Raw genomic sequence first — 44,076 nt, forward strand, 5'->3', positions numbered from 1 at the left:
GGTCGAGGTTACGGATAGAGATAGCGGGAGCGGCCATGATGAATTACCTGCAAAAGAGAGTAATAGATCAGAATGACCGATCGCCGTCAAGTTTTTTAAATCGAAAATTAGGTGCGGAATGACGGATCTAAGTGTGGAAGATGAGGGGCCAGGTATCCCTGATGCTGCCGCCAGTTACGTATTCGAAGCATTTCGTCGAGTCGATCCTTCTCGTTCACGAAAAAGTGGTGGTAGCGGGCTTGGTCTTGCCGTGGTTAAGACTATTGTTGAAGCTCACGGCGGCCATGTGGTCTGCCAGCCATCGGGTCGTGGAGGAACAGTATTCGTTCTATTTTGGCCAATTAGGCAAGTTTAGGCTTTATTCTTGTCTACTAATATATTTATTTAATAGGTTTTTTTCTTATATTACAAATGTGCTCCAAAATTTATCTTCGGAGCACATACGGAGCAAGAATCGACAAAACCCTTCAAATCACTTCCCACCCAATAAAACAAAATTATTTTAAAATCATAATGTTGTTTTGATTTGGTTTGATGCGTTTTACTATTTTACTTCCCGATACAGAATGAGCTAAAAATTTTGCCGAGTAGATCGTCTGAAGTAAAACGGCCAGTGATTTCAGACAGGGCGAGTTGCGCCATTCTGAGCTCTTCTGCTAACAGTTCACCTGCGAGATAAACCTCTAATTGCTCTTTACCTAGTTGCAGATGGCTCGCGGCAACATCCAATGCTTCGAGGTGACGACGACGGGCGATAAAGCCACCTTCGAGATTACTCTGATAACCCATCAGCGATTTAAGGTGCTGTTTTAACTCGTCAACACCGAGGCCTGTTTTGGCCGAGATCCTATACACGCTGTAACCTTTTTCTTCGGTCATGGCGAGGTTTTCACCTGTGAGATCGGCCTTATTGCGGACAACAGTCACGCCTAAATTTGCGGGGAGACGATCGATAAAATCCGGCCAAATATCGTGGGGATCGACGGCATCCGTGGTGGTGCCATCGACCATGAACAACACCCGATCGGCACTGTTGATTTCATTCCAAGCGCGCTCGATACCGATTTGTTCAACCGTATCTGTGGTATCACGTAAACCTGCGGTATCAATAATATGCAGCGGCATACCATCTAAATGAATGTGTTCGCGCAGCACATCGCGAGTGGTGCCAGCTATTTCGGTCACAATCGCCGACTCTTTACCGGCGAGCGCATTAAGTAGACTGGATTTTCCGGCATTGGGGCGACCGGCAATCACCACTTTCATGCCTTCGCGGATAATCGAGCCTTGCTTGGCACTGGCTTGGACGGCGCTGAGTTTGTCGATGATTTTGTAGAGCGCGTTGGCAATTTTGCCATCACTTAAAAAGTCGACTTCTTCATCGGGGAAATCAATCGCAGCTTCGACGTATAAACGCAGATGGGTGACTTGATCCACCAGCTCATGCACTTCCTTCGAAAACTCACCTTGCAGTGATTGCAGCGCGCTTTTGGCGGCTTGTTCACTAGTGGCATCGATAAGGTCGGCAATGGCTTCGGCCTGGGTTAAGTCCAGCTTGTCGTTCATAAAGGCCTGTTCACTAAACTCGCCAGGTTTGGCGATGCGAATGCCATCGACTTCTAATACGCGCTTGATCAGCATATCGAGGACGATTTGACCACCGTGTCCCTGCAGCTCTAATACATCTTCACCCGTGAAGGAATTAGGGCCTTTAAAAAACAGTGCGATACCTTGGTCTATCACTTGGCCTGAGGCATTTTTAAAGTCGCAGTAATCGGCGTAACGGGGTTTAGGTAAATGACCCAATACGGCCATGGCCACATCAGTTGCCTTATCACCAGAGATTCGAATGATACCCACGCCGCCCCGTCCGGGCGCGGTGGCCTGTGCCACGATAGTGTCAGTTGTCACGGAAATACCCATTAATATCGATCAAATTATCTAAAGGAAAAGGCGGCCAATGAAGCCGCCTTTTTGAATATGCTGAGCTGTTAGCTCCTATCTAGCGCTTGGGCTTATTTTAAGCCTTTTTTCTCTAGACCTGCATAAATAATCTTCTGCTGGATGATGGCAACAATGTTACCTACTAACCAGTACAGTACCAGACCCGATGGGAACCACAGGAAGAATACGGTAAAGATCACTGGCATCCATTGCATCATCTTCACTTGCATTGGGTCCATTGTCGGTGCGATGGGTTGCATTTTTTGCATCACAAACATGGACACACCCATCAGCAGCGGCAGAATGTAGTATGGATCTTGTACTGATAAGTCGTGGATCCATAACATAAATGGTGCGTGACGCAGCTCGAAGCTCTCTAGCAATACCCAGTATAGGGCAATAAAGATTGGCATCTGTAAAATAATAGGTAAACAGCCACCCATAGGGTTAACTTTTTCCTTCTTATACAGTTCCATCATGGCTTGACCCATCTTTTGACGGTCATCGCCGAAACGCTCTTTTAGTTCCTGCAGTTTTGGCTGTAGGTTACGCATCTTAGCCATTGAGGTGTACTGCGCTTTGGTAAGCGGGAACAGTAAACCACGAACGGTTAAGGTGATCAGGATAATTGCCACACCCCAGTTACCCACAAATGATTGATAGAACATCAATAACCAGTGGATTGGAACGGCTAACCACCAAAGGAAACCGTAATCAACTACTAGGTTTAAGGTATCAGATAACGCAGATAGCGCTTTTTGATCTTTAGGGCCAACATAGAACTGTGAGCTAATTTCTTGCGTTGCACCTGGTGCAATATCATATACCGCGCCACGGAAACCAATGTTCGCTAAACCGCCAGCGCTTACACTCGAGAAAATCGTGTTGCTATCGGTTGCTGGTGGGATCCAAGCTGATACGAAGTAATGTTGCAGCATCGCCGCCCAACCACCGAGAGTCGGTTGATTGAGGTTGCTCTTGCTCATATCTTCAAACTTGTACTTTTCGTAACGTACATCTTGAGTCGAAAACGCGGCGCCACGGTAAGTTGGCATCATCATGCTGCTTTCAGATGGCTTGATGGTCTGTTTAATCTGACCGTACATCTGAACTTGCAATGGAGCAGCTGAGGTGTTGTTGATTTTGTAATCGATATCAACATTAAACTTGCCACGATGGAATACAAACACTTTTGTGTAAGTCACACCGTTATCAGCCACATAGGTCAGTGGTACTTCTAAGGTGTCTTGGCCATCGGCTAAGGTAAATTCAGTTTTGCTGGCGGCAAATGCGGCGCGACCTTTAGCACTGCTATCGATACCATCACGGCCAATTAGGCCACTCTGAGCGATATAAGTGTAATCTTTGGTTTGCTCAAGCAAAACAAATGGCTGGTCTTTACCCTGTTCCAATTTATGTGAAACCAGTGCAGCAAAAACAATATCACCACCCACAGGGTTGATTTGCACATCGAGCTGATCGGTTTTAACCGTGATTAGATTTTGCGTCGCAGCGACTGCTGCTGGCACACCAGTATCCGCTTCTGGAACATCAGCACTGTGATTAGTGGTCGCATTCGCCACTACAGACGATTCGGTTGCAACGGGTTTTGGAGCTTTGTCTGCTTGCCACTGTTGCCACAGCAAAAAGCTGACAAACAGTAGTCCTATTAGCAATATATTGCGTTGAGATTCCATAGCCTATTTATTACACCTGTCATTTTTAGGGGGGACGGGATCACTACCGCCGGGATGCAAAGGGTGACATTTTAATATGCGTTTCAATGCAAACCAACAACCTTTCGCGGTTCCGTGCACTTTTATTGCCTCAATGGCGTAATGAGAGCAAGTGGGATTGAAACGACATCGAGGTCCCAAGATTGGGCTGATGAAGATTTGATAGCCACGAATAAACGTGGTTGCTAGCCATTGTAGCGGCGACTGAGTTTGCGCCATAGCTTTTCTATCAACTTGTTGAGTTCGGCATTTTCCATTTCCATCACCCCATTTCTAACCAGCACAACAATATCAAGATGAGGAATATTGTGTTGATTGAGGCGAAAACTATCTCTGATCACTCGCTTAATGCGATTTCGCTGATTGGCACGTTTTACGTAGCGTTTAGCAACAGTAAGACCCAGACGCGGATGTTGTTCCGAATTAGGAATGGCAAGCAAGGTTATTTCAGCAGAAGATGCTTTGATGGGATTGGAAAATACAGATTTAAATTGCGCGGGAGTTAGCAAGCGTAACTCCCGCGTAAAGGTATAGCTAGTCAACTAGTTATCCACTTAATTAAGCAGATAAACGAGCGCGACCTTTCGCACGACGACGTGCAAGCACCTTACGGCCGCCTGCAGTAGCCATACGAGCGCGGAAGCCGTGAGAACGCTTGCGCTTCAGGTTGCTAGGTTGAAAAGTACGTTTACTCATGATGGCAATCCGTCTTTGTTATTAGTGAACATATCCTTATCTCCACGAATAGAGGTAAGGGTAAAAAAGAGGCCGAATTGTAATCACTTTACTTGTCCCCGTCAACAACGAAAGTCAGCAAGTGGGTTATTTCTGCCAGCGTATCCTTAGATCAACTCCCCCCACACACTATAAGATGTGGATAACTCTGTGTATGGACACTACATCTAGTAGTTAAGAGGAACTGTTAACAGATCAAAGGGGCGCCATTATAGATCAATCTGGATCGCTTAATAAAGCGGGATTTTCCCTATTTGTTGAATAAAAGGATCGAATTTGATCTTTGATGATCGAGGATGCTGACAAAGAATGATCTTGTTGGGGATAATTATTTTTTAAGGATAGCGATCCTTGAGATCTCGCTATAGAATACACCTCTTTTTGATGATCTTTTGGGGATAACTTAGTGGCGGTTTCACTTTGGCAACAATGTATCGGAAGACTGCAAGATGAGCTTTCTGCTCAGCAGTTCAGTATGTGGATCAGACCGTTACAAGCCGAAATGGATGGAGATACTTTGGTGTTATATGCGCCTAACCGCTTCGTGCTCGATTGGGTTAGGGATAAGTACATCAATATCATTAATCAGTTTTTTACTGAGCAAATGGGTAATGATGCGCCTAAGCTACGCTTCGATATCGGTAGTCGTCCGTCCGCGAAAAAGCCAGAACCTGCGCCCGTCGCAGCAGTGCGCGTACCCAATCCCCAAACTAAGGCTTCTGTTGGTACATCATTTAATACCACCGAGCCTGTGACTAACACTAACCATCGCAGCAATATCAATCCAACTTATCAATTCGATAACTTCGTTGAGGGTAAGTCAAACCAACTTGGTAAAGCGGCTGCATTGCAAGTAGCTGAAAATCCAGGCGGTGCATATAACCCACTATTCTTATATGGTGGAACTGGTCTAGGTAAGACTCACTTGTTGCACGCTGTCGGTAACGGGATCATTAAAAATAATCCCAATGCTAAAGTGGTTTATATGCATTCTGAGCGTTTTGTGCAAGACATGGTCAAAGCGCTGCAAAACAATGCGATCGAAGAATTCAAACGCTATTACCGTAGTGTCGATGCACTGTTTATCGACGATATTCAATTTTTTGCCAATAAAGACCGATCCCAAGAAGAATTTTTCCATACCTTTAACGCACTGCTTGAAGGTAATCATCAGATCATCCTGACATCGGATCGTTATCCAAAAGAGATCGACGGGGTAGAGGACAGATTAAAATCCCGCTTTGGTTGGGGCTTAACAGTTGCTATTGAACCGCCAGAGCTTGAAACTCGCGTGGCAATTTTGATGCGCAAAGCGCAAGAGAGCGGTATTAACCTGCCTGATGAAGTGGCCTTTTTTATTGCTAAGCGCTTACGTTCAAACGTACGCGAGTTAGAAGGGGCGTTAAACCGCGTGATCGCCAACGCTAACTTTACCGGTCGCCCAATAACGATTGATTTTGTGCGTGAAGCACTACGTGACCTCTTGGCACTGCAGGAAAAATTAGTCACTATAGACAACATTCAGAAAACCGTAGCTGAATACTACAAAATCAAGATGGCTGATATGTTGTCTAAGCGTCGTTCGCGCAGTGTTGCGCGCCCAAGACAAGTGGCCATGGCGTTATCCAAAGAATTAACTAACCAGAGCTTGCCGGAAATTGGTGATGCCTTTGGTGGTCGAGATCACACCACAGTGTTACATGCCTGTCGTAAGATTGCTCAGCTACGGGAAGAGAGTCACGACATTAAAGAAGATTATGCTAACTTGATTAGAACCTTATCTTCTTAAAATCAAGGAATTTGGACACTATGAAATTTTCAATTGATAGGGACGCCCTATTAAAGCCGCTTCAATTGGTTTGTGGTGCGGTAGAAAGACGCCATAACTTGCCTATTTTGGCAAATCTCCTTGTAGAAGTTAGTGGTCACTCACTCAAATTAACAGGTACTGACCTTGAAGTTGAGTTAGTCGGTCAGGCGGTTATTCATGGTGATATCGAAGAAGGTCGAACTACAGTTCCTGCTAAGAAGCTGTTAGATATCGTTAAATCTTTGCCTGAGCAAAGCGAGCTTAAGGTCGAGCAGCAAGATAACAAGTGGTTGTTACGCTCTGGCCGTAGTCGTTTCTCGCTGGCAACCCTGCCCGCAGAAGAATACCCCAACGTGGAAGCCTTTCAGGCGGAAATCGAATTCACCCTTAAGCAAGGCGTGCTGAAGTCGTTGATTGATGCGACCCAGTTTTCGATGGCGAACCAAGACGTTCGTTACTATCTGAATGGTTTATTGCTCGAAACCGAAGGTAATGTGCTGCGCGCCATTGCTACCGACGGTCACCGCTTAGCCTTAAGTCACAGAACCATAGATGCACAATTACCTGAAAAACAAGTGATCGTGCCCCGTAAAGGCGTGATGGAAATGGCACGTTTGTTGGAAGCCGATGATTTAGATATCACTATTGCCATTGGCGATAACGCTATTCGCGCGACCACCAGCACCACAGTCTTTACCAGCAAATTAGTCGATGGTCGCTTCCCCGATTATCGCCGCGTGTTACCTAAGGGCGGTGATAAAATCGTTATCGCCAGCCGTAACCACTTCAAGCAAGCTTTAACGCGCGCTTCTATTTTATCGAATGAGAAGTTTCGTGGTGTACGCATTCAGTTAGAAGCGGGATTACTGAAAATCACCGCTAATAACCCAGAGCAAGAAGAAGCGGAAGAAATCATCGATGTGGATTACAACAATCAGCCACTCGAAATTGGTTTCAACGTCAGTTACTTATTGGACGTGCTCAACAACCTTAAGTCCGATGATGTGCGTATCACTTTAATCGATGGTAACTCGAGTGCTTTATTGGAAAACCACTTGGAAGAAGATTCCATGTATGTGGTTATGCCAATGCGCTTATAGTCATCCTATTTCTACGCAGTGCCATACGCCGCTTTTTAGCGGCGTATATGTCTTCAGACCTTACCCCTTGTTGCCTTATTAACTCTAATGGATGTGAATTGCGGTATGATAACAGTCCTGAGTCTTGGCCAGAGCCGTCGATGCGGTTTGATGAGTAACGCATGAGCCTTATCCGTCTTAATATTGATTCTTTTCGCAATATTCAATTGGCGCAACTGAGCCCGAGTGAAGGGATTAATCTGATCTATGGTCAAAATGGCAGTGGCAAAACCAGTATTCTTGAGGCGATTTACTTTCTCGGGATGGGGCGTTCGTTTCGCAGCCACTTATCCCAGCGAGTCATCAATAATGACCAAGACAAACTAACCCTGTTTGCGACCTTAAATTTACCCCGCGGCGACAGTAAAATCGGTCTGCGGCGTTTTCGCAGTGGCGAAACCGAAGTCAAAATTGACGGCGAAAAGGTCAAACGGCTATCGACTTTAGCTGAAACCTTGCCCATACAAGTCATCACGCCAGAAAGCTTTTCGTTATTGTTTGAAGGTCCAAAATCCCGCAGGCAATTTATTGATTGGGGGGCCTTTCATTCTGACCCACAGTTTTATACGGCGTGGGCGAATGTGAGGCGAGTTCTTAAACAACGAAATCAATTGCTTAGAAATAATTCTCCCTATGATCAAATCCAATATTGGGATCGGGAGTTTGTCCGTTATACCGAGCAGGTCACCGAAATACGAAACCGTTATGTAGACTCGTTAAATGAGCTACTTAAGGGTATAATCGAGGAGTTTTTACCGCAGGTGAATGTTAAGGTTTCATTTACCCGCGGCTGGGATAGCAAAACGGATTTTGCACAACTTCTCGAATCACAATATCCCAGAGATTTGGCTACGGGTCATACCGTCAGCGGTCCCCATAAAGCTGACTTAAGACTTCGTGTAGGCACTTTGCCGGCGCAGGATGCCCTGTCCCGTGGTCAATTGAAATTATTAGTCTGTGCACTGCGTATTGCACAGGGAAAGTTGCTCAAACAACAAATAGATAAACACAGTATTTATCTTGTGGATGATCTTCCATCCGAGTTGGATGCACAGCATAGGCAGCTATTGCTGAAACAGCTAGTGGACACTGGTGCACAAGTGTTTGTGACCGCCATTGAGCCAGCAGCAATAGTCGATTCGTTACACACGCCTCCCAGTAGGATGTTCCATGTGGAACACGGACGTGTAACGGTAATTGAATAACCATTGAGAGAATAATATGTCAGAGAATAGTTACGATTCTTCGAGTATTAAGGTCCTTAAGGGCCTTGATGCAGTACGTAAGAGACCTGGGATGTATATTGGTGACACCGACGACGGTACGGGTCTACATCATATGGTGTTCGAAGTAGTCGATAACTCTATCGATGAAGCCTTAGCGGGCCATTGTACTGATATCACAATTACTATCCATGTGGATGGTTCGGTTTCTGTTAAGGATGATGGCCGTGGTATTCCGGTCTCTATCCATGAAGAAGAAGGTGTATCGGCCGCAGAAGTTATCATGACGGTACTGCATGCTGGTGGTAAATTCGACGATAACTCCTATAAAGTGTCAGGTGGTCTGCACGGTGTGGGTGTGTCGGTGGTCAACGCGCTTTCTAAAAAGCTGCAATTAACCATTCGCCGCGATGGTAAAGTCCACGAGCAGTTTTACACCCATGGTGTACCTGATGCGCCAATCAAAGAGATTGGTGATGCAACTAAAACGGGTACCGAAATCCGTTTCTGGCCAAGTGAGCAAACTTTCAGTGATGTTGAGTTTCACTTTGAAATCCTGGCTAAACGGGTGCGAGAACTATCGTTCCTTAACTCTGGTGTGGGGATTCGCTTAGTCGACGAGCGTGATAATAAAAACGAATTCTTTAAATACGAAGGCGGTATCAGCGCATTCGTTGATTACTTGAACCGTAATAAAACGCCGGTAAACAAAGATGTATTCCACTTTATGCAGGAGCGTGACGACGGCATTACCGTTGAAGTGGCGATGCAGTGGAACGATGGTTACCAAGAAAACATATTCTGTTTTACCAACAACATCCCGCAGCGTGACGGTGGTACTCACTTAGCCGGTTTCCGTAGTGCGTTGACACGTAACCTCAACAACTACATGGAAAACGAAGGTTATAACAAGAAAGGCAAAACCAACGCGACTGGCGATGACGCCCGCGAAGGTTTAACGGCTGTTATCTCGGTTAAAGTGCCCGATCCTAAGTTCAGCTCGCAAACCAAAGACAAGCTAGTGTCTAGCGAAGTTAAAGCCGCGGTTGAACAAACCATGGGTGAAAAGCTAAACGACTATCTGCTTGAAAATCCTGCCGATGCTAAGTTAATCGTTGGTAAGATTGTGGATGCGGCTCGTGCCCGTGAAGCGGCGCGTAAAGCCCGTGAAATGACCCGTCGTAAAGGCGCGCTCGATTTAGGTGGTTTGCCTGGTAAGCTGGCGGATTGCCAAGAGAAAGACCCTGGTCTTTCAGAAATCTACATAGTGGAAGGGGACTCTGCTGGCGGTAGTGCTAAGCAGGGACGCAATCGTAAGAATCAAGCGATTCTGCCACTGAAAGGTAAAATCTTAAACGTTGAGAAAGCTCGTTTCGATAAAATGCTTTCCTCTCAAGAGGTTGCAACACTAATCACCGCACTTGGCTGTGGTATTGGTCGTGATGAATACAACCCCGATAAGACTCGCTACCACAACATTATCATCATGACGGATGCTGACGTCGACGGCTCGCACATTCGTACCTTGCTGTTGACCTTCTTCTTCCGCCAAATGCCTGAACTGATTGAGCGTGGTTATGTGTATATTGCTCAGCCGCCTTTATTCAAAGTGAAGAAAGGTAAGCAAGAACAATATCTGAAAGACGAAGCGGCACTGACTCAGTATCTGACCACTCAAGCGTTAGATGGAACCAGCATTTATCCATCTCAAGGTGCGCCAGGTATGTCGGGTGAGCCATTAGAGCGTTTAGTGACGCAATACCGCGAAGTAGAAGCGATTGTTGCCCGTTTAGAGCAACGTTATCCAACGCATATCACTAATCGGATGCTTTACCACCCAATGATCAGCAATGAGATGTTGGCCGATGAAGCTAAGATGAAGGAATGGATAGACGCCTTTATCCATGAGTTGGTGGAATTAGAAAATAGCGGCGTGCTGTATTCTGGTGAGCCTGTACTCGATCCTGAGCGTAAAGTGTATCTGCCAAAGATCACCATTCGTAAACATGGTATCGACACGCATTACCTATTTAGCTATGACTTCTTCCAATCAATGGATTATCAACGTATTGCTAAGTTAGGTGCAGCCCTAGAAGGCTTGATTGAAGCCGGTGGTTATGTGCAACGTGGTGACCGAGTGAAAGAAGTCGGCAGCTTCATTGAAGCACTAGATTGGACGATTTCAGAAGCTAAACGTGGTTTATATATCCAACGTTATAAAGGATTGGGTGAGATGAACCCTGAGCAATTGTGGGAAACCACAATGGATCCTGAATCACGGCGTATGCTGCAAGTGACCATTGATGACGCCGTCGGCGCAGACCAATTGTTTACTTGCTTGATGGGCGATCAAGTAGAACCGCGTCGTGAGTTTATTGAAGCCAACGCGCTGAACGTGGCTAACTTAGACGTTTAATATCTAGACGTTTAATATCGTTTTTTACAGACTAAAGTGATTGATAAAAAAGGGAAAGCTTAGCTTTCCCTTTTCTTTTGCAAAAAATTACCTATCAACACCTGCCTCATCAGCTTCGACAATTTCAGTCTCCGCTTTTGCGGCAGTTATCCAAGCCTGCATTTCTGGCTGGCTCACAATAAATTCCATATACGCTCGGCTCGCTTGCGAGACTTCAATCTCATAGGTAAAGAAGCGCATTACCACTGGTGCAAACATCATATCGGCGATTGACCACTCGCCAAATAACCAAGTGCCCTGATTTTTGGATGGGGTAAACTCAGTCATTTGCTGAGACCAAATGCTGTCGATGCGTGCAATATCTTGCTGAACAGCGGGGTTAAGCTCGACATATCGACGGGCACGGATATTCATAGGCAGGGCATTTCGCAGGGCATGAAAGCCTGAATGCATTTCACAGGCGAGGGAGCGAGCCTTGGCTTTTTGTTTTGGCTCTTGTGGCCATGCAGTGCCTGAAAGATAACAATCATTGATATATTCACAAATTGACAGTGAATCCCAAACGGTAATGTCACCATCGACCAGTGTTGGTACTTTTAACGTTGGCGAAATGGATTGGAGTTGCTGGTAGAAGCTATCGGTATCGAGTGGTAATAGCACTTCATCGAACTTAACGCCTGATTTCGCTGCCATTAACCAAGCTCGGAGCGACCAGCTAGAGTAGTTTTTATTGCCGATATAGAGTTTCATAAGCGCCTTCCAATTTTGAGTCGTGCTAATCACTATACATTATGTTTGTTTTTCACCGAGCGGTTAAGTTGTTGCATGCTCATTTCAGCCATTAAAATTGCTCATGCTATCAAGCTAAATTGGACTATGGTTTCACGTGAAACAATTCGACTTGGTAACCTTATCTTAAGTTTGGCAACATATACTCAAGCTGCACATAATACTGATACTGGCTGCTCTAGCATATCAATTACAATGGACGGATAATGTAATACTGGCTCAGTAAACACAGCTTTCATAGGTTGGAATATTTTGATTAAATCCATATTCAACAAAATTTTTAATATCCGTGAACAAGCAACACTTGAGCGACCTAAAAGCTTTAGTCAGACCGATCTCAGCAAACCTATAACGACAGCGTCACCTAAAAAACGTGTAGAAGAGCAATGTGATACTTCGATGAGTATTGACTTAGCGGCGCTGTTTTATAGTTTGTTATTCCCCGCCAGAACCAAAGATGCTGGTGGCGTTGCTAATAACCTTGAACGGCGAGTAATGGCTGAAATAGAGCTCGCCTTAGCATCGCCACAAGTGATTGCAGAAAAGGTGCTTAAGCTTCCCTCTAAGGTATTGGAGTTAGACCGTAAGTTAGCTGATCCACAGTTTGATACTAAAGACTTGTTGGCGTTAATCGAGCAAGATCCTTTACTGAGCGTCGAAGTGCTTAAGCTGTGTAACTCACCGGCCTTTAAGCGTGGTGAGCGGGAAGTGACTAGCTTGCAGCAAGCTTTAGTACAACTTGGCCGTGAACAGTTACGTTGCTTTGTGACTAGCTGCCTAGTGCGTGAGATGCTAGATATTAAACCCATTTATTTTCGGCGTTTTGGCGCTGAGATTTGGCGTCATTCAATGCAGGTGGCCTTTTTAACTAGCGAGCTGAGTGAAGAAGATAGGGACACCGCATTCCTATTAGGATTACTGCATGATGTGGGTAAGCTCGCCATCTTCAAAATGTTGCTTGATGCTTTTGTGCAAGCAGAGCCTGGTGAGCAGCCAAATTCTTGGTTATTCCGACAAGTGATGACGGCCAAATCACTTACCTTAAGTGCATTATTAGCAAGATATTGGCAGTTACCCAGTATTTTTGAAGCTGAACTGGATAAACTTGCCCACGTACATACCCGGCCGCATGAGGGGATTGCCGCAGTGGTTTGGCGCGCCAATATCATCAGTGAGATTTCGATGCTGCAGCAAGCGGGTAAATTGCCTGCTGACATGCTGAGCAACTTGTTAGCCTTGGTTGGACTCGATCAAGTTCAATTTGAGGCGTTGCATGAAAAACTCCAGCAATTTTAATAAATTGCAGCCAATAAAAAACGCGCTATCAGCGCGTTTTTTATTGGCACCTAACGTGTGACTTACTGGAGTAGAGAAATATCCGCTACATGTAAGAATTGCTCACGTAGATTATTTAGCAGGGCTAAACGGTTGTTTTTCAGGGCTTCGTCATCGGCCATTACCATCACGTCTTCGAAGAACTGGTCAACACTTTCACGTAAGCTCGCCAGCAGCGTTAATGCCTGTTGGTAATCCGCATTAGCAAACAGTGGAGCAAGCAGAGGCTGAAGTTCAGCAAGTTTTGCAGCTAACGCTTGCTCTGCTGCTTCGGCTAACAGAGCTGAATTAATCGCAGTCGGTAGTTTGCCTTCTACTTTCGCCAGAATGTTAGATACACGCTTATTCGCCGCTGCCAGAGCGCTAGAGGCTTCTAAGCTTCTGAAGTGTGATACCGCATTGATACGGCTATCAAAGTCAGCTGGGCGAGTTGGGCGACGTGCTAATACGGCGAGGATCACATCAACATCGATACCTTTATCTTGGTACCAAGCACGGAAACGTGCCATTAAGAACTCAAGCACTTCATCGCTTGCATTCGCGTTGCTTAAGTTAGTGCCATGGAGTTCTTGAGCCTTAGCAATCAGCGTCACTAAGTCCAGTGGCAGCTTGTTCTCAACGATAATGCGTAGCACACCGATAGCGGCGCGGCGCAGTGCGAATGGGTCGGCAGCGCCCTTAGGTGCCTGACCGATACCGAAGATACCCACTAAGGTGTCGAGTTTATCCGCTAAAGCGACTGCGCAAGATACCGCTGCCGTCGGAACCGTATCGCCAGAGAATTTTGGCTTGTATTGCTCTTCCATGGCTAAGGCTACGGCTTCAGTTTCACCGTCTAGGCGGGCGTAATGCATGCCCATAGTGCCTTGAGTATCGGTAAACTCCATCACCATATTGGTCATTAAGTCTGTTTTAGACAATAAACCAGCACGGGCGGCATCAACGGCGTTAGCGCCAGTTTGCTCGGCAATAAAGGCGGCTAGGGCAGAGATACGAGTGACTTTGTCTTTTAAGGTACCGAGTTGTTGTTGGAACAAGACGGTCTCAAGACTTGGTAAACGTGATTCCAGCGTGTGTTTTTTGTCGGTATTGAAGAAGAACTCGGCGTCGGCCAAGCGTGGACGAACCACTTTCTCGTTACCCGCAATGATTTGCGCCGGATCTTTTGATTCGATGTTGGCGACAAAGATGAAGTTTGGCAGTAACTTACCGGCATCATCGAATACAGGGAAGTATTTCTGATCGCCCTTCATCGTATAAACCAAGGCTTCTGAAGGCACGTTCAAGAACTTCTCTTCAAAGCTTGCGGTTAATACGACTGGCCATTCAACTAAAGAGGTGACTTCTTCCAGCAGGTCATCTTCGATATCGGCGGTGCCACCAATCTTAGCGGCCGCTTTTTCTGCATCGGCTTTGATTAAGGCTTTACGGCTTTCGTAGTCGGCGATGACTTTACCTTTTTCTTTCAGCAGTGTCAGGTAGTTGTCTGCATGGTCAAGCTCGAAGCCTGTACCCATAAAGCGGTGACCACGAACATTACGTGCCGATTTAATGCCGAGCAATTCACCTTCGATTAACTCACTGCCTAACAGCATGGTAGCGGTGTGAACCGGGCGAATAAATTGTGTCTTGCTGCTTCCCCAGCGCATTGGCTTAGGAATGGGTAACTTATCCAGCGCACGTTGTGCCATCGCTGCGATTAAGCTCTTGGTTTCAACGCCTTCGACTTTGGCGTTATAAACCAGCCATTCACCTTTATCGGTCACCAAACGCTCAGCTTGGTCAACGGTAATACCGTTACCACGTGCCCAGCCTTCTGCGGCTTTCGTTGGTTTACCTTCGGCATCAAAAGCTGAACTCACAGCTGGGCCGCGTTTTTCAACGATTTTGTCCGCTTGAGCAATAGCCAGTTCAGTCACATTAATGGCAAGACGACGGGGTGCTGCATACCAAACAGCTGATTTAAAAGCTAAATCGGCTTTGATTAATTCTTCGGTAAAGTTCGCTAAGAAAGACTCAGCCAGTTTACGCAGCGCCTTTGGTGGCAGTTCTTCGGTGCCTAACTCGATGAGTAAGTTTTCAAAATTCATGTGTTACCTCTACTTACACATTGGGAAGCCAAGCGCTTCGCGTGCCTGATAATAGGATTCAGCAACGGCTTTAGCCATTGTACGAACGCGCAGGATATAACGCTGACGTTCAGTCACTGAAATGGCGTGGCGTGCATCGAGCAGGTTGAAGGCGTGCGAGGCTTTCATCACTTGCTCATAGGCTGGCAGAGGTAATGGTTTTTCAAGCGACAATAAGTGCTGACACATTTTTTCGCATTGATCGAACAGGGCAAACATAAAGTCGACGTCTGCGTGCTCAAAGTTATAGGTCGATTGCTCAACTTCGTTTTGGTGGAACACATCACCGTAGGTGATGCGACCCATTGGACCATCGGTCCATACGAGGTCGTACACGCTATCCACACCTTGGATATACATGGCGAGACGCTCTAAACCGTAGGTAATCTCACCCGTGACAGGGCTACACTCTAAGCCGCCGACTTGTTGGAAGTAAGTAAACTGAGTCACTTCCATGCCGTTTAACCAGACTTCCCAACCTAGACCCCAAGCGCCTAGCGTTGGTGATTCCCAGTTGTCTTCCACAAAACGGATATCATGGATTTGTGTATCAATACCTAGAGCTTGCAGAGAACCTAAATAGAGTTCTTGGATATTATCCGGTGACGGTTTTAACACGACTTGGAATTGGTAGTAGTGCTGCAGACGGTTTGGGTTTTCACCGTAACGGCCGTCGGTAGGGCGGCGCGATGGCTGCACATAAGCACTGCTCATTGGCTCAGGCCCTAGAGAGCGTAGGAAAGTTTGTGGGTGGAATGTACCCGCACCGACTTCCATATCTAAAGGTTGAACGATTGCACAGCCTTGCTGCGCCCAATATTCCTGTAGGGTTAGAATGAAACCCTGAAATGTTTTTACGTCGTGTTTCGTCGTCATGTCTACTTGTCTACTGCCGTCAGCTTGAATAGAAAATGGTTTCGATTATACCTTCTAGATCTCTGCTTATGTAGGTTATTTTTTACCTTCTTTGTTAAAACGTTAAGGTAGATAGGCCATGGAAGAAATCCGCTGTAATTGGGTCAGCGATGATCCCTTGTATCGTGAGTACCACGATAAAGTGTGGGGACGCCCAGTTTATGATTCGAAGGAGTTGTTTGCCAAGCTCTGTTTAGATGGCCAACAAGCCGGGTTGTCTTGGATTACTATCTTAAAGAAGCAGCAAAACTACGAACAAGCTTTTGCGGATTTTGAGCCGACAGTCATTGCCACTTTCGACGACGCTAAGGTTGAAGAGTTGATGAACAATCCAGGTATTGTGCGTAATCGCCTTAAGATCCATTCGATTATTCGTAATGCAAAAGGCTATTTAGCCTACACTGCGGATGGCAAAGATTTTTCTGAATTTCTGTGGAGCTTTGTTGGTGGTAAGCCTAAGGTTAATCAGTTTACTTCCATGTCGCAGGTGCCTGTGCAAACACCTGAGTCTGAGGCAATGTCCAAGGCGTTAAAAAAACTCGGCTTTAACTTTGTTGGCCCAACGATTTGTTATGCTTTTATGCAGGCTGTGGGAATGGTGAACGATCATCTAGTTGATTGCATCGCCTATGATGCTTGCTGTGGCGGCAAATAAGTACTTATTTTATTGAGCTAAAAATCCAAAATAAAAAGGCATGTTCCACGTGGAACATGCCTTTTGTTATTTCTACTTGCTGAGATTAGATTTTCTCGAAGAAGAAAGGCTTACGCTGTTGTTTGCTGCCATTGAGTTGGTTCATCGACTCAGCATCAAACAACTTACCATTGACCATAGTATAAGTGACTTTATCTGTGACTCGAATATCCGCTAATGGATCGCCATCAATAACGATTAAATCTGCAAGCTTACCTGTCTTTATCGAGCCAAGTTGATGCTCTAGGCCGAAGGTGGTGGCTGGGTTAATGGTCGCAGTTTTGAGTACATCCATATTGCTCATGCCGCCTTGGGCGAACATCCACATTTCCCAATGGGCGGCTAAACCCTCACGTTGACCGTGGGCGCCAATATTTGGATGAATGCCTAATTTATTAAACTCATTCGCCACTTTAGCAACGTTAAAATGATTGTAGTGACCGTCTGGTGCATGGGGGCGACGCATAGAGCGAGCCTGCAAAATATCGCTTGGCACATACATAGACAGGCGCGGATGAGCCCACACATCGGTCTTATCATACCAATAGTTTTCACCCGAAATACCGCCGTAGGCGACGACTAAGGTTGGAGTGTAACCGACCTTAGTTTGGCTCCAGAACTGTTTAATGTCGTTATAAATATTTGCCACGGGTAACGAGTGTTCTACGGTGGTATGGCCATCGGCAACCATGGTCAGGTTATGTTGCAGTAAGCTGCCACCCTCTGGCACGACCATCATTTCGAGTTCACGAGCTGCAGCGATAACCTGTTGTCTTTGATTGCGACGCGGTTGGTTGTAGCTCTTAACGCTAAAGGCGCCGACTTTTTTGAGTCGCTCTAAATGGAATTTTGCATCATCGAGTGAGTCGATATGCGAGGTGTATCCGGGAGCATTTGCGCCGTAGAGAATTGTTCCAGTGGAGAAAATCCGCGGGCCCACGATGTTGCCAGCTTTTTGTTGCTCAGAAGCGGCAAAGATTTCAGTGGTATCGTTCGATGGATCATGGATGGTCGTCACGCCTAGGGATAATCCAGAGTAGAGCGCCCAGTTTTGTTGGGGCACGATTTCATCATCGGCCTGGGCGCCATGGGCGTGAGCGTCAAACAAACCTGGCATAATGGATTTGCCGCTTATATCGATAACTTGTGCAACCTTTGGAATTGCCGTGTTAGCGTCGCCAACAGCAACAATATGATTGTCTTTGACGATCACTACACCCTTATCGATGACTTGGTCATTTTCCATGGTGATCACTTTACCGCCGACAAAGGCGACTGTTCCACGTGGAACATCAGCTTTTTCAGTAAAGCCTAAATTGATAATGCTTGGCTTAGCTTGCACGTCCTTTTTGAGATACTGCGAATCAACATCGGCTTGGTACAGTTCTGGGCCAAGAGTCCAATAGAGTTGATTACTCTTGCTATTCCAACTGATACTTTCGCCAGCTCGCACACTTAACTGAGTGACAGGAAGATTACTGGCGTTAGGGCCGATTTCAACGGTTTCACCATGTTTAGCAAAGGGCGTCACCCAAACTTTAAAGCGCTCGGCAAAGGCGAGCTGTTTACCGTCGGGTGAGACTCTAAATTCGGTTGCATGCTTACTGCTGTAGTGAACGCGCTTATCAAACCCATCCAAGTTAATAGAGGCAAGCTGCGGTGTGTCATCTTCACCACTATTCATAAAAAATATGCGATCGGCTGAGGCTCCGAATTGTGCTTGATAGCCTTCTGCGGAGATTTTCTTATTTTGTTTGGTTTTTAAATCGACCTTGTACAGGCCTGGTTCCTGCGACCAAGTTCGAGGTGTGAGATGGCCGCCTTGGGTTTTACGATACACCACAAGTTCGCCATCGGGAGAAAAGGTGGGCTCGACGTATTTTCCTGGCTCAGTGGTAAGTTGTTTCGCTTTGCCACCTTTAGCGCTGATCACTTGTACTGTGCCTTGGTCTTGGTCATTCCAAGTTGTGAAGACAATATTTTTGCCATCACGCGACCACTGGGGATAGAGTTCTTCGATATTGTTATCTAACTCGGTTAAGCGCGACATCTTGCCATCGGGAAGTGTCTTCAACCAGATTTTACCCAATGCTTCGAAGGCGACCTTACTGCCATCCGGTGAAACTTGTGCCATTCGCAGCATTTTTACATCGAATACATCTTTATCAATATCTTGTTTAAAGCGTACTGAAGGCTGAACGTCTAATTGGGTTTTTACGGAAAATGGAATATCGGTGACCGTTTTATTAGCAACGTTGAGGCGGTTAATTTTGCCCTTAGCCCAGAAGAAGATGTCTTTGTTGTCTGGAGTCCATGCCATAGTCGGGTAAACACCATGGATTGCCCAAGTCTCTTGCATATCGCGGTCTAAATCGCCGAACAGTTTAGTGGTTTCACCGGATTTCAAATCAAGCAAATATAAGGATGATTGGAAATCATCACGCTTGATGTAGGCTAGTTTGGTGCCATCAGGACTTGGGGTTGGGCGAATGGCTCCGCCAGTCCCTTCGATCAGAATTTCGATATCACCTGTTTTGGTATCGTAACGCTTGATTTTATAGATGCCGTTTACTGAGTCTTTGGAGTAATGGAAGGTTTTTCCTGGAGTGTCATCTTGACTGAAATAGATATAGCGGCCATCGGGTGAATAGGCAGGTTCACCTAAGTCTTTCTCATCATTTGGGCGTTCGGTGAGTTTTACACCTTCGCCACCAGCAACATGGTAGAGCCAGACTTCGCCGGCGCCTAAACTGCGACTGGCGGTAAAATGCTTACGACCCACTAAATATTGCGAATCAGGGCTCCACGCTGGGCTGTTGAGTAAGCGAAAAGTTTCTGATGTGACGGTGCGTGGATTGCGGCCATCGGCATCCATAATCCAAATATTGTCACCACCATCCGCATCCGAGGTAAAGGCGATGTGTTTACCATCAGGGCTATAAACGGGCTGCATTTGCCAGGCTATCCCTTGAGCTAATTGTTTAGCTTCGCCACCCGTGACTGGGATTTGATAAATATCACCGAGTAAATCGAATACTAAATGTTTGCCGTCTGGACTGACACTGATGTTCATCCAAGTGCCTTCGGTTACATCTATTGCCACTTTTTCTAGCGGGGCACTGGCTGGCGCATTGACGTCCCAACTCGTTTTTTGGGCATCTGCTGCCTGTACAGCGTGGGAGTTAAGGCCAAGCATCAGGGCGATATAAAGCGGTGTCAGCTTAGGTTTCAACATGTTATGTCCTGTTATCGTTATTCTAGGGCTTGATTGTTATCAGGTTGGATAAATATTTGTTAATGCTACGCTAAGTTATCGCACAAATACCCTGTAAGGAAAACGGAAATACTGTTTCAATTAATGACCGAGGGGCAGCAGCTGAGGCGGAGAAACTGTGGGAGAGTAATGCAGCTTACTCTCCAGGAAGTGATGATTAGTTTAATGTGACGGGATCGCCGATGTGGATCATGGCATCATTGATAACACGGCAAGTGACACCGCCTCGCCAATCAGGTGTTAGTGCTGACTCTAAGCCGGCATGAGCTTGGTCCATCTTTTTACAGGGATCAGTTTCTCCTGTGACTTCGAGGCAGAGATCCCCAATGTGCAACTGTTTACCCACATCGGCAGGACTAAAAGTTAATCCATCGACTAAAAGATTGGCGCGGCGAGTCGTCCAAGGTAAATTTGCACCTATACTTTGACACGCTATTTGCCACTGCTGGAGCGAGAGTACTGTGACTTGCCTTTTGCCTGGGCGACCAAATACATCTTTTTCAATACCGCTGTGCTGGGTGACATTCGCGCACAGCACCTCATTCATTGGTCCGCGTTTAATCGTTTTATAGGCGATAGCAACTAGTTTCGGCATGTTTGATGTCCTTATCCTAATGTCGATGTTGGGACTTAGAGTCCCTTTTTAATCAAATATTGATAGGGTGTTTGGTTGGTTTCACTGGCGATCAGTGTGTGATCCATAAACTCACAAAAACTGGGAATATCACGGGTAGTAGCAGGATCATCCGCGATGATAAGCAGTGTTTCTCCTTGAGCCATTTGTCTTACCGTTTTACGCACCATCATTACTGGTTCTGGGCAGCGCAAACCAAGAGCATCCAGTTTGTGTTGTGCGGTTGAGAAAACGTCGTTCATATGACCTCGACTGAACGGTTAAACAGAATTGGCTAATGTTACTCCAGTGGTTTGGATAAACCAAGTTGGCGGCCTGATTTTGTGATGCAACGGGTAATTGGTTTTATTCCGTTTTATTTATTCGAGAGTCAGGATTAGTGAGATGTTTCACGTGGAACAATGTTATTTCGTGATCCCTAATCTTCCTCAAATGCTTGAGAATGGGATGGATCTCTTCATCATAAAAAATACGGGACTTTTATAGCTGCTATAAAATCGAGATAATCTAACTTTAAGCGTTTTTGGCTTAGCAACTTTATCATCGACGTTTTAGCGTGGCATTATTTCACAATGTTTTAAAGCTGCATAAAAAAGCCGGAACTAAGTCCGGCTTTGAGGAAGAATCGTTAAGGATTAAACGCGTTCGAAAACGGTTGCAATACCTTGGCCCAAACCAATACACATGGTTGCCAAACCTAAGGTTGCATCTTTGTGTTCCATCAAGTTAATAAGCGTCGTAGAGATACGCGCGCCAGAACAACCCAGTGGGTGACCTAGTGCAATTGCGCCGCCGTTGAGGTTGATTTTGTCATCAACCACATCTGCTAAACCTAAATCTTTCACACAAGGTAAAGACTGAGCAGCAAACGCTTCGTTAAGTTCAATCACATCTAAGTCGGCAACGGTAATACCGGCGCGAGCAAGTGCTTTTTGCGTGGCTGGTACTGGGCCGTAACCCATAATTGCCGCATCACAACCTGCAACCGCCATAGAGCGAATACGTGCACGAATTGGTAAGCCAAGTGCGCGTGCTTTAGATTCTTCCATTATCAACATGGCCGAAGCGCCGTCGGATAAGGCTGATGATGTTCCCGCAGTCACAGTACCGTTTGCAGGATCGAATACCGGGCGCAGTGCTGCTAACGATTCCATGGTCGTTTCTGGGCGAATCACTTCGTCGTGCAGTACTTTAATCAGTGCACCGTTAGCATCATGGCCTTCGATGCCATAGATTTCCTTGGCAAAACGGCCTTCAACTGTGGCTGCGTAAGCGCGTTGGTGTGAACGAACAGCAAAGGCATCCTGCTGCTCACGGGTGATGCCGTGGAGCTTGCCGAGCATTTCTGCGGTTAAGCCCATCATGCCGGAGGCTTTAGCGACGTTATTGGCTAAACCAGGGTGGAAGTCCACACCATGGTTCATCGGCACATGGCCCATATGCTCAACACCACCGATGATAAAGGTGTCGCCCATGCCAGTCATGATTGCGCGAGCGGCTTGATGGATGGCTTCCATTGAAGAACCACATAGGCGGTTGACTGTCACGGCGCCAGCCGTCTTCGGGATACCTGCCAGCAATGATGCATTACGGGCAATGTTGAAGCCTTGCTCTAGGGTTTGCTGCACGCAGCCCCAAATAACGTCTTCAATCGTATTGGGATCTAATTGCGGGTTACGCAGTAATAGACCTTTCATTAATTCGGCAGAGAGTGTTTCTGCACGTACATTACGGAACACCCCAGCCTTAGAACGGCCCATAGGAGTACGAATGCAATCTACGATAACAGCTTGTTTCATAATTAAATTCCTTTCCCGCTAATTAGGCTTGGTAGTAGCTACCGTTGTTGGCTGCAAGGGCGCGCATGGCGTCGGTGACTTGATACAAACCACCTAAGTGTGCGTATTTGTCAGCTAAGGCGACAAAGTTGGCTACGCCCATAGTATCTAAGTAACGGAACACACCACCACGGAATGGTGGGAAGCCTAAACCGTAGACTAAGCCCATATCCGCTTCGGCAGGTGATGCCACAATGCCTTCTTCTAAACAGCGAACGGTTTCGATAATCATTGGGATCATAGTGCGGGCGATGATTTCATCCGCATCGAATGCTTTTTGTTCACCAAAGGCAGCCTTTAGCAGCTCGTAGCTGGTTGGGTCGACGTCTTTCTTTGGCTTACCGCGGCTATCCACAGAGTAAGCGTAGAAGCCTTTGCCATTCTTCTGACCGAGACGTTTGTTCTCGAACATCACGTCAATCGCGTCATTGCCAGTTTTGCCCATACGATCGGGGAAGCCTTCGGCCATTACCGCTTGCGCGTGGTGACCTGTGTCTAGGCCGACAACGTCTAGCAGGTAAGCAGGGCCCATTGGCCAGCCGAATTGTTTTTCCATCACTTTATCGATAGCGGCAAAGTCGCCACCCTCGGCGAGCAGGCCGTTAAAGCCAGCAAAATAAGGGAAGAGTACACGGTTAACGAAGAAACCTGGGCAATCATTTACAACGATTGGGGTTTTACCCATTTTGCTGGCGTAGGCGACAACAGATGCGATGGTTTCTTCTGAGCTGTGCTCGCCACGAATAACTTCAACCAATGGCATTTTGTGCACTGGATTGAAGAAGTGCATACCGCAGAAACGCTCAGGTTTTTTCATGCTCTTGGCGAGCAGGTTGATTGAAATGGTTGACGTGTTAGAGGCGATAATCGCATCTTCACTCACGTATTGTTCAACTTCCGCCAGTACTTGTGCCTTCACTTTTGGATGCTCAACAACGGCTTCAACAACCACGTCAGCATGTTTCACTGGTGCATAGTCTAAGGCTGGAGTGATGTTGTTCAGCACTTTAGCCATTTTTTCTGGGGTAGAGCGGCCGCGAGCAACTTGCGCAGATAACAGTTTTGCGGCTTCGCCTAAACCTAAATCTAATGCAGGTTGAGCGATATCCTTCATCACGATTGGCGTGCCTTTGCTGGCGCTTTGGTAAGCGATACCGCCACCCATGATACCAGCACCTAATACGGCGGCACTTTTCACATCTTTAGCGAGCTTGCCCGCTTTCTTAGCCTTACCTTTTACTAATTGGTCATTCAAGAAGATACCGATCAACGCTTTGGCTACATCGGTTTTCGCTAACTTGATAAATGCTTGATGCTCAATTTGCAGCGCTTCGGCTCGGCCTTTGGTCGCCGCTTGCTCAACTACATTTACCGCCGCCATTGGTGCAGGATAATGTTTGCCAGCGACAGAGAAAACCATACCTTTAGCGGTTGTGAAAGACATCATGGCTTCGAGTTTTGGTAAGGTCAGTGGTGACATCTTACGTTGGCGACGGGCTTGCCAATCAAGCTTTTCTGCAACCGCGTCTTTAAGCATTTGAATGGCGGCAGCTTCTAAAGCCTCTGGCGCAACAACGGCGTCAACCGCGCCTACTTTTAAGGCATCTTCTGGACGTTGATCTTTACCCGTGGTGATCCACTCAAGAGCGTTATCTGCACCAATCACACGTGGTAAACGCACTGTGCCACCAAAGCCTGGGATAATACCTAGTTTGGTTTCGGGTAGACCGATTTTGGCTGTGGTGTCGGCGATACGGAAATCCGTTGCCAGAATAATTTCACAACCGCCGCCTAAGGCAAAACCTTTAATCGCTGAAGCGGTTGGGAAAGGTAAATCTTCAAGTTTATTGAATACGGCATTGGCCTGTTCAACCCAAGAGAGTAGTACTGAATCATCTTGTGCGAATAAGCCTAAAAATTCAGTAATGTCGGCACCCACGATAAAGGTATCTTTACCTGAGGTCAGCACTAAAGCCTGAATGTTTGATTGTTGTTTAATGCTATCTAATGCGGCATCGAGTGAGGCGAGTGTTTCTCTGTCGAATTTGTTCACCGAACCGGGTGCGTTAAAGCACAGCTTGGCAATATTATCCTCGAGTAACTCAACCTGAATTGTAGGACTTTGGTAGATCATTGCTTGCTTCCTTTTGGCTTAAAAGTGATACCCACCATTATTTTTTGGTGTTAGTACGACTCTCTATCTCACAGCAGCTTCGGCCATCATTTGACCAGTTGTGTGCCAGTGTGCTTCGAAATTCGATAAATTACAACACCCAATTTAAACGACTGTTTAATTTCTTGTCGGCTAGAGTGAATTTTCAGCTTTGTGATACACTGCACAAAGTGTAGAAGTGCCAGATTACGCGAAAGAGTACGTAGTGGGAATTTGTACTTTAGCGGTATTACTCGCTGGCTAGTTGGGTAATTTTATTTTTAGAATTAAAAGCATAGGCTTAAATCGAGAATTTGCTACCCCGTGCGAAATGAGGGCGTAAGTAGAGGAAAACACTGAGCCTATATGGCTTAGTCAGATTTGCGGTTTTTTTATTAACTATCGTTCATTACAGGATATGAAACATGGATCACTTGGCTCATCACTATCATGCCCACATCGCCGAGCTTAATCGTCGAGTTGCTGAAATTGTATCGCGTGAAGCATTATCAGGTTTAGTGATCCACTCGGGTCAGCCACATCGAATGTTTTTGGACGACATTAATTATCCTTTTAAAGCCAATCCCCATTTCAAGGCTTGGTTACCTGTGTTGGATAACCCTAACTGTTGGTTAGTGGTGAATGGTCGCGATAAGCCGCAACTGATTTTTTATCGCCCTGTGGATTTTTGGCATAAGGTGTCTGACGTGCCGGAGATGTTCTGGACCGAGCATTTTGAGATCAAATTACTCACTAAGGCCGATAAGGTTGCCGAACTATTGCCTGCCGATATCGCTAACTGGGCTTATTTGGGTGAGCATTTAGATGTGGCTGAGGTGCTGGGTTTCACCAGTCGCAATCCTGACTCTGTGATGAGCTATCTGCATTTCCACCGTACCACTAAAACCGAATATGAACTCGAATGTATGCGCCGAGCGAACCAGATTGCGGTGCAAGGGCATTTAGCGGCTAAAAATGCCTTCTATAACGGTGCGAGCGAGTTTGAAATTCAGCAGCAGTATTTATCAGCCGTGGGACAGGGCGAGAACGAAGTGCCCTACGGTAATATCATAGCCTTAAATCAAAATGCGGCGATTTTGCATTACACCGCGCTTGAGCATCAAAATCCGGTGCGCCGCTTATCTTTTTTAATCGATGCGGGTGCCAGTTACTTTGGCTATGCGTCGGATATCACTCGTACCTATGCGTTTGAGAAGAATCGTTTCGACGAATTAATCACTGCCATGAATAAGGCGCAGCTCGAACTGATTGATATGATGCGTCCGGGTGTGCGTTATCCCGATTTACACTTGACGACCCATGGCAAAGTCGCGCAAATGCTGTTGGATTTTGAGCTAGCCACGGGCGATGCCCAGGGCTTAGTCGACCAAGGCATAACCAGCGCCTTCTTCCCTCATGGACTCGGCCATATGTTAGGCTTGCAAGTGCATGATGTGGGCGGTTTTTCCTTCGATGAGCGTGGTACCCATATTCCGGCACCAGAAGCCCATCCGTTCCTGCGTTGCACCCGCATTTTGGCACCAAACCAAGTGCTTACGATGGAGCCAGGATTATACATTATCGACACTTTACTCAATGAGCTAAAACAAGATAGCCGTGGTCAGCAGATCAATTGGCGCACCGTTGATGAGCTGCGACCTTTTGGCGGCATTCGTATCGAAGATAATGTGATTGTGCATCAGGATCGAAACGAAAATATGACCCGCGAACTGGGCTTAGCGTGATTTTAGGGAGAGCGAGTGCTCGAAAGTTATCTGATACCGAGTGAAAATGTGCAGATAGAAGAAGAGATAAAGCATAGCCGCTTTATCTCTTTTCTATTTCATTGCACAAGTTTAGAACAGCTGAAGTTAGTACTTACTGACATAAAGCGAGATTATCCCGGCGCCAGCCATTACTGCTATGCCTTTATTGCTGGAGCGCCCAACGACAGCATTGCCATCGGTTCGAGTGACGATGGTGAGCCAGCGGGCAGCGCTGGTCGTCCAATGCTCGCAGTATTACAAGGCGCGAATCTCGGTGAAGTCGGTGCCGTGGTGGTGCGTTTCTATGGCGGTACTAAGTTAGGTGTGGGCGGTTTAGTGCGTGCCTATACTTCGGGATTACGCCAAGGTTTAGGGCAATTGCCGACGCGATTGAAGCAATTACGTTATCCAGCCAAACTGCATTGTGATTACACCCAATTAAGGGATGTCGAACATTTATTACAACAGTTAGAAGCGGTGATCATCGATAAGCAATTTGCCGAAGCCGTTGATATCCATTTTGAAATAGGCAAACAGCAACAGGGTATATTGAATGAATCACTGGCAACGTTGAGTCAGGGTAGCCTGCGAGCAGAGTTTGAGCTGTGATGCCTGCGTAAATTATGCCAAAATATGCAAAATGCTGAAAATACCTTTGCAGCCAATGGAATAATTGAACACGCGGAATGCAATACAAAACCATAATAAGAATCATAGGCCTGCTAATCGGCCTGTTCTCCATCACTATGCTGCCGCCAGCCTTAATCGCCATTTGGTATAACGATGGCGGTGGTACTGCGTTTATTCAGGCATTTTTTGTTAGCTTATTTATCGGTTTTTGGCTCTGGTATCCTAATCGTCGCTGCAAAGAGGAATTACGAACTCGCGAGGGTTTCCTGATCGTAGTTTTGTTCTGGACAGTGCTTGGCTCCATCGGTGCCTTACCCTTTATCTTCTCAAGCCAACCCGATCTCAGCTGGACCGATAGTTTCTTCGAATCATTCTCCGCACTAACTACCACAGGAGCCACCGTTATTGTCGGACTGGACTCCTTACCTAAGGCCATTCTGTTTTATCGACATATGCTGCAATGGCTCGGCGGTATGGGGATCATTGTTCTAGCTGTGGCGATTCTGCCTGTGCTTGGAGTTGGGGGCATGCAGCTGTATCGCGCCGAGATTCCAGGGCCTGTGAAGGACAGTAAGATGACGCCGAGGATTGCCGAAACGGCTAAGGCGTTATGGTACATCTATCTACTGCTAACCATCACCTGTGCTGGCGCCTATTGGCTGGCGGGGATGAGCGTATTCGATGCCGTGTGTCACTCGTTTTCGACCATCGCCATCGGGGGCTTTTCGACCCACGATGCCAGTATGGGCTACTTTAACAGCCCTGTAATCAATCTGATTTGCGTATTCTTTTTGATAGTCTCTGCAGTGAACTTTAGCGTGCACTTTGCGGCATTTTCGCGCCGCGGGATCAATTTTAGAGTCTATTTTCGAGACACTGAGTTCAAGATGCTGGTGGCAATTCAGTTGGTGCTGACGGCGATTTGCTTCTTAACCCTTTATCACTCAGGGATTTATGACTCGCCAGAAGAAACCTTAGATCACGCCTTATTCCAAGCGGTTTCGGTGGCGACAACTGCTGGCTTTGGTACTGAAAGTTTCCATATGTGGCCGCTTTTCCTGCCGATTCTGTTGATCTTCTCAAGCTTTATCGGTGGGTGTGGTGGTTCAACTGCGGGCGGGATAAAGGTGATCCGAGTTATCCTGCTGCTGTTGCAAGGTTCTCGTGAACTTAAGCGCTTGGTTCACCCTAAGGCGATGTTCTCAATTCGTATTGGCTCCAAGGCGTTACCAGATCGTGTCGTCGATGCAGTATGGGGATTTTTCTCTGCCTACGCTTTAGTTTTCGTACTGTGTATGTTGGCGCTAATGGCCATGGGGCTGGACGATATTACGGCCTTTAGTGCCACCGCTGCCTGTTTAAATAACCTTGGCCCAGGGCTTGGGGAAGTGGCGAGTAACTATGCCAGTATCGGTGATGGCGCCAAATGGGTGCTGGTGGTGGCCATGTTATTTGGTCGCCTCGAAGTCTTTACCTTGTTGATTTTGTTCACGCCAACTTTCTGGAAGGATTGATATGCAGACATTAATAATCTATTCGACAATCGATGGCCAAACACTGGAAATTTGCCGAAAAATCAAAACGCTTGCCGAACAAGCGGGTGAGCAGGTGTCGTTAGTCACCTTAGAACAGGCCGAGGCCTTAAGTCTTGTCGATTTCGATAAAGTGCTGATTGGTGCGAGTATTCGTTATGGTAAACATAGACCTGAGCTATATCAGTTTGTAAATCGCAACCACGCGGTGTTAAGTGCAAAAATTAACGGTTTTTTCACTGTAAATGTGGTGGCGCGTAAGCCATTAAAGAACACGCCAGAAACCAATCCTTACATGCAAAAGTTCCTTAAATTATCGCTGTGGCAACCACAGCAATTGGCGGTGTTTGCAGGCAAGATTGATTATCCTAAATATAGTTTATTCGACCGGACCATGATCCGCTTTATCATGTGGATGACTAAGGGGCCGACTGACCTGAAGGGCACCTTCGAGTTTACCGATTGGGGTAAAGTCGAAGCCTTCGGAACGCACTTTAGCAAGCTGTAAAAATGATAAAGCCCTAGTCTCAGCTAGGGCTTTATGACTGCATGGCGTCGTTTAACGATTTATACCGCGCAGTAACGACTATGTAGAATGGAAATCACTTGGGTGACTTGTTCATTCTTAAGCTTGTAATACACAATCTGGGAGCTCTTACGGGTATCGACTAAGTCTTCAGCTCGCAATACTGCTAAATGCTGTGATAGTGCCGATTGGCTTAAAGGAACAGTCGCATTCAGTTCCGTCACGCTCAGCTCTTTATCCAGTAAAAGGCACAGAATCATTAAGCGATAAGGATTCGCTATAGCTTTAAGCCATTTAGCCGCACTTTCCGCATTAGTTACCATTGCATTTACATCTATATCATTTTGCATAAGGTACTCACTTGATCGCTTTTGATTAGATAATTCTAATTGAACATGTTTCTATACGCAATCATACTGCTCGGCAATTCAGATCTCAATTTTTGCATTTCAGAATATGAGACAACGCTGATTTGTGATCCTATCAGGGGTTTATTTAACAGATGATTGCCACAATGGTGCCACACTTTAACGGAACGGGAATACCCCATGACACGCATTTTGGTGCTTTATTTTACCCGTGGTGGCCACACGGCCAAGATTGCGAATGCAATCGCGCAGCAATTGACTCTGCGTGGTGCTGAGGTTGACTTAGTCGACATCAATAGTGCGGCTGCAACAAGGATTAACTGGCCCGATTATCAACTGGTGGCTTTGGGGGCTTGCGTACTCTATGGTACCTATGACAAGAGCGTATTCCAGTTTGTTGAACAACATTCGCAAGCGTTGAGTGCGTTGCCAAACAGTTTTTTCTGCGTCAATGTGGTGGCGCGTAATCCTGAAAAACGTATTCCAGAGAACAATAAATACCTGCAAAAATTCATAACCTTATCACCTTGGACTCCCGCCGATTTGAAGATTATTGCTGGTAAGGTGGATTACCCTTCGTGGCCTTGGTACGACAGATTAATGATCCAATTGATTATGAAAATCACCAAAGGGCCAACGGATCCTAAGGCGGTGATCGATTATACCGACTGGGAAGATGTGAAGGTCTATGCCGACCATTTGCTGACTTTGGCTAAGGTTGCTGAGCCCGCCTAATAAAAATGCGCTCTGTGAGCGCATTTTTAGTTGATGACTGATACGACTAGTATTTCCAAAAACTGGGATGGAATAGTACGGCCACAGTTAAAATCTCTAAGCGTCCTAGCAACATACCTAATGCAAGCGCCCACTTAGCCAGATCGGGCAGTGTCGAGAAGTTACCCGCTGGGCCAATAATCGGCCCAAGTCCTGGGCCAACGTTGGTGACTGCGGTAATTGCGCCAGTAAAACTGGTCATGGGGTCGAGCCCTGTCAACACCAAAATCACCGAAAGCCCAACAATCACAAACATAAATAGCAGTACAAAGGTGATCAGCGAGCGCACAATATCCTCACTAATCAGGCGGTTATTATAGCGCTCCCTAAATATCCCATTGGGATGACATTGCTGCTTTAACTGCTCGCGCATAATGGCGCCAGCAATTTGAAAGCGGAAGATTTTGATCCCGCCAGAGGTCGAGCCAGAACAGCTACCGACAAACATTAAGAACAGAAAAGCGATATTAGCAAATGCGCCCCACGTACCATAGTCGGTTAACCCATAGCCCGTTGTGGTCACAACAGATACGACGTTAAAGCTGGATAAGCGTAATGCATCAATCAAGGCGATATCGCGGGTTTGCCATAACCAAACACCAATAAAGCAAGAAACAAAGGTCAGAAAAAATAAGAAGCCTTTGACTTGGGCATCATTCCAAACGCTTAAATCGCGCTGTTGGATCATCTGCACAAACATCAGCAGGGGTAAACCTCCCGCCGCCATAAACACAACGCCAACCCAATGGGCTGAATTTGAAAACGCCGCCATCGAATTATCTGAGGTTGAATAGCCTCCCGTCGACAGTGTGGTCATCGCATGGTTGATGGCTTGAAACCACGTCATGCCTGCAACATGGTAGGCAATACAGCAGATAATAGTCAGTAAAATATAGATAAAGAATAAATGCTTAGCCATGCTTTGGGTACGAGGAACGGCCTTGTCACTCCAATCCGATGACTCAGTGCGGAACAGCCGCATACCACCAACGTTTAAGAAGGGCAGAATCGCAACCGCCATCACGATAAAGCCAATACCACCGAGCCATTGCAATAACGAGCGCCAGATTAAGATACTGTGATCCATCGTATCTAACCCTGAGAGCACGGTTGAACCTGTGGTGGTAATACCGGACATGGTCTCGAAGAAGGCATCCGTATAACCTATACCGTGGTAAAGCGTAAAAGGCATAGCCGCAAACAGACTCACGATCAGCCAAGTTAGGCTGGTGAGCAGAAACATATCTCGAATATTGAGGTTAATGGCCTTACTTTGGCCGTTATGCAAACACAGGCTGGCGCAAATCCCTGTGACTAAAGCCGATAACATGAAAGAGCCTACGGTCTCCTCGCCGTTGAATGCGGCAAGAAGTAAGGGCGCTAACATAAAGGCTGTTAACATCGATAAAAACAGCCCTAAAATAAACAATAACGGTCTAAAGTTCAGCATAGGATGATGACTTAAAAGAAGAAGGCGCTAGGTTGGAACAGCTTCTCGACTTCGCCGATAAATTTTTTGTTTACCAAAAACAAAATCACGTGATCCCCTTGCTCAATCACTGTTTTATCATGAGCCATCAACACTTCCTCATTCCGCACAATTGCGCCAATAGTGGTTCCCGGCGGCAGCTTGATATCGCCAATGGCCTTGCCAACAACTTTAGAGGTGCTGGAGTCACCGTGGGCAATGGCTTCGATGGCTTCGGCGGCGCCTCGACGTAAGGAATACACGTTACAGATATCGCCTTGGCGGATATGGGTCAGTAAGGCTGAAATCGTTGCCTGCTGGGGTGAAATCGCGATATCGATATTAGCTTCTTGCACAATATCCACATATGCTTCGCGCTGGATCAGCACCATCACCTTTTTCGCCCCCATGCGCTTGGCTAGCAGGGCGGACATGATATTGGCTTCATCATCGTTGGTGACGGCAATAAACACATCGGTTTGGTCGATATGTTCTTCGAGTAGCAGCTCTTGATCTGAGGCGTCACCACAAAATACCGTGGTGTTTTCAAGTTGTTCGGATAGAGACTCTGCGCGTTCGAACTTGTGTTCAATCAATTTGACTGAATGGGTGCGCTCGAGGCGTTTAGCCAGGCCTAAGCCGATGTTACCACCGCCGGCAATCATGATATTGCGGTAGGAGTTATCCAGCTTTTGCATCTCACTCATCACCGCGCGGATATGGCGACTGTCGGCCACGAAAAATACTTCGTCATCGGCTTCGATAATAGTCGTACCGCGGGGCATGATAGGGCGACCTTGGCGGAAAATCGCCGCCACCCGGGTATCAATATTTGGCATATGCTCGCGAAGCGCGGCCAAGGCATTACCGACTAAAGGGCCGCCATAATAGGCGCGCACCGCAACTAAACTTAAGCGCCCTTCGGCAAATTCGAGCACTTGCAGTGCACCGGGATACTCAACCAAACGTTGAATGTAAGCGGTCACTAACTGTTCAGGTGCGATAAGTTCATCGATCACAAAACCGCCGCGAGGACGCCCATCGCTATTTTTGGTCTCACTGTCGATAAATAATTTATCGCGCATCGCTAGATAAGGTTCGGAGCGAATACGGGCGATTTTAGTCGGTGTACCAAATAGGCTGTAGGCCATCTGGCAGGCGACCATGTTGCATTCATCGCTGTTCGTCACAGCAATCAGCATGTCGGCATCTTCGGCGCCAGCCTCTTTGAGCACATCGGGGTGGGCACCATGGCCCGCCACGACGCGAAGGTCATATTTATCCTGCAGGGCGCGTAATCTGGATTTGTCGCTATCGACGATGGTGATATCGTTGTTTTCACCCACCAAATTTTCGGCCAAGGTTCCGCCAACTTGACCCGCACCTAATATGATAATTTTCATGGCCTTGCTTACTTCCTAATGGGTCGCTTTCAATAAACGGGCGTAATAAAACCCATCCATGTTGTGTTGTCCCGGCGTGATTTGCCAACCTATATCTTGGCTTGAAGCCTGCTGGGCAAGTGTGTCTAGCTTAGCATCTGCGGTTCTGGCTAAAAATGCACTAATTTGGTCTCGATTTTCCTGCGGCAAAATAGAGCAAGTTGCATACAGGAGTGTGCCACCGGGCTTGAGCCACTTCCAGCAGTGATCGAGAATTTGTCTTTGCAGCTCGGCCAGTTCTTCGATGTCATGGTTTTTGCGTAACCATTTGATATCGGGATGGCGGCGGATAACGCCCGTCGCTGAGCAAGGTGCGTCGAGTAAGATACGATCAAATTGTTCACCCTGCCACCATGAGTCGATATTGGCCGCATCGCCATGAATAACTTCCGCTTTTAATGATAAACGGTCAAGGTTCTGTTGCACGCGCTCGAGACGTTTGGCATCGAAATCGACGGCGACCAGCTTGATGCTAGGTTCAAGTTCGAGTAAATGGCAACTCTTACCGCCCGGTGCCGCACAGGCGTCGAGAACCAGTTCATTGGCTTGCGGAGCCAGCAGGGTCGCTGCCCATTGGGCTGCGCCATCTTGCACTGATGCCGCACCTTCGTGGAAGCGTGGCAATGTCGCCACATCCTTGGGATGGGCAAGCAGGATTGCATCATCACTCAGGCCCGCACTGGCTTCTATCTCTAGCTCACTCAGGGCGGCAAGATATTCATCGCGGCTTTGGGAGCGGCGATTGTTACGTAACCACATGGGTGGACGTTCATGGCTTTGCTGGATTATCTCTTGCCAGTTGTCAGGATAAGCGGCTTTTAAGCGCTTAATTAACCAGCCCGGCGTGTTGTAGCTTAAGGTCTCCGACTCTGTGCTAAGCGGTGTTAATTGGCGCTGAATATTACGCAGCACGCCATTGACGACCTTTACCATTCCCTCAAACTTTAATTGACGGCAGGCCTCAGCGGTTTCGGATATAGCCGCATGGCTTGGTATGCGGGTGAAGTAAAGCTGGTAACAGCCAACAATCAATAGCTGGTGGATGATCCTTTGCTTACCTTTGAGCGGATTAGCCAAACATTCGGCAACGCGTTTTTCTATCTGTGGCAAAGTACGCATTACGCCGTAGCAGAGCTCGGCGAGCAGGGCTTTATCTTTACCACTAGCAAGATGCCTTTGCTGTTCTGGCAGGGCAACTGAAAGTGACACGCCTTTTTCTAATACGTCGAAGATGGCTTTGGCCGCCAGTGCTCGCAAGTTCATCATTATTGCGCCTCGTTATTGAGACGAGTATTTGGGGTAAACCACTCGCCGCGGGCATTGAGAATATCTGCAACGCTGAGGGGTTTCTTGCCGGGTAATTGCATGCTGAGTAGGGTTAACACACCATCGCCGGTGGCGACTTCAATACCTTTTTTACTGGCGCTGATAATCGTGCCGGGTGTGGCATTGCTGCTGGTGGTGCTGACTTGGGTCTGCCACACCTTAATAGTATTGCCTTGGTGCTCAAAGTAGCTCACTGGCCAAGGATTGAAGGCGCGAACTTCCTGCCATAATTGGGTCGCGGATTTAGTCCAATCTAACCTCGCTTCTTCTTTACTGAGTTTTTCGGCGTAGTTCGCTAAGGTTTCATCTTGTTTTTCAGCGGCTAAGGTGCCGTTGGCTAAACCCTCGAGAGCTTGCAGTAGCGCATCGGGTCCTTGCTGGGCTAACTTCTCGTAAAGACTTGCCGAAGTATCGTCATCTTCAATTGGCAAGTAGGTTTTTAGCAGCATATCACCCGTATCTAGGCCGATATCCATCTGCATAATCGTCACGCCGGTTTCTTTATCACCTGCCCACAATGCGCGTTGAATCGGCGCCGCACCGCGCCAACGAGGCAGAATTGAACCGTGAACATTGATACAGCCTAAACGTGGCGTATCAAGCACGACTTTAGGCAGGATCAAACCGTAGGCAACCACCACCATAATATCGGCATCAAGGGCGGCCAGTTGTTGCTGCGCGGGTTCTTTGCGTAGCGAACCGGGTTGATAAACTGGAATATTGTGGGCGAGCGCGAGCTCTTTCACTGGGCTGGCGGTGAGTTTTTTACCGCGCCCTGCGGGTCTATCCGGCTGTGTGTAAACAGCAATCACATTGTGGTGTGAGTTAATCAGCGCCTGTAAATGGCGAGCGGCAAAATCCGGTGTTCCGGCGAAGATGATATTGAGTGGTTTCAAATCTGATCCTAATGCTTATTTGGCGTCTTGTTTGGCCGCTTTTTCAAGTTTCTGTTTGATCCGTTGGCGCTTCAATGGCGACAGGTAGTCGACAAATAACTTACCTTTCAGGTGATCCATTTCATGCTGAATGCAAATCGCAAATAGGTCATCGGCTTCAACGGTGAATTCATTACCGTGTCTATCCAGAGCTTTAACGGTAACAAATTCGGCGCGGTCAACCTTGGCATAGATACCAGGGACTGACAGACAACCTTCTTCGTTACAGAAATCACCGCTACTGGCAATAATCTCGGGATTGATAAAGACTTTAGGACGTTCAACCTCGTCTTGTAAATCCATGACGATCAGTTGTTTATGATAATCAACCTGGGTCGCGGCCAAACCAATCCCTTTTTCTTGGTACATGGTTTCGAACATATCATCGATTTGAGTTTGCAACTCAGTAGTAAACTCTGTGATAGGTTGTGCTTGAGTTCGCAATCTTTCATCGGGAAAGCGTAAAACTTTTAATAGTGCCATACTTAAACTCTTAACAAGTCTGTCAAATCTCAATCAGTTGGTTATACTGACTGAGGCTAATGGGTTAATTTTAATCTTTAGTGCCTATCAATAACAGTAAAAGCTCGATTTAAGAGCTAAACAACATGGACCGCACCATGAAACGGCTAATTTTACTTGCGTTAATGACCTTTCATTGCACATTGGTTTACGCTGACACTCTCACGTTGAAAGCAGGGTATCCAGAGTCATATGTGGTAAAGAAGGGCGATACCCTGTGGGATATTTCTGCAACCTTTCTAAATGATCCGTGGAAGTGGCCACGTTTATGGGATGTTAACCCTCAAATAGCCAATCCTCATTTAATTTATCCCGGTGATCAACTCACCTTAGTCTTTATCGATGGTCAACCCAGATTAGTGCTTAATGGCGCGAGTGCGAGTATTGGAGGTAGTGAAGCAAAACCCCATATTCGCAAAACTCCAGAGGGACGCGTAATTGCCAAGAGCAATGCGGTTCCTGCGGTTGATTTGGCATTAATCCAAAACTATCTCGTTCAAAACCGTGTGGTTGATGCTAGCTGGCTAGGCATGCAACCTATGGTACTCGGCGGTGAAAGCCCGTCGCGCCATCATATTGTTGGTGATGTGATTTATATTAATAGCGAATTACCTTTGCATCAAAAGTTAGGAGTCTATGAGCGTGGCCGAGAATTCTTTAATAAAGAAACGGGCGAGGCGCTAGGACAGGAAGCGATTCTGGCATCCACAGGCCAAGTCATTGAGTCTGGCAAAGTGTCTAAGGTAAAAATTCTGAGCAATTTCCGTGAAACCAAAGCGGGCTTTAGGGTGTTGCCTATGGAGGATGAAGCGTTAATGTCAGCTTACTTTACGCCAAAACCCGCAGAACTTAAGACGCCAGCGACCATATTGGCCATCGAGTCGAAAATGCGCGAAGCCGGTAAACTCAATGTTGTCTATCTTGATAAAGGTACGCAGGACGGTATTGAGCCTGGCGAGGTATTCTCCATTTATCGCGATGGCGAAGAAATCGTGATTAATAACGATGGCCAACCTGTGCCCTCGATGGAACGGACAGCCTATGACAATGTGGTTGCGTCACTTTCATCCGACAGGGCACTCAAAATGCCTGATGTTTACAATGGTAAGTTATTAGTATTCAAAGTGTTTGATAAAGCAAGTTTAGGATTGATTGTATCGACGGAGCGTTCTGTGCGGGTCGATGATAAATTAATCGCCCCAGATTCCTTAGCCTTTAGAGGTCAATAATCTCTGAAAACTTGGTTGATTGGTTAATTGTTAGTGCGGTATCTGGGCTCGGACCCGCTCGGACACAACAATTATTAACGCACATGGATGTGGACGACCTCAGGCAAAGGCTCGAGCATGAGAAACACTCGCTCCCTTTGTCTGACAATCAGCTCCACAGCTTGGTTATTGACTATCAAAAAGTCGATGCTGCTTTAGAGTGGCAACAACAGGCGGCACATCATCATTTAGTCTGTTTTTCCGATCCGCTTTATCCTCCGTTGCTAAAACAATTAACTGATCCACCCTGCGTTTTGTTTGTTAAGGGCTGCGTCGAGGCGCTAGCGATTCCATCTCTTGCTGTTGTGGGCAGCCGTAATGCATCTCCTGGTGGGTTACAGGTGGCTTATCAATTGGCTCGAGAGATGTCGGCGCTTGGATTTAGTATCTGTAGCGGCATGGCGATGGGGATTGATGGTGCGGCGCATAAAGCTTGTGTTGATCATGGTGGAAGAACGCTTGCCGTGCTGGGAACTGGGATTGATATTACTTATCCGCGCCGACATAAGCAGCTTTATGAGGATATTCAGCGCCAAGGCTGTATAATAAGCGAGTTTTGGCCAGATGTAGGGCCTTTTGCGGGCAATTTCCCGAAACGAAATCGCATCATTAGCGGTCTTTCTTTAGGGACGCTGGTGGTTGAAGCCTGTCGCAAAAGTGGTTCACTCATCACCGCAAGGTTGGCTATGGAGCAAGGGCGTGAGGTGTTTGCCGTGCCTGGCTCCATCCTAGGAGGATTTCACCAAGGCTGTCACGATTTATTACGTGATGGGGCAAAACTTGTGGAAAGCGCGGCCGATATAGTGGAAGAGCTGGCAAGTTTGACAGCCTTTCATCTTGAAGAACTCTACTCCAGCCACCATATACAGCAAGGTGAGATTTGTGATTTGCCATTTTCATCGCTGTTAGCTAGTGTAGGTTATGAAACTACAACAATTGATGCTGTAGTTGAACATAGTGGGAAAACGATAGATCTGGTGTTAGAACAAATGCTTGAACTTGAGTTGCAAGGTTGGGTTGTTGCAGTACCCGGTGGTTACGTCAGAGTAAAGAGGAGCTAGCCATGTTTGATATCCTCATGTATCTATTTGAAAACTATGTTCACAGTGAAGTCGAACTACTAGTTGATGAAGACGAGTTAACCAAGGAACTCACTCGCGCTGGTTTTCATCAGTCGGAGATTTTAAAAGCCTTAACTTGGTTGGAGCGTCTGGCAGAGTTACAGGAAGGGGATAAGCCTTACCTGTGTAATCATGATCAGCATTCGTTTCGGATTTACACCAAAGACGAAATGGAAAAGCTGGATGTGGAGTGCCGTGGATTCCTGCTATTTTTAGAGCAAGTTAAAGTGCTTAATGTCGAAACCCGTGAGATGGTGATCGACAGAGTCATGGAGCTTGATGAGCCTGCCTTGATCCTCGAAGATCTTAAGTGGGTTATTCTGATGGTGCTGTTTAATGCGCCCGGCCATGAGTCTGCCTATGAGCAAATGGAAGATTTAATTTTTGAGCAGCCTGAAGAAGGCCGGCTACATTCTTAAGTGTTGCGACGTGATAAATAATGAGAAAGGAGGCTAGCCCTCCTTTTTTGATGCCATATGTTTGTTGAGACCTGTGCGGTGAGTTATCTGCGGATTAGCCGCAATGACTAGTGGTAAATGATTATGTCTAAGATCGATGAACAACTATTTAGTGCCCATGAGCATGCACTGGAAAAAGAATACGAGTTATGCCCCGAATGTGGCAGCGAGTTGTCGGTAAAACACAGTAAGCATGGGAGTTTTATCGGCTGTAATAATTACCCAACCTGTGAATATACTCGTCCTTTAGTGCAGCACGAATCGATTGAAACCCAAGTGATTGAAGGTTCTAAATGTCCCGCATGCGGCCATGAGTTGGCTGTTAAATCGGGGCGTTTTGGCATTTTTATCGGCTGTACCCAATATCCCAATTGTACTCATATTGAAAGACCTGATCAGGAGAGCGATAAACCTGAGGTGGCCTGTCCTGAATGTAAAACGGGTAAACTTGAGCATCGAACCAGCCGTTTTGGTAAGAGTTTTTATGCCTGTAGCGCGTATCCCAAATGTAAGTTTATCGTCAATTATCCACCCGTTTGCGAAAGCTGCCCGAGTTGTGGCTTTGGGATTTTAGTCGAGCGTAAAGGTGCGGCGGGAATGCGTTTAGAATGCCCGCAAAAAAGCTGTAAATACAAACGAGCGCTTTAGTGTGATCGATCTCTCTAAAAGTTTGGCCGCTTAAACCGCCTTAGGTATAATCCCTGTCCAACCATGGATGGGGTAGCCAAGATGCCAAAATTTGTTTGGAAAAACGATTAAATCCATAAGGTAATCCTAAGATGTTACAGCTGCACCCCTCTGACATTAAAGACGTAGTGTTAAACGGTGGCGTTATCGCTTATCCCACTGAAGCCGTCTATGGTTTAGGCTGTGACCCAGATAATGATACTGCCATTCAAAAATTACTCGCCGTAAAACAACGTCCTTGGCAGAAGGGCCTTATCTTAGTGGCGAGCGAGTTTTCCCAGTTATTAGACTATGTTGATGAATCACAGTTGAGCGCCGAGCAGCTTGAGTTTGCCTTTTCTAAATGGCCAGGGCCTTTTACCTTTGTGATGCCGATTAAACCGCATGTCTCGCGTTATTTATCCGGTGAATTTGATTCTATCGCCGTGCGCGTCTCCGCCCATGAAGGTGTGCGGGCTTTGTGCCAAGCCTTGGGTAAACCACTCGTCTCAACCAGTGCCAACTTAGCCGGCGAAGATCCCGCACTTAGTGATGATGACATTCTCAACGCTTTTGAAGGCAAAATAGATGCCTTAGTGCTAGGCCAATTAGGTCAGCAGCGTCAGCCGTCCACCATTGTTGATGCTCGAAGTGGCAAGATTTTGCGCAACGGACAGTAACTAATTAATAAAAATAAGGATAAAAGCTATGAGTGTGCCAGATGCGACAGTGGTAAAAGCATTTTTACTCGATCTACAACATCGAATTTGTGCGGGTCTTGAGCAGTTGGATGGGCAAGCAAGCTTTGCAGCCGATTCATGGACGCGCACCGAAGGCGGTGGCGGCACCAGTCGGGTCTTAACCCAAGGTGCGGTATTTGAGCAAGCCGGGGTTAACTTTTCCCATGTGACAGGGGCTGCGATGCCCGCATCGGCAACGGCTCATCGCCCTGAACTGGCGGGTCGCAGCTTTGAGGCCATGGGTGTCTCCTTAGTGATTCATCCAAGAAATCCTTACATTCCAACCACCCATGCTAATGTGCGTTTCTTTATTGCCCATAAAGACGGCGCGGATCCTGTCTGGTGGTTTGGTGGTGGTTTCGATTTAACGCCTTACTATCCTTTCGAAGAAGATGTGCGCGAGTGGCATCAAAGTGCTAAAAATCTATGCCAGCCTTTTGGTGACGATGTTTATCCTAAGTATAAGAAGTGGTGTGATGAGTATTTCTTCCTGCCACATCGTAATGAAACCCGCGGTGTGGGCGGTCTGTTCTTTGATGACTTAAACCAAACAGGCTTCGATAAGAGTTTCGATTTTATGCAGGCGGTGGGCAACGGCTTCTTAACTGCATATGCGCCGATTGTTGAGCGTCGTAAAGAGACTCCCTATGGTGAGCGTGAGCGTGAGTTCCAGTTATATCGTCGCGGCCGTTATGTTGAGTTCAATCTGGTATACGACAGAGGCACTTTGTTCGGCCTGCAAACCGGTGGTCGCACAGAGTCTATTTTGATGTCAATGCCGCCATTGGTGCGTTGGCAATATGCTTATACGCCAGAGGCGGGCAGCCCAGAGGCAGATCTTTACGATAACTACCTCAAGCCACGGGATTGGGTATAAGCAACGGGTATCAGTATGAGTAGCGTCATTGCACTTTATTGATTACGCATATGATCAGCCAGAGTTGAAATTGCCTCATAGATAGCGGCGCGATGCTCTGGCTTTTTTATGTGTTTTTCAATGGCAAACTTCATGCAAAATAGCCATTGATCCCGCATTGTCTCATCTACTGCGAAGGGCATATGCCGAGCGCGTAATGCGGGATGACCATACTTTTGCTGATATAACTGCGGACCGCCTAGCCAGCCACTTAAGAATTCATAGAGCTTTTGTTCCGACTCTGCAATCGGCGCACGGTGAATCGCGAATAAGGCTTGTGTTTCTGCTGAGCTTGCCATTTTCTGATAGAAACTATTGGCAATCGCGCGGATCACTTTGTCGCCACCAATTAAATCATAGGCATTAGACTGATTCGGATCCCTGTCATCCGACACGCTTGTGTGTTTACTAAAAATCTTTTTAAGCCAGTTCATAGGTCTAACTGCATTGCTGTCTACAATTTCGATGCGCGCATTATAGCCTGAATGTCACTGTGAAACCGAAGGCTAAAGTTAGGTACAACAACTTAGGCTCGCCACTAGGCTGTGCTACCGCCTAAAAGCGCGCTAGACTGCATGCCATTCACAGCCAATAGAATCCCGCAGATGACAAATATGCCCTCAGTAACTACGCCAGTACTTGATCGATATGCCGTGTTTGGCAATCCGATAGGTCACAGTAAATCACCCTTTATCCATGGACAGTTTGCGGCCCTTACGCAGCAGTCCCTGAGTTATGAAGCGATTCTGGCACCCATTGATGGTTTTGAGGCGAGTTTACGAGCATTTTTTCAGGCGGGAGGAAAGGGCGCGAATGTGACAGTGCCTTTTAAAGAGCAAGCCTTTGCCCTCTGCGATCGCTTAAGCGCCGAAGCGACACTGGCGGGGGCGGTCAATACCTTAAGTTTGTTGGCCGATGGCACAATTTATGGTGATAACACCGATGGTTTGGGGCTGGTGGCCGATCTTATTCGCCATCTCGGCAGTTTGCAGCATAAGCGGGTACTCTTGGTGGGGGCCGGCGGCGCGGCGCGCGGCTGTATTTTGCCATTGCTTAAGGCTGAAGTGGGTCAACTCGTCATCACTAACCGCACTCAAAGTAAGGCGCAGGCCTTAGTAGAGATTTTTAGCCAAGTACAACAAGGGCGTTACCGCGATACACTCCTGTCGATGCCGATGCCAGAGTTGTCGGGGGAGTTCGATTTAGTGATTAACTCGACCTCAGCGAGTCTAGCGGGAGAGCTACCGCCACTGCCACAGTCCATTATCGGCAGCAAGACGGCTTGCTACGATATGATGTATGGCGCAAAACCAACGGCATTTAATCAATGGGCTGTGCAACAGGGCGCTGCGCAAGTGATTGATGGACTGGGTATGCTTGTCGGTCAGGCGGCAAAGAGTTTTGCGCTCTGGCGTGGCGTCGAGCCAGATACCTCAGGAGTGCTTAAATTGCTCAGGGACAAACTACAGGCCGACGCGCAATAGAGGCTCAAGAGGAAGATAAAATGAATCAGAGTATTTTATTCCCCGATCTGCAACATTGGGATGAAACCCAAAAGCATATTTGCTTTATTGCCCAGCAGCAGGGAATGAATATTAAGTGTTATATCAGCGCACAGAAGTTGGCGCAGTTAAATGACTTTTCGCCCCAGCCTAATATCGATGAAGCGGCCGCCATGTTAGCGCTATTTGATGCAGTTAGATTCGATGCCGAGGAAATGGCAGAAGCCTTAATTGAAGCAGAAGAGTTTGATGAATTTGGCGCAGTGCACTTAGGCTAAGAGCAAAATGAACAAGATGGCAGCTTAAACACTGCCATCACGATTTAATAGAAACACTACTCTGGCTGAGGTTCTGCCAAGTATTCGTTTTTCAAGCGTACATAGTTATCTGCGGATTCGGGTAAAAACTTCAATTCCGCTTCGGTTAACGGTCGCGCCTGTTTCGCAGGGCTGCCGACATATAAGTAGCCGCTCTGCAGCACTTTACCTGGTGGTACTAACGAACCCGCACCTAAAATCACATCATCTTCTAATATGGCACCGTCGAGGATAATGGCCCCCATTCCTACTAAAACACGATTGCCCACCTTGCAGCCATGCAGCATCGCCTTATGCCCAATCGTCACATCATCACCAATGATCAGTGGATGGCCTTCAGGACGAGAAGCGGATTTGCGGGTCACGTGCAATATGCTGCCATCCTGTACATTGGAGCGTTTACCAATTCGAATATGATTGACATCACCACGAGCGGCCACCATAGGCCAAATGCTGGCATCTGTATCTAAAGCGATATCGCCAACGAGTACTGAAGCTTGGTCCACATACACATTATCGCCGAGTTGTGGATGAATTCCTTGGTAAGTTCTGAGTGGTCCAGACATAAAAAAGTCCCTAATTGAGTGGTTTTTAGCATTATAAAGGTTAAAAACTGACAGGTCAGGTCAAATATCCAACGAACAGCGTAAAAAAGCTAATTATCTTTAAATTAGGGGTTGCACAAAAAGTTTCGCTGCCTATAATGCGCATCCACTGACACGGCAGACAGCGAAAGCGAGCGCGGTTACAGTGCGAATCGAATGCAAATTGTGCAGTTGATTCGAAAGCCTCAAGAAGTTTGTAAAAACGCCTTGACGCGACAAGGGAAATGCGTAGAATACGCAGCCCTGACCCGCTGAGCGGTAACGCGAAGTGAATGGTCAAATGCTCTTTAACAATCTAAACAAGAAATCTGTGTGGACACTCACAGGTGTTGAGTTAATCGAAATTACTCTGCCGTTTGGCGAGTAATCAAAGAATTAAATCAATGAATGAGTGTTCATAGCAATATGTACATACAGTAATGTATGAATTG

General features: G+C 46.8%; 41 protein-coding genes. 20 read left to right on the top strand and 21 right to left on the bottom strand.

The features are described 5' to 3' along the window. Positions 1 to 118: 118 nt before the first annotated feature. The gene (locus tag AEA42_RS23055) at positions 119 to 355 is read left to right on the top strand and encodes an ATP-binding protein (protein WP_055647929.1); all 237 of its coding nucleotides are present in this window, start codon (positions 119 to 121) and stop codon (positions 353 to 355) included. 194 nt (positions 356 to 549) lie between these two features. Here AEA42_RS23055 and mnmE read toward each other — a convergent pair whose 3' ends face one another. From mnmE to rpmH, 5 genes are all read right to left on the bottom strand, one after another. Continuing rightward, positions 550 to 1,911 carry a tRNA uridine-5-carboxymethylaminomethyl(34) synthesis GTPase MnmE gene (gene mnmE / locus AEA42_RS12750; protein ID WP_037429346.1) on the bottom strand — a complete coding sequence of 454 codons (1,362 nt, stop codon included), beginning with the start codon at positions 1,909 to 1,911 and terminating at the stop codon, positions 550 to 552. A 104-nt stretch (positions 1,912 to 2,015) separates the two neighbouring features. Beyond that, positions 2,016 to 3,641: a membrane protein insertase YidC gene (yidC, locus tag AEA42_RS12755; protein WP_037429332.1), complete on the bottom strand. Its 1,626-nt coding sequence runs from the start codon at positions 3,639 to 3,641 to the stop codon at positions 2,016 to 2,018. A gap of 3 nt (positions 3,642 to 3,644) precedes the next feature. Continuing rightward, entirely contained in the window at positions 3,645 to 3,899 is a 255-nt protein-coding gene (gene yidD / locus AEA42_RS21845) for a membrane protein insertion efficiency factor YidD (protein WP_037413461.1), read from the bottom strand. Continuing rightward, positions 3,866 to 4,222, bottom strand: coding sequence for a ribonuclease P protein component (gene rnpA / locus AEA42_RS12760; protein ID WP_011070422.1), 357 nt, complete (start codon positions 4,220 to 4,222; stop codon positions 3,866 to 3,868). The genes yidD and rnpA overlap by 34 nt, the downstream gene beginning before the upstream one ends. Before the next feature lie 16 nt (positions 4,223 to 4,238). After that, complete coding sequence (rpmH, locus tag AEA42_RS12765; protein ID WP_011070423.1) at positions 4,239 to 4,376, bottom strand: 50S ribosomal protein L34; 138 nt, start codon at positions 4,374 to 4,376, stop codon at positions 4,239 to 4,241. A 445-nt stretch (positions 4,377 to 4,821) separates the two neighbouring features. Here rpmH and dnaA point away from each other — a divergent pair, with 445 nt between their 5' ends. The 4 genes from dnaA (at position 4,822) to gyrB (ending at position 11,003) form a co-directional block, all read left to right on the top strand. Then, positions 4,822 to 6,204 (top strand): chromosomal replication initiator protein DnaA, encoded by a 1,383-nt coding sequence (gene dnaA, locus AEA42_RS12770; RefSeq protein ID WP_037413464.1) that lies wholly within the window; start codon positions 4,822 to 4,824, stop codon positions 6,202 to 6,204. Between the two features lie 20 nt (positions 6,205 to 6,224). After that, a complete protein-coding gene (gene dnaN / locus AEA42_RS12775; RefSeq protein ID WP_037413466.1) occupies positions 6,225 to 7,325 on the top strand; it encodes a DNA polymerase III subunit beta in 1,101 nt (366 codons plus the stop codon). Positions 7,326 to 7,486: 161 nt separating this feature from the next. Continuing rightward, positions 7,487 to 8,569, top strand: a complete 1,083-nt coding sequence (gene recF / locus AEA42_RS12780; protein WP_055647930.1) for a DNA replication/repair protein RecF — start codon at positions 7,487 to 7,489, stop codon at positions 8,567 to 8,569. A 16-nt stretch (positions 8,570 to 8,585) separates the two neighbouring features. Beyond that, a complete protein-coding gene (gyrB, locus tag AEA42_RS12785; protein WP_037413473.1) occupies positions 8,586 to 11,003 on the top strand; it encodes a DNA topoisomerase (ATP-hydrolyzing) subunit B in 2,418 nt (805 codons plus the stop codon). A gap of 87 nt (positions 11,004 to 11,090) precedes the next feature. On the opposite strand, the gene AEA42_RS12790 is transcribed toward gyrB, so the two are convergent. Next, entirely contained in the window at positions 11,091 to 11,753 is a 663-nt protein-coding gene (locus AEA42_RS12790; RefSeq protein ID WP_037429328.1) for a glutathione S-transferase family protein, read from the bottom strand. A gap of 291 nt (positions 11,754 to 12,044) precedes the next feature. On the opposite strand from AEA42_RS12790, the gene AEA42_RS12795 reads away from it, so the two are divergent. After that, positions 12,045 to 13,088, top strand: a complete 1,044-nt coding sequence (locus tag AEA42_RS12795) for an HDOD domain-containing protein (protein ID WP_037429327.1) — start codon at positions 12,045 to 12,047, stop codon at positions 13,086 to 13,088. Positions 13,089 to 13,150: 62 nt separating this feature from the next. Here the strand turns inward: AEA42_RS12795 and glyS are convergent, their stop codons facing one another. Next, positions 13,151 to 15,217: a glycine--tRNA ligase subunit beta gene (gene glyS, locus AEA42_RS12800; protein WP_055647931.1), complete on the bottom strand. Its 2,067-nt coding sequence runs from the start codon at positions 15,215 to 15,217 to the stop codon at positions 13,151 to 13,153. A 9-nt stretch (positions 15,218 to 15,226) separates the two neighbouring features. Next, entirely contained in the window at positions 15,227 to 16,132 is a 906-nt protein-coding gene (glyQ, locus tag AEA42_RS12805) for a glycine--tRNA ligase subunit alpha (RefSeq protein ID WP_011070431.1), read from the bottom strand. Positions 16,133 to 16,250: 118 nt separating this feature from the next. On the opposite strand from glyQ, the gene AEA42_RS12810 reads away from it, so the two are divergent. Next, the gene (locus AEA42_RS12810; protein ID WP_055647932.1) at positions 16,251 to 16,826 is read left to right on the top strand and encodes a DNA-3-methyladenine glycosylase I; all 576 of its coding nucleotides are present in this window, start codon (positions 16,251 to 16,253) and stop codon (positions 16,824 to 16,826) included. Positions 16,827 to 16,911: 85 nt separating this feature from the next. On the opposite strand, the gene AEA42_RS12815 is transcribed toward AEA42_RS12810, so the two are convergent. From AEA42_RS12815 to fadB, 5 genes are all read right to left on the bottom strand, one after another. Further along, on the bottom strand, positions 16,912 to 20,100 hold the full coding sequence (locus AEA42_RS12815; protein ID WP_055647933.1) for an amidohydrolase family protein: 3,189 nt from the start codon (positions 20,098 to 20,100) through the stop codon (positions 16,912 to 16,914). Between the two features lie 196 nt (positions 20,101 to 20,296). After that, positions 20,297 to 20,734 (bottom strand): MOSC domain-containing protein, encoded by a 438-nt coding sequence (locus tag AEA42_RS12820; RefSeq protein WP_047538196.1) that lies wholly within the window; start codon positions 20,732 to 20,734, stop codon positions 20,297 to 20,299. Positions 20,735 to 20,769: 35 nt separating this feature from the next. Beyond that, positions 20,770 to 21,015, bottom strand: coding sequence for a sulfurtransferase TusA (gene tusA, locus AEA42_RS12825; protein WP_023266036.1), 246 nt, complete (start codon positions 21,013 to 21,015; stop codon positions 20,770 to 20,772). Positions 21,016 to 21,408: 393 nt separating this feature from the next. After that, positions 21,409 to 22,572, bottom strand: a complete 1,164-nt coding sequence (fadA, locus tag AEA42_RS12830) for an acetyl-CoA C-acyltransferase FadA (protein WP_037429364.1) — start codon at positions 22,570 to 22,572, stop codon at positions 21,409 to 21,411. Between the two features lie 22 nt (positions 22,573 to 22,594). Next, positions 22,595 to 24,745 carry a fatty acid oxidation complex subunit alpha FadB gene (gene fadB / locus AEA42_RS12835; RefSeq protein WP_055647934.1) on the bottom strand — a complete coding sequence of 717 codons (2,151 nt, stop codon included), beginning with the start codon at positions 24,743 to 24,745 and terminating at the stop codon, positions 22,595 to 22,597. 443 nt (positions 24,746 to 25,188) lie between these two features. Here fadB and pepQ point away from each other — a divergent pair, with 443 nt between their 5' ends. From pepQ to hemG (AEA42_RS12855), 4 genes are all read left to right on the top strand, one after another. After that, a complete protein-coding gene (gene pepQ / locus AEA42_RS12840; RefSeq protein WP_055647935.1) occupies positions 25,189 to 26,508 on the top strand; it encodes a Xaa-Pro dipeptidase in 1,320 nt (439 codons plus the stop codon). A 15-nt stretch (positions 26,509 to 26,523) separates the two neighbouring features. Next, entirely contained in the window at positions 26,524 to 27,138 is a 615-nt protein-coding gene (locus AEA42_RS12845) for a YigZ family protein (RefSeq protein WP_037429370.1), read from the top strand. A gap of 77 nt (positions 27,139 to 27,215) precedes the next feature. Continuing rightward, complete coding sequence (locus tag AEA42_RS12850) at positions 27,216 to 28,673, top strand: TrkH family potassium uptake protein (protein WP_037429372.1); 1,458 nt, start codon at positions 27,216 to 27,218, stop codon at positions 28,671 to 28,673. 1 nt (position 28,674) lies between these two features. Next, complete coding sequence (gene hemG, locus AEA42_RS12855) at positions 28,675 to 29,199, top strand: menaquinone-dependent protoporphyrinogen IX dehydrogenase (RefSeq protein ID WP_037413499.1); 525 nt, start codon at positions 28,675 to 28,677, stop codon at positions 29,197 to 29,199. Between the two features lie 59 nt (positions 29,200 to 29,258). Here the strand turns inward: hemG (AEA42_RS12855) and AEA42_RS12860 are convergent, their stop codons facing one another. After that, positions 29,259 to 29,567, bottom strand: a complete 309-nt coding sequence (locus AEA42_RS12860; protein ID WP_011715321.1) for a metalloregulator ArsR/SmtB family transcription factor — start codon at positions 29,565 to 29,567, stop codon at positions 29,259 to 29,261. Between the two features lie 198 nt (positions 29,568 to 29,765). Between AEA42_RS12860 and hemG (AEA42_RS12865) the strand changes: the two genes are divergently transcribed. Continuing rightward, positions 29,766 to 30,320 (top strand): menaquinone-dependent protoporphyrinogen IX dehydrogenase, encoded by a 555-nt coding sequence (gene hemG / locus AEA42_RS12865; RefSeq protein WP_037413503.1) that lies wholly within the window; start codon positions 29,766 to 29,768, stop codon positions 30,318 to 30,320. Between the two features lie 46 nt (positions 30,321 to 30,366). Here the strand turns inward: hemG (AEA42_RS12865) and AEA42_RS12870 are convergent, their stop codons facing one another. From AEA42_RS12870 to def, 5 genes are read right to left on the bottom strand one after another with little or no spacing between them, the layout of a single operon-like run. Continuing rightward, positions 30,367 to 31,809, bottom strand: coding sequence for a TrkH family potassium uptake protein (locus tag AEA42_RS12870; protein ID WP_037413506.1), 1,443 nt, complete (start codon positions 31,807 to 31,809; stop codon positions 30,367 to 30,369). Between the two features lie 11 nt (positions 31,810 to 31,820). Further along, positions 31,821 to 33,230 carry a Trk system potassium transporter TrkA gene (gene trkA / locus AEA42_RS12875; RefSeq protein WP_037429374.1) on the bottom strand — a complete coding sequence of 470 codons (1,410 nt, stop codon included), beginning with the start codon at positions 33,228 to 33,230 and terminating at the stop codon, positions 31,821 to 31,823. A gap of 15 nt (positions 33,231 to 33,245) precedes the next feature. Beyond that, positions 33,246 to 34,532 (bottom strand): 16S rRNA (cytosine(967)-C(5))-methyltransferase RsmB, encoded by a 1,287-nt coding sequence (gene rsmB / locus AEA42_RS12880; RefSeq protein ID WP_055647941.1) that lies wholly within the window; start codon positions 34,530 to 34,532, stop codon positions 33,246 to 33,248. A 2-nt stretch (positions 34,533 to 34,534) separates the two neighbouring features. Beyond that, on the bottom strand, positions 34,535 to 35,491 hold the full coding sequence (fmt, locus tag AEA42_RS12885) for a methionyl-tRNA formyltransferase (RefSeq protein ID WP_055647936.1): 957 nt from the start codon (positions 35,489 to 35,491) through the stop codon (positions 34,535 to 34,537). Between the two features lie 15 nt (positions 35,492 to 35,506). Continuing rightward, on the bottom strand, positions 35,507 to 36,013 hold the full coding sequence (def, locus tag AEA42_RS12890; protein ID WP_055647937.1) for a peptide deformylase: 507 nt from the start codon (positions 36,011 to 36,013) through the stop codon (positions 35,507 to 35,509). A gap of 125 nt (positions 36,014 to 36,138) precedes the next feature. On the opposite strand from def, the gene AEA42_RS12895 reads away from it, so the two are divergent. The 6 genes from AEA42_RS12895 to hemF all read left to right on the top strand — a co-directional run bounded on the left by AEA42_RS12895 (position 36,139) and on the right by hemF (position 41,182). Further along, complete coding sequence (locus AEA42_RS12895; protein ID WP_037413515.1) at positions 36,139 to 37,281, top strand: LysM domain-containing protein; 1,143 nt, start codon at positions 36,139 to 36,141, stop codon at positions 37,279 to 37,281. Positions 37,282 to 37,364: 83 nt separating this feature from the next. Then, positions 37,365 to 38,381 carry a DNA-processing protein DprA gene (gene dprA, locus AEA42_RS12900; RefSeq protein ID WP_055647938.1) on the top strand — a complete coding sequence of 339 codons (1,017 nt, stop codon included), beginning with the start codon at positions 37,365 to 37,367 and terminating at the stop codon, positions 38,379 to 38,381. A gap of 2 nt (positions 38,382 to 38,383) precedes the next feature. Then, positions 38,384 to 38,860 carry a DUF494 family protein gene (locus AEA42_RS12905; protein ID WP_011070451.1) on the top strand — a complete coding sequence of 159 codons (477 nt, stop codon included), beginning with the start codon at positions 38,384 to 38,386 and terminating at the stop codon, positions 38,858 to 38,860. Positions 38,861 to 38,983: 123 nt separating this feature from the next. Further along, entirely contained in the window at positions 38,984 to 39,547 is a 564-nt protein-coding gene (locus AEA42_RS12910) for a topoisomerase DNA-binding C4 zinc finger domain-containing protein (protein WP_037429392.1), read from the top strand. A 131-nt stretch (positions 39,548 to 39,678) separates the two neighbouring features. After that, positions 39,679 to 40,245 carry an L-threonylcarbamoyladenylate synthase gene (locus tag AEA42_RS12915; protein ID WP_037413519.1) on the top strand — a complete coding sequence of 189 codons (567 nt, stop codon included), beginning with the start codon at positions 39,679 to 39,681 and terminating at the stop codon, positions 40,243 to 40,245. A gap of 28 nt (positions 40,246 to 40,273) precedes the next feature. Then, entirely contained in the window at positions 40,274 to 41,182 is a 909-nt protein-coding gene (gene hemF, locus AEA42_RS12920; RefSeq protein ID WP_037429386.1) for an oxygen-dependent coproporphyrinogen oxidase, read from the top strand. Between the two features lie 35 nt (positions 41,183 to 41,217). On the opposite strand, the gene AEA42_RS12925 is transcribed toward hemF, so the two are convergent. Next, a complete protein-coding gene (locus AEA42_RS12925) occupies positions 41,218 to 41,655 on the bottom strand; it encodes a group II truncated hemoglobin (protein WP_037413521.1) in 438 nt (145 codons plus the stop codon). Between the two features lie 171 nt (positions 41,656 to 41,826). Between AEA42_RS12925 and aroE the strand changes: the two genes are divergently transcribed. Both aroE and AEA42_RS12935 read left to right on the top strand, forming a co-directional pair. Further along, entirely contained in the window at positions 41,827 to 42,705 is an 879-nt protein-coding gene (aroE, locus tag AEA42_RS12930; RefSeq protein WP_055647939.1) for a shikimate dehydrogenase, read from the top strand. A 20-nt stretch (positions 42,706 to 42,725) separates the two neighbouring features. Then, a complete protein-coding gene (locus AEA42_RS12935; RefSeq protein WP_037413524.1) occupies positions 42,726 to 43,001 on the top strand; it encodes a DUF1488 domain-containing protein in 276 nt (91 codons plus the stop codon). 56 nt (positions 43,002 to 43,057) lie between these two features. Here AEA42_RS12935 and AEA42_RS12940 read toward each other — a convergent pair whose 3' ends face one another. Further along, positions 43,058 to 43,606: a gamma carbonic anhydrase family protein gene (locus AEA42_RS12940; protein ID WP_055647940.1), complete on the bottom strand. Its 549-nt coding sequence runs from the start codon at positions 43,604 to 43,606 to the stop codon at positions 43,058 to 43,060. Positions 43,607 to 44,076 lie beyond the last annotated feature (470 nt).

This window comes from Shewanella sp. Sh95 (assembly GCF_001308045.1).
Taxonomy (GTDB): domain Bacteria; phylum Pseudomonadota; class Gammaproteobacteria; order Enterobacterales; family Shewanellaceae; genus Shewanella; species Shewanella xiamenensis.

Bases quoted from the DNA above. Each gene is read 5' to 3' on its own strand.
- fadA (WP_037429364.1), bottom strand. From the start codon at position 22,572: ATGAAACAAGCTGTTATCGTAGATTGCATTCGTACTCCTATGGGCCGT.
- hemF (WP_037429386.1), top strand. From the start codon at position 40,274: ATGAGTGTGCCAGATGCGACAGTGGTAAAAGCATTTTTACTCGATCTA.
- pepQ (WP_055647935.1), top strand. From the start codon at position 25,189: ATGGATCACTTGGCTCATCACTATCATGCCCACATCGCCGAGCTTAAT.
- AEA42_RS12905 (WP_011070451.1), top strand. From the start codon at position 38,384: ATGTTTGATATCCTCATGTATCTATTTGAAAACTATGTTCACAGTGAA.
- gyrB (WP_037413473.1), top strand. From the start codon at position 8,586: ATGTCAGAGAATAGTTACGATTCTTCGAGTATTAAGGTCCTTAAGGGC.
- dnaN (WP_037413466.1), top strand. From the start codon at position 6,225: ATGAAATTTTCAATTGATAGGGACGCCCTATTAAAGCCGCTTCAATTG.
- AEA42_RS12895 (WP_037413515.1), top strand. From the start codon at position 36,139: ATGGACCGCACCATGAAACGGCTAATTTTACTTGCGTTAATGACCTTT.
- AEA42_RS12870 (WP_037413506.1), bottom strand. From the start codon at position 31,809: ATGCTGAACTTTAGACCGTTATTGTTTATTTTAGGGCTGTTTTTATCG.
- AEA42_RS12815 (WP_055647933.1), bottom strand. From the start codon at position 20,100: ATGTTGAAACCTAAGCTGACACCGCTTTATATCGCCCTGATGCTTGGC.
- glyS (WP_055647931.1), bottom strand. From the start codon at position 15,217: ATGAATTTTGAAAACTTACTCATCGAGTTAGGCACCGAAGAACTGCCA.
- AEA42_RS23055 (WP_055647929.1), top strand. From the start codon at position 119: ATGACGGATCTAAGTGTGGAAGATGAGGGGCCAGGTATCCCTGATGCT.
- def (WP_055647937.1), bottom strand. From the start codon at position 36,013: ATGGCACTATTAAAAGTTTTACGCTTTCCCGATGAAAGATTGCGAACT.
- AEA42_RS12940 (WP_055647940.1), bottom strand. From the start codon at position 43,606: ATGTCTGGACCACTCAGAACTTACCAAGGAATTCATCCACAACTCGGC.
- tusA (WP_023266036.1), bottom strand. From the start codon at position 21,015: ATGAACGACGTTTTCTCAACCGCACAACACAAACTGGATGCTCTTGGT.
- AEA42_RS12790 (WP_037429328.1), bottom strand. From the start codon at position 11,753: ATGAAACTCTATATCGGCAATAAAAACTACTCTAGCTGGTCGCTCCGA.
- AEA42_RS12860 (WP_011715321.1), bottom strand. From the start codon at position 29,567: ATGCAAAATGATATAGATGTAAATGCAATGGTAACTAATGCGGAAAGT.
- AEA42_RS12915 (WP_037413519.1), top strand. From the start codon at position 39,679: ATGTTACAGCTGCACCCCTCTGACATTAAAGACGTAGTGTTAAACGGT.
- yidD (WP_037413461.1), bottom strand. From the start codon at position 3,899: ATGGCGCAAACTCAGTCGCCGCTACAATGGCTAGCAACCACGTTTATT.
- AEA42_RS12820 (WP_047538196.1), bottom strand. From the start codon at position 20,734: ATGCCGAAACTAGTTGCTATCGCCTATAAAACGATTAAACGCGGACCA.
- trkA (WP_037429374.1), bottom strand. From the start codon at position 33,230: ATGAAAATTATCATATTAGGTGCGGGTCAAGTTGGCGGAACCTTGGCC.
- AEA42_RS12810 (WP_055647932.1), top strand. From the start codon at position 16,251: ATGGAAGAAATCCGCTGTAATTGGGTCAGCGATGATCCCTTGTATCGT.
- yidC (WP_037429332.1), bottom strand. From the start codon at position 3,641: ATGGAATCTCAACGCAATATATTGCTAATAGGACTACTGTTTGTCAGC.
- rsmB (WP_055647941.1), bottom strand. From the start codon at position 34,532: ATGAACTTGCGAGCACTGGCGGCCAAAGCCATCTTCGACGTATTAGAA.
- AEA42_RS12910 (WP_037429392.1), top strand. From the start codon at position 38,984: ATGTCTAAGATCGATGAACAACTATTTAGTGCCCATGAGCATGCACTG.
- fadB (WP_055647934.1), bottom strand. From the start codon at position 24,745: ATGATCTACCAAAGTCCTACAATTCAGGTTGAGTTACTCGAGGATAAT.
- AEA42_RS12850 (WP_037429372.1), top strand. From the start codon at position 27,216: ATGCAATACAAAACCATAATAAGAATCATAGGCCTGCTAATCGGCCTG.
- hemG (WP_037413503.1), top strand. From the start codon at position 29,766: ATGACACGCATTTTGGTGCTTTATTTTACCCGTGGTGGCCACACGGCC.
- recF (WP_055647930.1), top strand. From the start codon at position 7,487: ATGAGCCTTATCCGTCTTAATATTGATTCTTTTCGCAATATTCAATTG.
- hemG (WP_037413499.1), top strand. From the start codon at position 28,675: ATGCAGACATTAATAATCTATTCGACAATCGATGGCCAAACACTGGAA.
- dprA (WP_055647938.1), top strand. From the start codon at position 37,365: ATGGATGTGGACGACCTCAGGCAAAGGCTCGAGCATGAGAAACACTCG.
- AEA42_RS12935 (WP_037413524.1), top strand. From the start codon at position 42,726: ATGAATCAGAGTATTTTATTCCCCGATCTGCAACATTGGGATGAAACC.
- AEA42_RS12925 (WP_037413521.1), bottom strand. From the start codon at position 41,655: ATGAACTGGCTTAAAAAGATTTTTAGTAAACACACAAGCGTGTCGGAT.
- aroE (WP_055647939.1), top strand. From the start codon at position 41,827: ATGACAAATATGCCCTCAGTAACTACGCCAGTACTTGATCGATATGCC.
- glyQ (WP_011070431.1), bottom strand. From the start codon at position 16,132: ATGACGACGAAACACGACGTAAAAACATTTCAGGGTTTCATTCTAACC.
- rpmH (WP_011070423.1), bottom strand. From the start codon at position 4,376: ATGAGTAAACGTACTTTTCAACCTAGCAACCTGAAGCGCAAGCGTTCT.